The sequence below is a fragment of the Mucilaginibacter sp. genome, assembly GCF_041663085.1.
Taxonomy (GTDB): Bacteria; Bacteroidota; Bacteroidia; order Sphingobacteriales; family Sphingobacteriaceae; genus Mucilaginibacter.
Map to the genome: position 1 here is coordinate 115,343 of NZ_JBAZRC010000002.1, position 50,335 is coordinate 165,677.

The window sequence follows — 50,335 nt, forward strand, 5'->3', positions numbered from 1 at the left end:
GATGGACACCCTCATCCTGTAGGACTAAAAAAGCCGAATTCCTGGGGTCTATATGATATGCTCGGGAATATTAACGAGTATGTGCAGGACAAGTTTAGTGAAAACTACTATGCCAGGTCACCATCAGCCGACCCTACAGGGCCTGATTCCGGAAGCGTATTGAAACGTGGGGGGAGCTGGTTCGGCCCTTCCAAACATAACCGCTTAGCTTTTCGGGACGGGATAGGTCCGGCAAAAAGTGACAAACGGGGCTTCCGCTTAGTACTCATGATTAAACAATGAATTATCAATAAACAATAAGAATATCAAACTTCATGAAATACAGACCACTTGCCAATACCTGCGAAGAATTATCAGCCATAGGACTGGGATGCATGGGCATGTCAGACTTTTATAGCGGAAGGAACGACACCGATAGTGTTGCAACCTTACACCGTGCGCTGGATTTAGGTATCAATTTTTGGGATACTGCTGATTATTATGGACGGGGTGCTAATGAAGAACTGATAGCGAACGTATTAAAAGACAATCGGAGTAAAATTTTCCTGGCTACGAAATTTGCCGCCAGGGATAGTATTGCCGGTGATGTAACCTCACCACCGACCATGGATAATTCACCTGAATGGATAAAAAAAGCCATCGACCTGAGTTTACAACGATTGAAAACGGATCATATAGACCTGTATTATCTCCATGTTTATAACCCGCAATGGCCGATAGCGGAAACTATTGGTGTGATGTCCGAATTAGTTAAAGCGGGTAAAGTGAAATATTTAGGGGTTTCTAATCTTTCTGCGGAGGATCTGCGTATAGCCAATGGTGTTCACCCTATTGCCGCCATTCAAAATGAATATTCCTTGTTGTACAGGGACGATGAACAACTTGTTTTGCCCACGGCAAAAGAGCTCGGCATATCTTACGTGGCTTATTCTCCAATGTCACGGGGGATTTTATCTGAAAAGTTCGATATCCATACTACAGAAGAAAGTGACTGGAGAAGGTTTAATTCAAGATTTAAAGACGAGCATTACGAGAATAACCGTCAATTAGCAAAAGCCCTAAGCGAAATTGCAAAAGAAAAAAACATAACTGCAAGCCAGCTTTCATTGGCATGGCTGCTTAACAGGCATCAGGATATGATCCCGATTCCGGGGACGAAAAAGGTGAAATACCTGGAAGAGAATGCTATGGCTACAGACATCATTTTAAGCAGCGAGGAATTAATGGAAATTGAAGCGATAGTCGCAAAGTTTCCGAACGTTGGTTCAAAATTCTAAATTATCTCAGATCATCGGTATGACCTCGGCTCCAGACGGAGTCGAGGTCATACTAATTAAAAACTCTCTAAAAAGCTTCCAGTACGCTCGCATCACCCTGTGTGTTCACCACTGGGGCAGTATTAGTAATACCTGTAGCCGGATCGTAACTATAAATCCCTGATCCGGGGTCAAGGTCGCTGTGCTATTGATGATCCTGCCCTCAGGCATACTGTGAAGTAGCTCAGGGCATTGTTCTCGCCTGTAAAGCCATCTATATAATCGGTTGTTTTCACCAACGCGTTATTATCTTACTGTTGTTTCCTGATCGGTACGGCCGAGGCATCGTACGTATAATTGATGTACCTGCCGGTGCCCGTGGTGATGGTTATCTTGCTCACCCGGTTCAATACGTTGTAGGCGCTGTTGGTGCCTTTGTAAGCATCATTTAACAGGTTACCATTGGTATCGTAGGACTGCTTGCCAAAGCCACCGTATGGGCGGCATCAAACGAACAATGTGCCAATCATGCCTTCAATCCATGTAAAAATAGGTTCGATTTTAGTCCGACTCGGGCTGCCTCCTAGCCTGTAAGCAAATTATTGATACTATAAATTGGGCTGTAGACTAAATACTATCTTAAAATTATAATTTCTTTGACAAGCTTTGGCAATAGTTTTTCAACGCGCGCGGCTAATTGTAATATCTGATCTTTAAAGTCCATTGGATTTGCTAATAAGGCAGATCAAATTTAGGAGATATGAACTGGCATACTTTACAGTTTCCCGTAATCAAAGGGCGGGCAAGGACTGAAAATCCATTGGTCAAAGAAAAGAGTCGTTTGGTCAAAAAGTTTCCAATATTAAAGCCCTGTAAAGTTCCTTTACATCAAAAAGGACAAATGGAAACCACTACGCGACAAACCTACCTCGACTGGCTCAGGATACTATCCATCTTTGGTGTCTTACTCTTTCATTCGGGCATGCCCTATGCTTCGGAGATGGGTTGGCACATCAAAAATCACGAAACCAGCAACCTAATAATGGAATCGAACCTATTTATGCATCTTTTCCGAATGCCGCTACTTTTTTTTATATCGGGTACGGTAAGCTATTACATGATGCAACGACGCTCTACTTTTAGCTTCATCGGTTTGCGTTTCCGTCGTCTTTTTATACCCCTGTTGGTCGGTGTGTTCATCATTGTACCGCCTCAAATTTATATAGAACGTTTAACCACTGGTTTTAAAGGCAACTTTGGGGATTTTTACAAAACGGTATTCGATTTCATACCATATCCTAAAGGCAGCCTGGGCTGGAACCACCTATGGTTTATTGGATACCTGCTAATTTACGACCTGCTGTTTGCGCCGCTGTTCGCCTGGCTGATATCAACTAAAAGCAATAGATTTAAACAAAAACTCTCCTTACTGGCAAACGGTAAACGGGTCTACGTGATTATGCTGCCCGGCGTCTTGTGGTTTGGCCTGCTGGCTGCAAAAATGCCCGAGACCAATAATTTGGTAGATGATGGCTGTTATTTTGTGTACTGGTTACTGTTCCTGCTGGCGGGATTTATTTGCATCCTGCAACCCAAACTGATGGACAGTTTGGAACGTAACCGACATTTCGCGCTTACCATAGGCTTTCTTAGCCTGGTCGTGTGGGAATATATGCGCTGGAATAAGATCGAGCCCGAACATCCCGGTTGGCCTTTTAAAAACGAGGTTTTTATTTACCTGTTCATTTCTTTACAAGCCGTAATTGCCTGGGCATGGGTCCTGGCGCTAATAGGCTATGGTAAGCGTTATCTGGATCGTCCCCATCACTCGCTTAATTATTTAAACCAGGCTGTCTACCCGTTTTACATCTTGCATCAAACGCTTATTGTGATCATTTCGTTTTATATTGTTCAGGTATCTAACGAGAGCATTCTGTCCAAATATATTTATACGATTGGCATAACCTTTTTCATAACGGTGCTTACATATCACTTGCTTATCAAACCTTATGCACCTATGCGGTTTCTTTTCGGCATGAAACCGTTGGATAAGCCCAAAAAGGTTGAACCGCCGCAGGCAGAAATAAACCCGGCCATATCACTTTCTTTATTAGATTTGGAGCCTAAGAAATGAGGTTTTTCCAGAAGTATATTTTTCCTGCTTTATATGGGCTGCTGATTTATTTTACGATCAGGCTATTACATGATACGGAAGTTAACGAACGTTTTTGGGAAAGACGTTTATTTGTAAACGCTGTTGAAATTACCTGCTCGGTGATCATTGGTTACACACTGGTTTACCTTTTCGGTATACTTTTCAGGTATTTTGATAGAAGCCGACCGGTGCAGCTAAACTACCGTAATGTGGTGCGTGAGCTGGCGATGGTGATCGGCACCGACCTGGTACTGGTCAATGCGATATATGTTCCAATGGATATGGCTCTTCATTGGAACTGGATCTCATTGGTAGACATTATTGACATTAATCTGATACCTACCTTATATGCCGTCATTTATTACGGCATTGCCCGCAGCAGCATCTGGCTAAAAGCGTATGTGGACAATAAGATGCAATTGGAGAAAGTAACCAGCGACCACTTACGAACCGAGCTTAAATTTTTGAGGGCGCAGTACCACCCTCATTTCCTTTTCAATGCCCTCAATACCATTTATTTCCAGATCGATGATGACGCATCCGGCGCGAAAAAAAGCATTGAAAAGTTTTCAGAACTGCTGCGCTATCAGTTATATGACCAGCAGCATCAGGTTCCCGTTAGCCGGGAGATCGGATACCTGCAAAGTTTTATTGAACTGCAAAAGATCCGCAGCAGTGAACGGCTCAAGTTGCAAGCCTTTTTCGATCCGGAATTGAAGAAACAACTGATTTATCCGTTACTATTCCTGCCGTTTATCGAAAACGCGTTTAAGTTTGTTGGCGGTGACTATAGGTTATTCATCGAGGCCAGCCTGAACGAGGAATTTATCATCCTTAAAGTGGAGAACACGATATCCTTAACCAGAAAAAACACAAATAAAGCAAGTGGAATCGGTTTAGAAAATTTGAAACGGCGGCTGGATCTGCTGTATTTCGGCAGGTTTCAGTTAACCATAGAAGATAAAAGCCAGGTTTTCATGGCTGAGTTAAAAATCCCATATGACAAATAAGATCAGTTGTGTCATTACCGATGACGAGCCGCTGGCACGCAAAGGATTACGGGGTTACGTCGATAAAACAGATTTTCTGGAACTTCGGGGCGTTTTTGAAGACGCTTTCCAATTGAGTGAATTTATGAGGGCTAACCCGGTAGACCTGCTTTTCCTCGATATTGAAATGCCGGATTTCACGGGTATCGAATTCTTGAAAACGCTCAAAAATCCACCAAAAGTCATTTTCACAACGGCGTTTGAACAATATGCCATTGAAGGTTTTGAGCTGGAGATTATGGACTATTTATTGAAACCGATATCTTATGAGCGTTTTTTAAAAGCCACTTTGAAGGCCAAGGCCTACTTTACCTCTAAAAGTCAGGGAGATCCCGATTATCTTTTTGTCAAAGCAAATGGAAAACTGGAAAAAATAATCCTATCCGACGTGCTATTTATTGAGGCTATGGAAAATTATGTCGCAATCCATTTAATAGAAAACAAAATCATTACGCATACGACCATAAAATCTTTGCTGGAAAAATTACCCGCTCAAAAATTTGTGCAAACCCATCGCTCTTATATCGTTGCAATAGATAAAGTTCAGACCATTGATAATAATATCCTCTATATGAATAAACATCAAATACCTTTAAGCAAGCAATCACGCGAAAAAGTGATTGGAGTATGTAAGAAAAATAGAGGTTTGTAACCCAATTGAAACTTATGTTGATATCATTCATTTTCGACAACGCGTAATATTTGCCTCTTTGCTCCGTGAGTGACGCATGGTTCCCTACCTCTACGACCCGGCCTTTATTGAGCACAATGATTTGGTCGGCATTTTTTATGGTGCTGAGTCTGTGGGCGATTACGACGACGGTCTTTCCGATAAAGAATTCTGCAAGGTTGTTTATAATTGCTGTTTCATTGTTGGCATCAAGGCTACTGGTAGCTTCATCAAAAAATAAATAATCCGGATTTTTGTAAACCGATCGTGCGATTAGATCAGCGATGAATTCCGGGTTGACCTCGAATGCGTTAAATACATCAGAATCCAATACCTCGATGAACGGCATAATAAGCGCGTTCTTGGTGGCTTCTTCTGTTTTAAGCGTTAATTAATATCCGAAGTAGGATTTTCTTTTAATACTGGCCGTGACATCGTAAGATTTTATAGCAGCGTTTATTTCTGTACTCATTTCCGTTTTGCCGTGATAAACAAAACCGGAATATTTTCCATCTTCTCCTAACATACCGATGAGTTCACCGGTCGGTATTTGAGTGGAATGCATGATAAATCCATACTCATCAATAAATTCTATGGTCAATGTACCCGCGTTGTAACTATCCCGGAGGTCATTAATACCCGCTAACGTCAAAGTATAATAAAGATAATTCCCGCGGTATAAAGCTTTCAGAGAAGTACTGGCGCCGGATTTGACAAAGCTGAGGCTGCTGCTGCCAAGATCTTTTTGTTTAGGTTTAGACACCTCAAACCTTTTGATCTCTTTCGCCGAAAGGTCACCGATCTCTCTTAGCTCATTATCAATAATCTTATATATTTTATCTTTATGAACAAAGGTATTTTCACCTATCTGGATATCGCTTGTACAGGAGCCCAGCGCGAGCGCGATTGCCGCGAGGCAGGTTAATTTAATGGCAGACATAGTGATAAGGTTTAGGTTATAGGATAATATATGATGTGCTTTATTAATTGCAAGTGCAGGCCGACCGCTCTACGTATGTTTTATTACCGCCGGAAGTGAGATAGTAACAGCCGCCTTCGCTTCCTCTGTAAAGCTGCTGCCCGCTTTTATAAGTTCCGCACAAGGAACTGCCGGATGAGGGTTCTGGGCTTTCAGTTGATTTTGAGCAGTTGACATTTAAACAGGCAACAAAGAGCAGGCAAGTAATGATTTTTCTCATTTGGATTGGTATGGGATTTTTGATGATCAATAACGATCCAAAAGTACCACAGCGCAGGATGCCAATTTTACGGGAAACCGTAAAGCTTGCCTTTTTTATCCGAGAACGGTAATGCGGAAAAACCAAGGCCGGCGTACACGCCGGGTCTTGGTAAAGGATAGCGGTAAATTCTATTTATTGCACTGACGTAATTTCAATAGATTGTCTTTTTTTGTGTCATCAGGTTTTGTTTTGATAAACTTTTTATTATCTCGTTCATAAACGATCACGTATACCGTCTCGTTAGCAGCAGAAACATAGAATTCCTTTGAGTTTTTTTCGATTCTTTCGATTGCTGTCTTCACTGAAATAAGGTATACCAAACCATCTGTGCCCTTATAACCAATTTGAGTAATGTGTTCATGAGAGCTGTCAACATCCGGTTTTGTAATACATACAACTTGGTAACTTGCCATTTTCTTTATTTTATTTTAAGCTTGATTTATTCATGTGGGGTAAGACAAAACGCCTTCTTATCCGGTTATAAACGCTCCTACTATGAAAGCATTTCGGACCGCCCCTCGAAGACATTCTGTAATCGTTAGAGGCGGCATCTTGATCGAACACCATGCCGCCTTTTCACTTAACGTTTCTTTTCACCGGGTTTATGCACATGCGGTTTTAAGCCAGGGTGCTTTGGCGCGGTGGGTGGGTCTACCCGTTGTCTTCTGTCAGGTGTCCCGTCCTCATTGTCCCTTTTTGGTCCGGGCTTGATTACTTCAATCGTGTTCATCATCATGTTTAATTAAATTTTGATAAAGGAAAAAATAAAGAATGGCATGTTTTTACGGGAAACCGTAAAGCGCCTTGCTGAGCTGTTGATTATATTTGGCCATGCCTAAATCATTAATCTTTACACTGCTTACCATTTGTTTTTTCACGGGAAACATTTCGGCTCAAGAGATCAACGCCGCTTATGTAAAAGCGCTTTATGAAAAGTATCCGACCCAGAAATCCAACCTCTGTGCCGGATGTAAGCTATGGATCAACCCGTATTACAAGTCCATCGCGGATACTGCGGCGCACAGGCCGCTACTTACCTATTATGTTTATACCAAAGCACGCCGCCTGGAACAAGAAGCTTTAGATCTGCCACGTACGGGTATCTACGCGGCCTGGCATGCGGCCGACGGGCAGGTTAATGAAACGAAGCTTTACCAATACGCGAATAAGAACAGTACGGATATGATCGCCAAAGGCCATTGCCAGGCCTGGATCCTGATGGCCTGGTCGGCAGATGCGGCCATCCTTTCGGATACCTACACGTTCAATGCAGGCATGGAATACCAGGGACAGAACATTGGCACGGAACTGGCGACGGAGGAGTTATGCCGTAAATTAACAGGGTTTAGAGGGGCGGCATTAACGGATAGCGTGAAGATCTGGTGCGGTACTTTTGGTAGCAAACAAACCTATACCCTGGGTCAACTGACAGCAACGGTGCCCAGCCATTATTACAAGGTTATCCAATATAAAGATCATAACGCCGGAGGTGATATCGTACTTTGCTACTGGATGCCGAATGATCCCGGTGAGAAAAGAAATTTACTGGATCAGCGGATGATCAGCTACCGCGAACTGGTTACGAAACTTGGATTTGATCCGAAAGCGATATTTAATTAAGTCTGATATAGGGGGCCAGCCGGTTCGTATTGGTAAAACCTTCGTACCGGACGATCTCGTTTTTCAGCGGATCATAAAAGACCTCCACATAAAAATTGTCCAGGCGGTGCAGCTGCACAATGAACGTGCCTTCCCTCCTGTCACCCAGAAAATTGCCGGTGATGGCGATGTTTGCCTGCTCATCGATCGGTATCGCGTTAAAATCAAGTACGGTTAGCTCCTGTCCCATAGAAGTTGTAAAGATGGAAATACTTTTCTTGTAAATCATTAAATTTGATCAAACCTTATCCTGATGTACGCCATCCTCCCAAATCCCGCTTATAACCGTTTGAAGAAAAAAGTCCATTTGCTGCTCGACCCTGCAGATGGCGGCACCATCTGGGACCAGGTCATCAATAGTGTGATCGTCGGGTTGATCCTGTTAAACCTGGTGGCGGTTTGCCTGGAAACCGTGGAAAGTCTTTACCGGGAATACCGGTCCTGGTTCAGGAATTTCGAGCTATTTTCAATTGTCGTTTTTTCTGTTGAATATCTGTTGCGGCTTTGGTCCTGCACCAGTATCCGAAAATACCGGCATCCGCTAAAGGGGCGCTTGCGCTATATACTGTCGCCGGGTTCGCTGGTTGACCTGGCTGCGATCCTGCCGTTCTATCTACCGCTATCGGGGCTCGACCTCCGGTCCCTGCGTATTTTGAGGATGATCCGGTTCATGCGCTTTTTCAAACTTGGGCGTTTTCTCAATGCTTCCCGGGTGATCCGGCGGGTGTTCGAGTCGAAAAAGGAAGAGCTGCTCATTAGCGTATTGCTTGTTTTTACGCTTATCATCCTGGCGGCGAGCGCGATGTATTTTGTGGAGCATGATACACAGCCGGACAAATTCTCCAGTATCCCGGAAACCATGTGGTGGAGCGTCGCCACCCTGACTACTGTAGGCTACGGTGATGTCTACCCTATCACCGGTATTGGAAAAACGCTGACCGCATGTATCTCTATTCTGGGCATCGGTATGTTCGCCTTACCTGCGGGTATCTTAGCTTCCGGCTTTTCCGAGGAATTCAAACGAAAGGAAGCCAAAGCTGCCGCTTGTTGCCCGCATTGCGGCAAAGCAATGCAGGAGTAAAAACGCTTTACGGTTTCCCGTAAAAAAGATGCGGCAGGCATGGCTATTTTTATCACATGATAGATAAATTAATTAGCTTTACATTATTGCCAGTAAAAAGGCAAAACCTAAACCATGTCATTTAAAAATTACTGCAAAGTGTTTTTGCGCTGGCTTTGGCTGGCGGTCAGTTTCCAAAAGGTACATATCAGTGCGCTGGAGACTGATCAGGAACTTCTGTATGCAGGCGCCACCTGCCGCCTGCTTTGGGATATCCGGGGAGCCTGCATGGTCAAAGTTTACTGTAATAGTATTAGGATCGGCACATTCCTGTCTGCGGAATCACCCTTTATCCCCCTTATTCCAAACGAAATTATCGTCATTAAAGCGATTGGCGTATACCGTAACCGGATGGAAGAGCTCAGGCCTCATGTCGCTGCACTTCATTACCGTCACGCGCCGGGAGCAGCGCTGACCCGGCCAGTCGTCGGGCAGCCAGATTTGATCAAATCTTTGCGCCCCACGATCCGGAACGCTTATCCCGTTAGCCAACATCCGATGATCCGGCAACCGGCCATCGATATCGAAACAACCCGGATGCAGCAGTCCGAACAGGAACTTTTCACGCAACTGGATCAAGCACAAACCGAAACCGACAACCAAACCCTTATCACATATTATGGAAACATCGTTTTATAAAAACCCAAGGCCGAGCTGGCTGATGAGGCAATTCTGGAAGATCTCCGGCGGGGACCGCTATATCCTCGAACGCAGCACCTATTCGGACCAGGTGAAGTATACTTGTATGGGTGGGATCGTACTGGCGACGGGGGCTATGGCAGCGCTGGCCGGCGGCTATGCGTTTTACACCATCTTTGCGCCCAAGGGCGACGCTATTGATGACATTAAAACAATCGCCGCCTCCGGACACTACGACCCGACGGATATCCCTACGCTGGTACTGGCTACGATATTCGGCCTTTTCTGGGGGGCGATCATTTTTAATATCGACCGGTTTATCGTGACCAGCACCGGCAAGGGTGACGGAACGGAGGCGATCACGCGTCAGGAACTGAAAAGCGCATTGCCCCGGCTGATCATGGGCACGATCATCGCTTTCACCATTTCCAAACCCGTGGAGATTCGGATGTTCAAGAGTGAGATCGATGCGCAGCTTTACCAGACCCAGCTGGAGGCCCAGAAGCAATACGAGATCAAGACCCGGAAAAACTTCGAAGACCGGATCAAGGACCTGGATAAGGAAAACTCCGGGATCCAAAACAATATAGAGCATTATATGAAGGTGATCGCCGTAAAAGACTCGCTTTGGAACCTGGAAACCTCCAAAGGCCAGGGCGGACGAGGTGAAGGAGAAGGCCCTATGGCGCGCTCTTATAAAGCGGAAAGGGACCGGGTAGAAGGCGAAATGAACCGCTTTATCTCGCTGAATAAATCAAAGATCGATGATATCCAGAAAAGACGGACACAAATGAACGGCGAGCTGGAGGTTGCCCTCAAAAAGAATAAGACTGTGTCGGCCGGACTTGATGGGTTGTTGGAGCGGATCAAGATCTCTCATGAACTCGCGCCCGGCATTTCCCTCTTTATTACCCTGCTTTTTATGGCGATCGAGCTGACACCGATCTTTTTCAAGCTGATGCTGATCAAAGGCCCGTATGATTATATGGAGGAAAATATAAAAGACCTGGTCAAAGCACAAAACGGCATTGAGATCCAGCATGATTACTATAAGGATAAAGAAGGGCTGGAACGGGACCTGGTCATTCATCATGAAGTAAACCGGATGACCAGCATGAAAGTGCGGGTGGTACAGGCGCAAAAGGAATTGAATGAATACATCATTGATAGCTGGAAAGCCAAACAAAAAGAGGATATCGATAACAACCTGGAAGCTTATGTAACGACGCTCAAAGGGGAAACGGCCCCTGTCGTAGAAAACGATAGTGGGCAGGAAGAAGAGGCACAAAAAGATACCGGGTTTACCTTATCGTAACAGCCATGACCGAGCAATCCAATTATTTTTGGCGGTTTTCCGGTGAGGACATCGGGATTATCCGGATCTGTGCGCACCGGGGGATCAGGGACCGTTTTGCCCTGGTCGGCGCGATCACGCTGGTTGTTTTCATCATTAGCTTTTTTTCCTGCTGGTATACTTTCCAGATGTTATTTGATAGCCCCTGGCTGGCGGTACCTGTCGCCCTGTTCTTTGCCTGGATGATCAATAACATTTATTTACTGTTGCTGACAACACTGGCAAAGCCTGTCCTGCAGTTCAAAAATAAAGGGGTGATCAAACACCTGTCCTTAAGCCTCCGCGCGGGCTTTGTTATCCTGTTCGCCGTCTTTATTTCCAAACCGCTGGAAGCCTGGTTTTTTGAACCGCTGCTCTCTGAAAAGATCGAACTGATCAAACAGGAAAGTATCCGTAAAGCGGAGCAAAAGGTCGTAAAAGCCGCCTCGCGCGAGGAAAAGGCATTGTCAGCAAAGATCAGGAAAAAGGAAGCTCTGCATTATCCTGAAGCCGATATAGCGCCCCTCCGTGCCGAACTCGACGAATTAAGGGCTGAGCAGACAGAGGCCTTTGAACGGATCGAATTTGTCATTGGACGTGCCGACTATTTCGTACAGCGGCTGGAGCTCGTTACAGGTAACCGTTCTTTTATCGCAGCCTGGTTATTTACCTTGCTGATCATTTTTATTTTCCTGTTACCTATTTACCTGAAGAGGACCTTGAACCTGGCTAACCCTTATTTTAAACATAAAAGTGAGATTTATAATTCTATTGTGATTAATGCATACCGGGATTTTAAGCTGGATTTCGAGCGGATCTTTTTTGAGAAATATGGGATCCAAACCAAAGTACATGAAACCTATGCCGATGCGCCGTATAACACGAAAAAGATAGCAGATCGCCGGACTTTCAACGGGCAGGAGGATTTCTTAAAGTTATATCGATGAAAAGCTACTGGTCGGAGGAAAAAGTCATGGCGGCCCACAGGACGTACCTTAAAGGAACGTTCCGGGGGAAATACCACGCGCAACGAATAGATAAATTGAGCCGGGCAAAGACCGAGTTCTTCGACATGCATGTTTACGATGTTGAGGTTATACTAGAAAAGGTCAAGAACGATGCGGAGGGCGATTTTCCGGAGAACAAAAGCCTGGAAACTTTTAGCGGCACATTCGCTCAATCCGTCAATTGTTACGATCCCAAATCAGAATCATTTTTTAAACTCAACATTTCCGAACCAAAGATCGCCGATCCAAAAATATCACTGGTCACCAAAGAAGGGACGGAACAACTGGGCAGTATCTCCGGGACGCTTTACGGTTCTCTTTTGGAAATGAAAGAAACCATTGTCCGGAAAGAGCATTTTATCTCCGATCCGGTCGCCCCGTCCAGCGGTGCAATGCCGCTCAGCAATCACCCCGAATGGACCAGGACCGCGGGACATGAATTTTCTTACACCGGCGGTAACCGTTACCGTCGTGACCAGTACCGCTATCATACGGGTAGCCTGCACTGGGGGAGCTGGTATACCGTGCGAAACAACCGGGTCACTACAGCTTCCGCGTTCGGGCTCCTGGCGGGTATCCTGCTTTGCATTTTATTTTTATTCTTTTTGATCAGCTTATCCTGGCCCGGGATCATTTTTATCGGGATCATCTTATCGATATTATTGATTTCCCGATTGACCAACCGGCGTTTCTCAAGGGTATTCTCCGCTGTCATTTACCTGCTCTTTTTCCTTTTTTACTTCGGAGGGCTGGCGGTTTCCGTTTTTCGCGGTTCAAAAAGATCCCCGGTAAAAGCCCCGGTGCACCAACCGGATACACGGGATTATTCGCGCACGAAACCTGTTAAAAAGTCGCTTAAAGACACAAACAGGGATACAACAGGCGCTGACCAGTGGATCATTCATCACCGGGCCTGGGAAGACCTGAGCGGCAACCAATATGAGGGTGATGTCAGGGTATTGAAGTCCGCTTTCCGGGCAGCGGAGAACGAACACTTACGCATGAAAGGTGTCAGCGGCTTATCAGATGTCTATCGGAACATGAGTTTATCGGACGAAAACAGGATGCAGGGGATCTATCCCTTGTTTGACAGCCTCCGCAAAGCCAGGAACCTTGATGAGGCAAACTTCGCGGGCATGTTGGTGAGTTTCGTCCAGGATATTCCTTATAATACAATCACGGACGGCACCTGTTCGTCAGATAACACTGATTTGCTTTCGGCATCACCTGCCGGAAATATTGCTGGTTGCCTGGGCTATGTGCCCTACGGTGTGCAATCGCCGGTTGAGTTTATGGCCAACTTCCAGGGCGACTGTGACACCAGGACGCTGTTTTTATTTACGGTGCTAAACCATTACCATTATAAGGTCGCGATCGCGGGCAGTGATGCTTTCCGGCATTCTTTGCTGGGGATCGACCTGCCTTTGCCCGGATCGGCAAAAACAGCCGGACAAGACCGTTACGTACTTTGGGAGACCACTTCCAAAGGTTTTTCTCCCGGGCAACTTAGCCCGGAGATAGATCACATGGACTATTGGGAAATTTACCTTATCAACAAACCATCAATATGAAATCATCATTTTTAATCTCCGGGGGCGCAGCCTTTGGCATGAGCTTGATCCTCAGCTATTTACTGATAAGCCTGATCGCTTATTATTTCAGAAAAAAACATTATCCCAAAGCGTCCCCCAATCTTGCCCAATCCATTGTGCTCGCCGGCAGGCTACTCGCCTCCCTGATACTGATCACCGGCCTTTTCGCGCCGGTACGTGACTTTTTGCTGATCTCCGCCGGCAACGGCGGTTTAAATTCGGCAGCATGCTGGAGTTTTTTACTGATCTGCTGCTGTGGTCTGTTCTTTGCCTACTGCATTGCTGCCGGCCTGGAAGGCGTTTTATCGGGTCAGATATTTAAGGGACAATCCTTGTCTGTCGAATTAAGCGAGAACAATATCGGCCTGTCAGTGGTCAGAGCAGTCATGCTGACCGGGTTAGCCATCGTATTGCTGTTTTCTCTGGGGATATTCCTGCAAGCCTTTATCCCTACACCTGCTATACCAACCATCAGATAATACAATAATGAATAAAGAGCAATTATTACCCGAAGAGTCCGTACTCTCCTTTACAGAAAATGGAATGGTGACCCTGACTACCCATCGGGTCAGGTACAATAATAAGATTTGGGGCCAGTCCAATTTCATCTCGATCATGCTGGAAAAGATCAGCTCTGTACAAGTATTGTCTATTTCTTATCCTTTACTTTGGATACTTGGCGCCCTGACCGGTGCGGGAGGCTTGGCACTGGCAACAACACGCAACGGCGGTGCACCGGAGGTCGTTATATCCTTATTTATCGCATTTTTCCTGATCGTAGGTTATTTTATCTCACGCAGACAGGTCTGCACGATCACATCGGACGGTGGCGCCAAGATCATTTTCCGTACCGAAAATATGCCTACAGCAGCGCTGATCGATTTTGTGCATCAAATTGAAGCCGCCAAACACAAACGGACCGGTTAGCTAGTCCTCAAACTTGCAAAGTTCGAATTTTCTCTTTTTGGCTTCCTCCAGCGTGACTTCGATGATCCGGTGGGTACAGCGGCTGAGGCCGCGGCAATCGTTCCGGAGGTGGTATTTCTTGGCGGTGGGGCTGTCACAGATATACACACTGCCTTTGGGGATTGTTGGCAAATGTGCTGAAAGCGCGATCAGCAGGAAAAGGGTCTTCATGAGCGTTTAGGGTTAGGCTTCAATAGTTTAGTTGAATGTCGTCTTTATTTTTGATGATCCAAAAATAAAGTTCTGCCTGAACTTCGCTTTATGGTTTCCCGTAATGCTGATACAATTAGTACCCGTGTTGTTTCTGGCAAACATTGACCGCGTAGTAGGTCAATGGCGCGAGTTTCTTATCCGGATATAATGGATGTTTTCCATAGGCTGAATAGACTTCTATAATCCCCCCTACCCGTACGTACCAAAGCTTATCTACAGAATAATAGGTCAGGGTATCAACGTGGTGGAGCCGTCGGAATCCGCGTAATTTGGCAGGGTCCAGGCGGACCAGGGGCGTATCTGTCCTCGGTACGTTGCAGGAGGTCGCGATATAGTGATCGTTGTCCCAGTACATGCAGTTATGACTGGTTGGCAAAAATCGCCATATCAACACTCCCCCTATTAGCATCGCGGCAATTCCGATCAGCCATCGTTTATCTATCGTTTTATCTGACTTTTCGCCCTGACCGCCCGGCTTCTTTTTGCTATCGACCGAAGGCGCTATTAGCACGCCATTCTCCTCATCTTTTATTTCTGTGGATGTATTCATATCATGGCCAGGTAAGGGCGGTATATTATCTACAGAATCGTTTTCTTCATCATTTCCAGTCGGTATAGAAATGATTGGTTCAGGATCCGCTGCACCAGCTGCCGGAATGACAAGCGCGGGATGAAAGGGTCGTGGCTTAAAATCGATCAGCCAGGCCAGTAGCTGAATATTTCTAAAAGTAGTACCCCTTGTACGATCGTTTAAAAAAGTACTTAATGGTCTAAATAATTGGTAATCGCAATTTTGGATCGCACGAAGGTAAGATGCTGCCCCCGGTTCCGATTTAATAAAAGAGCCGAGGACTGTCTCATCATTTGGATCAAACCTTTTGCTGCAAACTTTGATGGCTTCGGCCTTTAAAGTTCCGGCTGTCGGTAGTACCAGTTCCTGCGATAAACGATTGGCTTTAAACGCGCGGTCGAACGCCGCCAGTACCAATTCCCGGTATTCATTTTCAGACATTTTAAAAAGATCAAGGCCTAAAGCTAATGGATTTTTTGTAAACCAAACAGGCATTTCAGGAATCAGGCAGGAATTGCGTAGGATTTATAGGAAATGCAGGAATCGACTGCAAATAAGTCTTTTAAGCGACTATACATTTGCTTCATAATCAAAACAAACCCCGGTCGGCCGGTCGGGGCAGTGCACGAAAAATGATTAAACAGCGCGACGAAAGCGGGGGCCGGTATCCGGCTTGGGAAGCAGATCAAAGCTCCCGTTTTCAAACGCTACTTCCCAAAAATTAATCTGCAGGATCCCCGGGATAGTCCCGGGGACAGGCAGCATCATTAACCATTAATTTTTAGTAAGATGTTCAACTTATTTTTCGCCATTTTCATGGCACTGTCATGCCCTGCGCATAACCATAACCACCATAATGACAACAGTGGACAGGTAACCACACTTGATACGGATGCCGGCGGCGACAAAGGTCAGTCTCCCCCGCCGCCTCCGCCGCCGCCTCATTGATCGGTCCTTCAGATAGCAGTAAGGCAAGCTCCGGCTTGCCTTACTTTTTTTCCGGCGTTTTTTCTTAACTTTAGTAAAAAGTTTTCTTGAAAAAGTTCCTGCTCTATTTAACCTTAGCCTTTCTGCTGGCGGGCTGCCAACAGTCGCCGCCTCAAAGATCCGGTCCCGACTGGTCTTTATACCGTAAAGCGTACAGCCTGCTACAGGTGAAACCGGATTCCGCCTTCTTTTATTTTAACCAGGTCGCCGTGCAGTCCCGTGACAGTTTACAGATCGCGATGGCTTACAGTGCCATGGGGCAGATCCAGTACCGGGCCGGGGATTATTACGGCTCTCAGGAAAGCCTTTTGAACTCGTTGAAATATCTTCGGGAAAGTAATCAAACACATCATGTTTATATAGCAGGCGACTACAATGACCTGGGCCTGGCGCGGTCGGAACTGAAAGACCGGGACGGCGCCCTGTCTTTTTATGGTCAGGCGCTGCGTTTTGACCCGGATTCCAATCTTTTGAACCAGGTATGGAACAACATGGCTTACGAATGGCAGCAAAAAGGGAAATACAAGGAGGCTGCCGCGCTGTACCGCCGGCTGCTTGAAAAGATCAAAACGAGGAACCCGGATTATGCGCGGGCACTGACGAACCTGGCCATCACGCGATGGCTGGCCGATCCGGGCTTCCATGCGGCTGCTCCTTTACGGGAAGCGCTTGCTATCCGGAAGCGCTCCGGGGACCTTTGGGGGCAGAATTCGAGTTACTCCCACCTGACGGATTATTATCGTCGCCCGAGGCCGGATTCCGCCTTGCTCTTCGCAAAGGCGATGTACACCGTCTCCCGGCAGATCCAAAGCCCGGATGAGCAGATCGAAGCTTTAAGCAGGCTGATCTATCTTAGCCCGGCAGTTGATGCCAAATCATATTTCAGTCGTTTCAGGCGTTTGAATGACAGCGTGCAAACAGCCAGGAATGCCGCTAAAAATCAATTTGCGTTGATCCGTTACAATGTTGATAAGGCAAAGGCGGAAAACCTCACCCTGCAAAAAGACAACGCCGACAAAAAATTGCAGCTGATCAAACAAAGTATTCGTTTTTACGGCGCCCTGGTGGTCTTTCTTCTGGCAGCTGGTTTTTCTGTTTTATGGTACAGGAAAAGAAAACGGCAGCAGGAGCTTGATAAACAAAATGCAGTCATCGAAACCAGGCAAAAGGACGCTAAAAAAGTCCATGATACCCTGGCGAACGACATTTACCGGATCATGAAAAGAGTTCAGCACGATCCGGCAGTGGATAAAGTCTGGCTGGAGGACAATATAGATGAGGTCTACCAGCTTGCCCGTGATCTTTCCTATGAGATCAACACGGATGCCGATGAGTATTTTACGGAGAAGATAGACGAACTTTTGACCGGGTTTGCCACGGACGCGACCGCGGTGGTTCTGGTGGGGAACGAAAAAGAATTCTGGCAGCAGCTGCCTGCTGCGTTCAAGCCGGAACTCAAATACGTTTTACAGGAGTTGATGGTAAATATGCAGAAACATAGTCTCGCGACTAACGTCCTGGTCAAATTCAGTCAACAGGAAGGTTGTTACATGATCACCTATTTTGATGACGGCGTTGGCTTTAAAGAGGGTCATGCACCGAATAACGGTTTGAAAAATACGGGAAACCGTATAAATGCTATTGGCGGTGAAATTAAATTTGTCAGCAGCGCTGGCAAGGGTTTGGAAATACAGATCACTTTCCGGCTGCTTAAATCCTAAATTATGTTCAATCAAGTACTGATAGCCGAAGACCAGCAAAGCACAAATTTCTGGGTGCAACAGACCTTAAAAGACATGGAGATCACGAATGTTAAATATGCTTATTACTGTGATGATGCCCTTTTAAGGTTGAAAAACGGCATGCGTGATGGCACGCCCTACGATCTGCTGATCACTGACCTGTCATTCGTTGACGACGGGCGGGAGCAAAAGCTCAGTGACGGCGCGGAACTGATCAGGGCTGCACGGGACCAGCAACCGGACCTGAAGGTCCTGGTGTTTTCCGCAGAGCCGAGTGCCGCCGTGGTCAACGGGCTTTTTCAGGAACTCGCAATTGATGGTTATGTGCATAAGGGCCGCACGGATACACTGGACCTGAAAACGGCCTTGGAAAGCATTCATAGGGGCAGGAAATATATCCCGGCCGCCTTTCTGCAGACCGTCAGGAATAAGAACGTTTTTAAGTTTAGTAATTACGATATAGCCATTATCGGACAACTGGCCCGGGGAACATTCCAGAAAAAGATCCCGGATTACCTGGAAGAAAAAGGGATGAAACCGACGAGTCTGAGTAGCATTGAAAAGCGGCTCAACCAGATCAAAGAATCACTGGGATTTACCAAGAATGAACAACTCATCGCCTACTGCAAAGACAGAAAGATCATTTAGTATCGAGGATTTTTTTTGAAGAACCCGGTTATTTAAGTTGAAACGCCTGGATGGCCTCCCGGTAAACCGAGGGTGGTTCAGGAACAAGGTCCGGGAGACCTGCCGGTTCCGAGATCATTTGGCCTGATTGCCCCGGGATCCCGGCACTCAAAGCGTTATTATTATTTTTTATTTTCAATTTTCGTTTAAACTTCATCGAGCACTTTTGGGTTTATAGCGAATAAGGTCAAATGCCTCTAAGATCGTGATTAATCAGCGAGATATTTAATTTCAAATATTCACCATTAATTAAGAATAATTTAACCTTGATCCTGAAATTGGAGGCCGGTACGGAAGCGGTGTGACCATTATTGGGCACCCAACTACACCACCTCCACCCTATTTCTTCCCACCATATGGCGGCGGCGGTAACGGATCAGGCAGCGGTGGTGGTACTGGTGGCTCATCATCATCCGGCGCACCAAGCGCCCCAGTCATAACACCACTTCACCCGGAAATGGTTAGCCACTTAATGAGCACATTTAAGTTTGACTCTAAATCAATTACTCCTGAAGAAAAAGCTAACTTTGAAAAAGTACTAAAAGCTTTGGATAGTTCCCAAGCAGGTGATAAAATGCTGATGGCCTTGGATAAATATTACATCGATCACCCGGCAGTGGTGCCACCAAGCATCACGCATAATCCCGCAGCCCAAGATACAGAAGCGACATTTAGCGCTCAAAAAAATGAATATGATTTTGGAACGTTATTGAATGACAATACTACTTTATTGTCATGGGATTTAAAAACCGTGGCACATGAAATGTATCATAATTTTCAATATACTATAGCACCAGACCAATACGCAAATAATGTCAATAGAGAAGCGGATGCTTTTTTATTTGAAGCCTTAGTGGAAAAACAAGCTAATGTTGACTTTAACGCATTAGATATGGCAAAACGCATTGAGGTTCAAAATCCCACTACCCAGGCACAGAAAAATTTTAACGCTGCATGGGAAAATTACGTCAATAATGGTGATACTTCTCAAAGTAATTACGATTTAATCATCAACAACTTTATTCTCGGTTCACAGGTAGGAAGCGGCTATAATTTTACTGCCCCTGCAACTACAACTACAAATGAACCCCAATTTTTAAAAGATTTGGGATTTCCGCCAGAAATGGGAGATGGCAATCCCCCTTCAAACCCAGACCCTTACCAACACTAAATTACCATGAAACAAATTTTATTAATTGCTTTTATATCTATATTGTCCCTACCCGTTTTTGCTCAAAATATTCCAACCATTAAAGCAAAAGATGCGGGTACTTACGTAGGGAAAATGGTTCATTTGAAGGATACCATACGATCAGGCATAATTGTAAGTGACTCTATTGCTGTTATAAAAGTGGGGGGAGTATTGGATAAAGATGCTTGTTCCGTAATTTATTTAAAAAAACGCCATACCGTTGATGGTCTTGATGAGCGATTTATAGGAACTATAAAACGCGCTGAAGCAAGTTTTATAGGGGTGGTAATACCTGCCGCATCTGGCTTTATCATAATAATAGATGGGGAAGATACAAAAGGGCATATTATATATACTAATAAGTACAGAAACTAAACATTTAAGATAAAAAAAGCTAGCTAACGTCGGATGAGGTTATACGTCCTTTACAAACGCTCCGAAATCAACGGATGAACCTCAATTTTAAAGGATTTGGTACAAGTTAATCACCCACCTAATTTAATAATGCTATGAGATTAATTTTCTTATTTTTCTTTTTGTTCTTATCAATAAAAGGATTCTCTCAAGTAACTATTAAATCAGAAGAGGCTAAAGATCACGTAGGTGAAATGGTATATCTTGATGACCATATTATCGCCGGTAAGGCATTTCAAGACTCTATTGCAGTTTTGGAGATAGGAAGCGATAAGGGGAAATCTATCGTTTCAGTTGTTGTCGCACTAAAGACACGTAATACTCCAACAGACATAAAAGTTATCAATACTTTTAAAGCGAGCAAAGCCTACTTTAGAGGTATTATTCTTCCAACGGCATCGGGATATACAATCATTGTAAATGACATGAAAAATATATTCTTCCGTAGTCCGAAATTATAATAACTATCTTCTGTTAACATCATAGGAAAGAAATAACTTTAAAATGCCCGCAAGAGGTTCGAGCAAAAACTCGAACCTCTTTATATTTCATAGCACTGTCGACTTAAACATATTCGGCTATGCGATCTCTTGGAGCGCCTTTAAAAACTTCACCTCTAATAGAACAGAATATTGTAATAAGCTATATGTTAATCAGCATCTTTAAATTTTCAAGAAATTGGTTAGAATTATGTCCAGTCTGGGGAATTAAAGTCAGATCATTATCTTTTGTTCACCGTTGCTTTTGTCGTACGACAATACCATTGTTGATAATTGCCTGTTGCAATTTGAAAAGCAGATTTGACAACTTTTGAAAGTTGTCAAATCTATTGCTAATTTAGGTTCAAAAAACAATGAACTCCTGAAAGCGATGTAATTTGCATTTATATACTAGTATAGTGGCCATTTTTCAAAATTTCAGGAACCCTGACTATTTAATATCGAATCTTCTGGCGATTTAATTGCTTAATCGCTTTTACAATTGCCGATCCCCAGACTGGGCTCGAACCATTTAGAAAACGCCAGCGATTTGCTTTAGTTCTTCAAGAAAATGGTTCGAAAAAAGTCCAATAGGGTTCACAAGAGAATAGAAAGCCTTCAAAGTCATTGATTTTGAGGGCTTTTTTGGTTCGATATCAATTCTTTATAAGGAGAAAAACCTTAACTTGCTATAATTCAATGATTATCGATTCGAATCCTTTCAAGTCGGCGGCTTAAGATTATATAAAATTAAGCATACGCTATGATGCTCCGATAGGATTCTCTAAAAAATACCGTGTAACCCAATATAAGGGCAATGCCTTGTTACGCGCCAATCAGGATCAGTAAAAGTTTGTAAATACTGATCTTTGCATTTTTAGGGATTTTGTCAGAAAATATTTTTTTTCGTAATACCTTGAGCGCGTTCGCGATGTGGTTTTCTACAGTACGTTCGCTTAAGTCCAGGATCTGCGCGATTTCTTTATACTTTAGCCCGTCAAACCGGCTTAGCTTGAATACTTGTTTACATTTATCGGGCAGCAGGTCTATTTCTTTATAGATAGCTACTTTGAGTTCCTGTTCGTAAAACTGCTGGTATACGTCCTGCTCTGTTAGTTCACTTAGGATCGTGTTGTGGTGCCGTTCCAGGTTTTTATTTCTTTTCAAATGATTGATAGCGCTGTTAATAACCATACGGCCCAGATAGGCCTTTAATGCTGATGCGTTTTCCAATATATCGGGGGTTTCCCAAAATTTTATGAATACGTTCTGTACGATGTCTTCGGCCACAAATATATCGTCGACATACTGCATCGCCAGCAGTGCGTACGTTTGAAAGTGGGTGCCTCATCACCATTTCACCATTGATATCCATACCTGGGCATTACAAAGATAAGGGACAACCGTAAGCATAATGGTGACACGATATTGTCAGTTTGCAGTGGGTTAGAATGACCGGAGAGCGCTTGAGGGCAAACTTGTAATTCACTGAGGTCTCTTCAGGAACAAATCCGGCATAGGTTTTTTGTGCTCTGTTTAATGCTTTATAATTTCGTTTAAAATTCAAATATCAGGCCGAGGGTGGGCTGTATATTCCCTCCTTTTTTTGCCAGAAATTTTGTTTGGATCCTGCTCGCATCGCCGGGCACATCCAACACATTGCCGGCCCCGTCCCTGACGGGCACAATGACAGGTTGTCTGTTGTAGGTATAACCGGTAACATTTTGCATATCGAAGTAAAAATTGAATGCATAATGCTTGAAATAGTATTTCTTGTCTATCCGTGCATCCAGTTGGTAAAACAAGCCAGGCACCTGCGTATTTAACAGGTTAAAAGCCGGTATGCCTTGCGGGTAAACATCAAAGTTTGCTTTAAGAGAGGATAAGGACTGATCATAAGGGGTGTACGGGCTGCCCCCGGTCAGCCTGAATTTGGCGCCAACTTCCCAATTCCTTTTCAGAAGCTTGCCACCGGTCAGGCTAAGGATGTACCGGTTGTTCCATGACGATTGTGTGTAAACCCCCTTCTTGTTCTGGAACTCACTTTTATAAAGTGTAAGTGCAAATATGCCGTAAAATCCATTGGTAAGTTTTTGCTGCGCGAAAAGCTCTATTCCATAACTGCGCCCATGGCTTTCGCCAACGACAGGATCATTACCCACTACGCCGAAATCGGCCCCGAGATTCGCTAATGGAATAGAATCATTAAGGGTTTTAATGATGGGATAATGCGAGTAATATTTATAAAATCCCTCAACGGTAAAACGTGTGTTCGGCAAATTATATTCGAACCCCAGTACAAGTTGCTTATTTTGGATATAGTTAACATTACGGTTAACCAGCGCATTTAAACTGTCGCGGTAGCCCAGCACGGTGTAGGCCGGTAACTGATAATAGATCCCGGTATTGAAATTGATGCTTAGCCGCTCACTGAGGTTTAGCGATGCCGAAAACCTGGGTGAAATCGTTTTTGACAGGTCGTTCATTCCCGATGAGAAGGTATTTGCATCGGACCTTAAACCAAATGACAAGGATAGCAGGTTGTTAAAAAACGGGCGGCTTACCTGCCCAAATAGGTTATATTTAAAAAAGTTAATGGCCGAATTGTACGCTTGGTTGCCATAGGGTAACACGTTAAATGTGTTTGTACTATAATGGGCTGCCTCCGCTCCTGTCCCGATATTGACCCTATAAAGGCCTTGCTGGCTGTTGCTTTCCAAACGCAACTTATTTTCAGCTTCTGCAGAAGTATAGTCGAGTATCCTGCCAAGGTTTTCCTGGTTGTCTCTATACTTTATCGCATTATTGTTTAAATAGCTCCTGCTGCCCACAACCAAAATATAACCTTTCGGCCTGAAGTGTTTATAAGTGGCGCCCACGGTATAATTATTTTGGGTGTTTACGGGGATAGTAGCCAGGGTATACTCGTTTTCTTCGGTGCTGTCTGCGGATAGATTAAGTTTAAATCTGTCTATCGCCCCCAGGCCAATAAAGGTCAGCTCATCCTTATTGCCGAGTTTAGTTTTTAACTTAACCTGAAAATCCTGGTACGAGGGCAAGAATGGCAGTTTTAGCAGTTTGAACAAGCCTTGCAGGTACGAGTACCTGTACGAAGCCAGGTAGGTAGTACGTTTTCCCAGGGGGCCTTCAATGGTTGCGCTCAGATCGCTTGATCCAACAGAAAGTGTAGCACCCAACCTGTCGGCACGGCCATCTTTTTGGTTGAACTCAAAAACCGAACTCAGGGTATTGCCACGGTTTGCCGGAAAAGCGCCCGAATAAAAATTCACTTCTTTGATAAAGTCGACATTGATAAGACCCACCGGCCCGCCTGAGGAACCCTGGGTGGCAAAATGATTGATATTAGGTATCTCAACCCCATCCAGGTAAAAGCGGTTCTCGTTAGGCGCGCCGCCCCTGATAATAATATCATTACGGAAACTAACCGGCGACGAAACGCCCGGAAGCGATTGTATCACCTTTGATATATCACGGTTGCCGCCGGGGTTTCGTTTGATCTCCGACACGCCAATACTCCTAAGCGATAGCGGGCTTTCCATTGTTTTGTTGAGGCGCCGGTTGCCCACGATCTTAACTTCATTTAAACTCGCTGTAATTTGCTCCATGGCCACATCCAGAATGGTAGGCTTAACCGTGCTTATTTGGATATCGGCAAGCAATATGGTTTTAAATCCCACCTTTGAAAACGTCAGGGTATAATTGCCCGGCCGTAATGTAAGGCTATAATTACCCAGCGAATCAGAAACGGCACCAGCATCCGTGCCCGAAACCCGGATACTGGTGCCGTTAACCGGCTGGTTAGTCAGGCCGTTGGAGACTGTTCCCCGGATAAGTGCTACCTGGCCAAAAGACAGCAAGGGCAAAAGTGTCATTATAAGATAAAAGGAGATTTTTTTCATAAGCATGGCATCGAAAAGCTGTTGCAGTATTCCCTATATGAAATGCTGTTTCCTATGGGGGAATAGCTGACTGCGCCAATTCTTGAAAATACAATTAAAACCCACCCAGTCATAAAAAAATTCAATTAAGCAAAAGTGCGCAAGAAGAATAACGCTGAACTTTACGGTATTTTGACGGGTCGAACTTCAGGGTACAGAGTATCACAAATTTCATCTCAATCCTGTTAGGGCTACCTCCGCCGCTATGTAAAAATTCCGGAACAAGCTTTTGGGCGACAAGGAACTGTCGCTCCCGGTTTCCCTGTTAGTTCCCGATGTCTTTCGACTGTCGTTGTATTTGTACCTCCGGTCTTTGGGGCTATTCTCAATCGACCAGAGTCATATTGACGCCGATTACTTTTGCAATTTTCTATTAACGGGTCAAATCACATCTTTGGGACAATGGCTACTTTATTTCGGTTTCCGCCTGCTAATATCGACCGTACCGATGCCACTTACTTAACTGGTAAGAGCGAAGCGTTTGCTAAACTTAAAATTGAATCTAAAGCTGGTAAACGAACTGTTTTCGGTTTAGACTTTGAAGCGCTTTTACTTTTTCTTCCGGGCAAATTACTACGTTCCCTTGCTGCCGAACAAGTCATGCCCAATACTGCTGACCATAGCCATTACACGGTTTTTAGGAATAACGAGTTAACGGCAGGTCTTAGTCTGGTAGCAACGTCATCGCGCTTGAATTGTTGTTCAAAACTTGGTGTTGATGGATATCGGTCAACGTGCTATTTTTACCGCATGTCAACCCGTTACGCAGCCCAATACCAAAACAGGACCTTATTACTTTTACGTTACCTTAACAGAGCCGCAGGAATTGCGTATCCTGATGTACAATACGCCGTACACGCTGATCCTGAAAAAAGACCAATGGGAGAATTCCCCGGGCAACCAGATGAGCATGACCCAGGGCCTTATCAATGCGGTTGCTGAGGCAGTCTTTTCCACGGAAATAGCAGAATAAATGTCCGGACAAAGCTAACACAACGTGTTAAACTTAATCATTACTGTAATGACCTGGACAAAACTTGACAATTTAAATTGATCAATCTGTCCTGCCCCCACATTTTACGTAATATTTCACAGTTGACGAACAAGATGTTATAGGAAGCTACGGCAAAAAGGTTGATAAGTTGTATATTGAACAATCTGGAACATTTACCGTTAATTTCTTATGGGTTATAAAATTTCCTTTTGTACAGTTTCGATGAACAGGCTTCACCATTTAAAGGAAACCTTTATCCGGAACATTGAAGACAATATGGATTATGACAATGTTGAGCACATTTTGCTGGATTACAATTCGGGTGACGGGATGGAAAAATGGGTCAGGGAGCATTGCACCGGTTATATTGAAGACAAAAAAGTGGTGTACTACAGAACGATCACCCCGCAAAGCTTTCATCGTTCCCATTCAAAAAACATGCTGATAAGGCTTGCCGGGGGGGACATCATCTGTTTTATTGATGCCGATAATTTTACAGGAAAAGGTTACGCGACGTATATGAACACTCTTCTGAGTAACAACCCGGATGCCTTTATAACCACTATCGGTAAGCGGGTTTCAAACAACCCAACAGATGTATTAGGACGAGTTTGCTGTAAAAAGTCAGACCTGTTAAAAGCAGAAGGATACGATGAATCGATGGCTGATTACGGTATGGAGGATGTCGATTTAGCGAATCGATTAGCGCTTTTAGGAAGAAGAAGGATCTTGCTTAAAGATCCGAAATACTTAAAAGCCATTAGTCATCCGAATGAGGAAAGAACTGTAAATCATATTAATAATGTACCGTTCAGCTTATATGTACACTATATTACCCCATCGGAAAGCGAATTGCTTTATCTGTTTGATAACCATACTTTTTCTATAGGGACAGTGACGGACAAGGCCACCCTTCATGCCGGCAAAAAGTTGAATATGTTAAAAAAACGCTCCTGTGAACTGAAAGATCGTACCTGGGTGAACGGGGATTGGCAATTATCCGGCAATATGATTGATTTTACCGATGAAGTATCTAAAAAATTTACGGGTAATGTAACTTATGAAAACTCAGATTTGAAAACTATCCGTGTTCATGATCAATGCTTTTACCTGGTCACGAATCCTCAAATCATCAGCTCAGTTCAACATTCCTACTCTATTTTAAGGAACCGGTACAAGGCCGGTCAAAACCAGTTGCAAAAAACAATTGCGGTCAATGAGGGGAACTTTGGTCAGGGAGAAGTTTTTAAAAATTTTGACTACACACATCCGGTGTTATTATAATGGCAGCTATCAATTACGTTAAACGGAACGATTTCCTCTATGTATCGCTATTTTATCCCAGGGATGGATGGCAAAAGCTGATAAAACGTGCGGTCATTCCTTTCCTGGATCTGTCTTCCGCACGATATGACATGTCTTATATCTGCCACTTCAGTACTTTCAGGGGTGATGCTATTCACTTCACCATCCTGGTTAAGGAGGATAAAAATGATTTTGTATTGTTTTTACACAACTACTTCCAAAAATACTTTAATGAACATCCGTCATCTTTTATCCGTGATCAGGAGGAATTTGATTCTGTTTTTATGGATTTCCCCCCCAATAGCTTACAATACGGTTTACATGATTTCCCTTTTAACGGTAGCAGCAGGTTTGACCTGAACATGCTGTTCGTTTTACAGGAAACATCAGCGATCTTTCTTGCCGCCTTAAGTAAAGCCGGCCCTGCTTCAGACATCATAACACTGGCACTTCATATATACAGCAGCATCAGTATATACCATCAAAAGTTCAGCGAAGAACATGTTCCGGAACCCAATGGACAGACGATAGATCCTCAATTACAACAATTGCTGGATATTCAATATGATGAAAATATAGAATTGATTAAGCAGGTGATGATGAACAACTACAATATTATTTATAAGAAAAAATTGCCGGGAAACCAGAGCTGGTTAAACCGGTGGTTGGCTTTAAATAAAAGGGTTGCAGAGAACAAACCGTCTTCATCATCGGATATTCTAAAGCCCTCCTATCCGGATTTTATAGCTTATTCCAAAAAACAATTGGGGCTAAATCAAGACGAGGAGGTATTGATCCGGTATTTTGTTAACAAAGCATTTAACCAATTCATATGAGTGAGCCGACGATCCCCCAAATAATTCATCAAACCTGGAAAAGCACCGATGTTCCGAAACATTTTGCCATGCTTGCGGAAACATGGCAGGAGCACCACCCGGAGTGGACGTATAAACTGTGGACGGATAAGGCAAACAGAGATTTCATAGGCGACTACTGGCCGGATTTTGTTACCCAATATGACAGTTACAGCACTGCTATTCAGCGCGTGGATGCAGTCCGGTATCTTACGCTGCTAAAATTTGGAGGGCTTTATGTGGATATAGATTTTGAATGTTTAAGGAGTGTTGAACCATTATTGCAGGGAAAGGAATGCGTGTTTGGCATTGAACCCAAAGAACACGCTCAACGCTTTTCTAAAGACCGGATCATATGCAACGCTTTTATGGCCGGCATTCCTGAACATGATTTCTTTACCAAAATCTACGAAAATTTAATAGATGTGAAGCTAAAAGATCACAACACAGTATTAGATGTTTTAGAATCAACAGGGCCTTTTTTACTGTCAAAAGCTTATGACGAATATCAGCAAAAGCAACGGATCACACTTCTTCCGGCTGAACTGATCTATCCGCTGACGCTCGAGGATGCCAGGATGGTAATGGCGGGTGACGTAAGTACAGCCATCGAAGAAAAAATAAGTGACAGTTATGCTGTGCATTATTTTTGGGGTAACTGGTGGGAATCTGTAGGTATAAAACAATGACCAAACTACTTATCACAGTTGGCGCCGGTCAGCCTATATCAAATATTTTAGATCCTCAACCTGATAACCGTACGGTAGCCTTCTCCCGTTTATAAATATGGTGGGCGTAGCGATAATATTCGTTCTGTCACACCAATTGCTTTGGTTGTCGAGCATTTCTTGTACTGAACTTAAATCTGCATCAGGAAAGGAACTTGTTAACGAGTTATACTTATCACCTTTCGTCTGGTACCAGTGATTGATAGGCAGCGCCATATTTTCTACAATATTTGATAACCCCAAAAAATACTTAACTGCTTTACGCTCCGGATCTGTTGTGATGTCCCCATCGCTAAATACCACTTGCAGCGTAACGTCATCTTTTACACGAATAAGTTCATTCAATGTTACATGGGCTTTTTTACAAGCTACACAATAAGGATTTGAAACCATTGTAATCACGGTCTCTAAACCGCTGTTACCAACAATTATCGAATTTTCACGGTCCAGGAGTTTATACTGAGCTTGATTACTAAGTTGATATTCAAAAAGATCTCTTTTGTATTTAAAATTAACCAACTCACCCTTGACCGACTCCAGCGCTTTCACCTTTAAGGCAAATGGTTTAATAAAAGCCCACAACAAAGAAGGTAAAAGAAAACAGATCATCAGCGTACTCACATCTGCTAAGGTTATCAGTTGCAGATGCGACAGCGATTTTGAAACCGGTAGCAGTGCAAAAAACTCGAGCCAAAATATGGCCTGAATACTCACGCAAAACGGGCACCAGGCTTTTGCAATTCGCCATTGATAAAAAATCGAAAAGAAAGTATAAGGGAGGCACAAAAGGTTAAAGAGGGCCAATATGCACATTATTGCAGGCGAAGTTGAGTTAAATATTAACAACAGAAAAGTGCCGGTAAAATAACAAAAGCCAACTTCAGACCAACTGATCCCTTTAATTAGATTGGAGGCAGGGGATGACAGAATGGAATTGCAATTAGATTTTTTGCCAATTCTACATAGCCGGGAAATAAGCGGGTCGTTCGAGTCGACGCTTTGGATGAGCAGCAGTATGGAAACCACGATCCCGGCAAATTTAAGTAGCGTAAGTATAGCGACCGAAACTGTAATATTTTTTAAATAGGATGGCTGTAAGTTGAGGGATAATAATAAAAGCAGTATAGACGCTACTATTAGGAAAGGAAATTTGTAATTATTGATCAATTCTTCCTTCCTTTTTTGCTTGTAATCCGGTAATCCGGCCCCTTCCGTGTTTTCGGCAATCAAAACAGTTGCGTTAAACAGAGACTCAAATACACCTCTCGGCATTTTGTGATTGTTCCACTTGTCATTACTTAACGAAACAAAATCCTTATCAACTTTATTTACTAATGCAAATTCCCCGTCATTTTGATCAAGAAAAACAATAAAAGGAACAGGGATATCATCTAACCCATCTTCATGAATTTTAAATGCTTCGTTTGCTACATCCCAATATTCTAAAACCTCACTTATGGCAAGTAAACTGTTACGATCCGGGTGCTTTTCGAGTTCGTCAGAGATTGAACTTTTGGTTATCGGAATTTTTAGGTGCTGTAAATATTTAAAAAGGGTAATCGTAATATTATCATTGATCATATCATTCACTAAAAATTCAATAATTACTTTGCGGAGCAACAACCATAAGTATGTTAGGTACCCGGGCGGCACCTAACATACTTTTACTAATGCTAAATGCAAACCCTGTAGGGATCGCCGCCTCCATACCGATGGCATGAACTCGGGGCACAAGTACCGCCACCCGAGCATGCCGTTCCATACGAGCTACATTGATCATAACAATCTGTCCCTGATCCACCCCTGATCTGCTTCATTTCGTTCTTTCCCAACGCTTCTTTAATTCCGGTTAATTTTAAACTCAGCTTTTTCATAAAATAGGTTAATATTGGGCCTCATTTATTCGGGTTAAGCTTTCCCTACCCTGTTTATCAAAGCCAGGGCACTTTATTGTTCGCGAAACAATGCTATATGCTCCAATACCTGTGAAATCGAACTTTTGGTTATCGGAATTTTAGGTACAATTACCTTGCAAAATAAACAACCATAAGGATGTTAGGTATCTGACCGATACCTAACATCCTTATTATTAAAGGCAAACCAAATAGGCGGGGCCTCCACTATGATAGCATGAGGAAGCGGGAACACAACTACCATGACCACAGCCTGTCGAAGCATTGCATTCATCATAACAATTTACCAATGAACCCCCGCCTCTGATCTGCTTCATTTCATCCTTTTTTAACACCTCTTTAATTCCGGTTAATTTTAAACTCAGTTTTTTCATAATTGGTTAATATTGGGCCTCATTTATTAGGGTTAAGCTTTCCCTACCCTGTTTATCAAAGTCAGGGCACTTTATTGTTTACGAAACAATGCTATATCTCCAATACATCAAACCCTTTTTAAGCAGTTACATATTGGCAGTAAATTTCTTTACAGGAAAGTCATAAGTATCCATTACGCCTACCTGTTAAACAAATAGGCAGTAAAGAATTTATTAACTATTAATGGCGTTTAGATTAATTATTGGTTTATTGAAGGTATGCAAAAAAAACTTAAAAGCAAAAATCAGAAATTTAATTTTAACGGTATTTCCAATAGCTTTTGCAATTTCAAGTCGTAGCGGGCTTAAATTGAATAAACCTTTCTTTTAACAGCGATCTTTACCAATCTTCGGTTGATGAAGGATCAAGCCTTGCGGTTTAACCACGTCTTGATATCATCGCGTTCCAATATAGCGGGCATACGGTCCTGCTTGGCCGCCAAAATAGTTGATGTAGCCGGAGCCATTTTGATATAATCCATAACCCATCATAATATCGCGTAACCCAATATAAGGGCAATGCCTGGTTACGCGCCCATCAGGATCAGTAAAAGTTTGTAATTACTGATATTTGAATTTTTAGGGATTTTGTCAGAAAATATTTTTTTTCGCAATACCTTGAGCGCGTTCGCGATATGGTTTTCTACGGTACGTTCGCTTAAGTCCAGGATCTGCGCGATTTCTTTATACTTTAGCCCGTCAAACCGGCTTAGCTTAAATACTTGTTTACATTTTTCGGGCAGCAGGTCTATTTCTTTATAGATGGCTACCTTAAGTTCCTGCTCATAAAACTGCTGGTATACGTCCTGCTCTTTTAGTTCACTTATGATCGTGTTGTGGTGCCGTTCCAGGTCTTTATTTCTTTTCAAATGATTGATAGCGCTGTTAATAACCATACGGCCCAGATAGGCCTTTAATGCTGATGCGTTTTCCAATACACCGGGGGTTTCCCAAAATTTGATGAATACGTTCTGTACGATGTCTTCGGCCACAAATATGTCGTCGACGTACTGCATCGCCAGCAGTGCGTACGTTTGAAAGTGGGTGCCGTAAAATTTTGTAAAAGTGTTTTGATCAGTTACAATATTCAAATCAGTACATTGTTAAAACATGAAACATCAGGAAAATATAAATTATTCAACTACAGATTATTGATAAACAACCTGTTAACTGTAACTGCCGGATACCATTTTCAGGACAGATGATATTTCAAGATACGAAACTATTCTGGAAAAACTTACCCTAAACAACATTTATACATGATTTGATTAAATCAGGGCCGGTTTTGGCCGGCCCTGATTACCTGTTGAGTTGCGTTTAATTTAGTGTGCCTGTGAAAGCGAAGTCGGGGTGTTCTACACTTTTGAACTGCCCCAGCGTTTGCCCGGTGCCTGCATCAAAAAAATAGTCTAAGGTAAAGTGGTCTGCCCCGATGCGCTGGGATGTTAGCGGCGCCATCTCGTTGACAATGAGCCCCGCATTACCTGTAGGCTGGTGCGCATTAAATTTATAAACACCATCGCCCGTTTTTGTGTAAGTGTAAGGAAAATCGGCCAGGAACTTATTGTTACCCTGGTAAATATCCACCGTGATGGTCAGGCTGTTCTCTAACACGTTGAATAAAAACTGCATCCTGTCCAATCTTAACCCGTATGGGCTGTTTTGTGTAGCCTGTGCTGCCGCGGCACGCCTGGCCACGAAATCCGGTGCCCAACCGGCAAAATTGGCAGCATTTGGTACAATGATGTTGTTATAGCTGACGCCGATCAGCAAATGCAGGGGCAGGATAGGCGTTGGTGAGGCTTGTACGACGACCTTCTCCCCGCCTACCGTGGCATACAGGTTTTTGGCGGCGGCATCCCAGGTCAGTTCGCTAAACTTCTTCCCCCCGTATACTACGGGCTGCTTTAACACGACCCCCGTAAGCGTAAATGCAAATGCCGATGTACTTTGCGATACCATATTATCCTTAACCCAGTTTAAGCTAAAAACCTTTGAGGTGATGTTAAGCGTGGTTTGGATCTTGGTATCATCGCCGAGTTGCAGGTAAAGGTTTTTGTTGGCAGCCGTGTAATCTACAATACTGTTCACCAAGGTATTTAACTGCTTGGCTTTGTAAGCAGCTGCTTCATCCGCTGTGGCTTTTATCAAGATTAACTGGCTTTTCAGCATGTTGCCGTGCAGTATGATGCTATCACCGGCGATCCTGTCGAAGGTAAACTCAAAATCTGAATACAGGCCCCAGCCTGCTGTACCGCCATTAACTTCGGGCGCGGGATCTGCCAGGATGTGCAGATAGTTATACGTATCAAACAACAGCGAGGGCGCAAGCACCGCCTTTAAACGATAGCTGCTCTCCGAACTGGTCTGCGTTGATGTGCTGTTGATATCGGCATACATGCTTACCCTGTTACTGGTATTAAAGGTCATGTAAAACGAAAACCCGCTCCCACCTGACGGGTATAAAAAAGCCTTCCAGCCATTTGGCGCGCCTGTTAAGGCATCGTCGTAGGTTTTCAGTGCCGTAGCGGTGCGCTCTTCGGGGCGCTCGCCTGCGGCAGGGTCAACGCCCTTTTTGCAGCTTGCAAATAGCGCTATGGTAATAAAACTATATATTAAATATTTTTTCATCTGTAAGTATGATTAAAGAGGTTAGTTTAACGCCCCGGTTAAATACGAACTTGGGTCACCCACTTTAAAGAATGCACCCCGTGCACCGGGTAAGCCCTTGGTACTGTTATCGATCCCCGGCGCCCAGTCTATCTGGAAAGTATTGCCTTGAATATAACTGTCAACAGCCGTCATATAGGGTTTTATGACGCCCATGTTACTGTAGGTAGTGCCGGCTGGCTGAGGATTAACCAGGGTAAATTTGGTAACTCCGGCCTCGTCTATCGTATACTTGTAATCGGCGTCACCAAAGTAGGTTGTGGTGCCTGCGCTATTGGTAAAAGTATAACGCAATGTGACCACGTTGCCGGCCAGGTAAGTGAAGCTGTATTGGGTTAACTTAAAGCCAACGGCATTCATGGCAGTTTTTGCCGTATTCCATTTTGCAAGGAAATCTGCTGATTGTGGTTCTTCCGATGGTTTGGCTGTAAAGGTGGAATAGAGGTTATCCGGACCGATTGAATTTTTAAGGACGATCGGCGCCAGCTGGTCAAATGCATCCTGCACCGTGCTTTGTAATTCATAAAAATCGATGTTCCAGGCGGTTTTAAAATATTCTACCACTAACTGTTCTTTTTTACGAAGTTTAGTGCGCGGGTCCTCTGGCAGGGCATCAACTGTCGCATCAAACAAAGGCTTGCCCATGACGATCATGTTACATACCATCTCGGCAAAATCCTCAATGGGGTTTGAGCGCGAGTACTGGGTAATAAAACCTAAAGACCGTGCTTCTTCCAAACTTGGAATGTTCCAGTTGGCGGTATAGTCTGCTTTGGTTACCAATGCAAACGCCGGCTGAAAAGCCAGTTTTTGGTTGAGGATGTGCGTAAACTCGTGGTACATCAGGTTAGCCATGCCCTTGATGCCGTTACGGTTGCTTTTGGAGAAGTTGTTGATCACATACAAAACTATTTTACGGCCGCCATCGGCAGTACCAAGGGTTATGGTACCGTCCCCGTTAAATTCCGGACTGCCTACCAGCACAAACTGCTTTGGCGAATTTATCTTCATAAAATCGGCGCCCCCTACTTTTTCGTAAGGTTTTATCCAGATGTCGCGTACAGTTTCCATAGCGGGAATGACCATTTCCTCTTTTGGCGGGGTTAGGTCTTTAGAAAGGTTTAGCTCAAAGGCATCCCAACGGTATTTAACCTCAATGTTGTAAGGCACAACATAATGATCATTCAGCCAGGTATCAACGGCTGTATTGGCCGGGTTGTTACGGTCTATAGCATCAAGATTTGCATTTAGCGTGCCCTCCTTTTTACATGATGCCATCGCGATGCTCGCGAACACTAAAACATATCTGTAAAATATCTTTTTCATTTTCTGGTATTAAGAGTGATTATCTTGGATTTAACGGGATGCCTGAAAGTGCCACCTCTGATGGCAGCTGGAATAAACGCCTCGGGTCTTCAGGCCCTAAAGTGATAAAGGTATTAGTGCCGTTAACCGCCTTGATGTTGTGCGTTACGGGCAGCTTAAGCCTCACGATATCCAGCCAGCGTAACCCCTCTTGTATAAACTCCGTCTTTTTAAAATCGAGCACAGTGTTCAGCAATCCTTGTTTTGTATCGGTAGTGTTATAAAACAGCGCAACTTTATCCAGCGTCACGGCATCAGCAGCAGGGTCGTAATTCCTTATCCTGACACTTGCAAAGGTGTTCAGGTCAGCAATAGCTTTGGTGAAATCGCCTGTGTTGATATAAGCCGCTGCCCTGTTCATCAGCATTTCATCAGCTGTAAACTGCGGCAAAATGGTAAACGCCAGGCCGATGTTTGCATTAGGGCTCGAGCGGATGAACAGCTCCTTGTATTTAAGCACCTTGTAGTTTGGCACTCCTACTGAATAAACCTTTATACCGCTCCAGTTGCTGCCGGTTACATTTGGCTGCTGTAAAGCAACGTTCAAAGTAAGGCCCATACCGTATCTGAAACCTGCGTAGCTGCGTGCCCATGAGGAGGGCGCTTCGGTTAATAACAGGTTCGGGTTCTCTGATGCCTGTGTGAACATGATCTCCTGCTCGCCGGCCGATGCCTCATAGTATTTAGTGTTCCACGGGCGGATATTGCTCGCATAGCTGTCACCCGGGAAAGCCTGGGTTGCGTACCGGATCACTTTATCGTACTCGCGCTTAAACAGGTAAAAACGTGCGGCGAATGCGTATGCTGCAGTTTGGTTAAAGTGATATTTAACAACCCGGTAAGCGCTGTTCTTAATAAGCGGGAGGCCTGCCAGCAGGTCCTTTTCTATAGCCGCATAGGTTGATGCAACGGTACCCCGGTCGTATTTCTGGAAAACTACTTTCTCAGGTTTGGTTACATACGGTATCCCCGGTGAATCATTAGCCGTCGTTGGATCGTACACTTTGGAATACAGCGTTACCAGCATAAAATGCGCGTAGGCCCGGGCAATTAAAGCTTCGCCTTTGTAAGGCAGGTAATCTGTTTGGTCGGGCGCTTTGTCTATAGCGTCGAGGGCAGCGTTTGCGGCAGCGATAGCGGCATAACTGGCATTCCAGAAGAATGTTGGCGTGCCGGTGTCCCTGCTTTCTACATCTTTCCATAAGTAAGGGTCCTGGTTGGCGGGGTTCAGCTCGCCTACGTTAACGCCTTTATCCTCGGCATTGTCTGATGCTGCTTCGGTAAAGGTGGCAAAATCTGCCTGGGTATAGGCGGTAGCCAGGATCTCGCTGACCTTTTCAACCGTGTTTAACTTAGTGCGCTGGTCGGGCGCCTGTTCCAAATATTTTTTACAGGATGTGGCTGATACAGCTGCAAGTATTAGTATAGTAATGATATATTTCTTTGTCATGATATGATGCTAATTAAAATCCAACCTTTAATGATAAAGTGAACTGGCGTGGTATGGGCAGAGCAACCCCGCCCGAGCCAAAAAATTCAGGATCTTGTCCATTCAGTGCTTTATCGCTGTAAAGCAATAACACATTATTGGCAACTATAGTTAACGAGGCGTTGCTGAAGCCATACCTTTTAATCAGTTGCGTGGGGATGAAATAACCCATTGATACTTGTTTAAGCCTTACAAAGCCACCATCCGCGACGCGTGCCGATGAGAAATTGTAGTTATTGTAAGGATAGCCATCCAGCTGGCCCACCTCGCGCGGACTTAAAATCGACGGTACGTTGGTACGCGCTTCGTCGCCCGGCATCACCCAACGGTTCAGGAACACCGATGACATGGCGTCCAGATCGCTGTAGCTGGTCTTAAACTGCGGCGACAGCCTGACTTTGTTACCCGCGCTAAAGGTTACCAATGCGGAGAAAGTGAAATTTTTATACTTGAACGCGTTGTAGAAACCGCCATTTAAAGTCGGGTCGACGGGCCCTTCGTATTTTAAGTATTTGGTAACATCGCTTTGCATGTATACGTTCGTACCCAAAGTTCCGTTCTCGTTAATAAACAATGGTTTGCCCGTATCATGGTCCAAACCCTGGAAATCGATGGAGAATAAACCACGCTGCGGGTAGCCCTGTTGCGCGCCGCCATCGGCATTAACAAGATTGAATATCAGGGGCTGATTTTTCAGGTTGGTGATCTTGTTGGTATTGTGCGCAAAGTTTAATTGGGTGTTCCAGGTAAAATCTTTTTGTTTAATGATCGAAGCTCCAATGGTTGCTTCGATACCACTCGATCTTAGATCTGCATAGTTGGCCACTTTGGTTTCCTCGCCACCGATGCCCGAGGTACGGATCAAACCGATCAGGTCAAACCCTCTCCTTTTATACCAGTCGACGGTCAGCGTCAGGCGATCTTGAAAGAAGCCAAGGTCCATACCGATATTCAGCTCTTTTTGCTTCTCAAACGTGAGTTCTGAGTTTTCTAAACCTGCAATGTACAAGGCCGTTTCTTTTTCTGACGCATAAGGACGGTTGGTATTCCGCGCCAGCAGGTAGAGGCTGGAGTTTGTAGCCGGTCCCATGCTTGCCGTTAAACCATATGTTGCGCGTAAGGTCGCGCGGTTAATGATCTTGCGGATGCTCTCTTTCGCCATGAAATCTTCGGTATCCATGTTCCAGGCACCAGAAACGTTCCAGGTTGGTAGCCAGCGGGCAGTACGCGATTCGCCAAGCAGATTGGATCCGTCGTAACGGCCGGTCGCGTTGATGCTGTATTTGCCTTTGTATGAATATGCCGTGCGAAGCTGGTAGTTTAAGTACCGCTCATAGTTATAATTCATGCTGTAATAGTTGAAATTCGATTCAACATTTTGCTTCACGATGTTTGGATCGATGAACGGCACACCACCCTGGTCATACTGGTAACCGTAGCCGTCAAATGTTTTGTGCTGGCGGTTGATGTAACGCAATTCCTGCGCGCCGTATATATTCACCAAATGCACATTATTGAACGTTTTATTGTACTCCAGCGCGTTCCTGAAATAATAGTTGGTGATGTTATCATCTACAGTGTTATAAAAACCACCGTAAGGCAACACCGTTACCGGCAGATCGTTCGGAAAATCGGGGTTGCGGTACAGGAAGCGGTTGCCACCCATGATGGTAGCGTTTTGCTCGGCAACACCCGCGCGGTAAGCTTGTGCCTGATTAGAGTTTTCGGTAACTTTATGTTCCTGGCTGGTTTTGACAAAGCGATATGCGCCGTCAAAGCTCGCCAAACTAAGGTGATTTTACTCCAAAAACAGTCAACAACTTTTGATTAAAGACTAATTGCGGATCTTACATATAGAGATAAACAAATGGCGAATAAAAAAAGCGGTCAGACCGCTTTCTTTATTTTGGGGGATGTTATTTACATGCGTAGGTTAAGCAGCCCTTCAGTTAAAACACTTAATAAACTTTCTGTTGCCACCCTGATATTCCTTCCGAAAAGTTCATTCGCTGCAATCTGAGCAATTTTGTTAAAAGCGCCTTTTGTAGCAGCATATACACGCTGATTAAGGTTTGCTGCGGTTGCCGAGGCGGATGATCCGTCAGCGAAGTAAGGAAGTTGCTTCTGCAATGTAAAATAATGAGTTTACCAAACAAATGTTCCTACAGCGCCGCCGTCCAGCGAGCATATGGCCGCTGCTTTTTGGTAACGGATATTGAACGACGCTTTGGTTTTACCGTTATTGATGACGATCAATACCTTTTTGCCTTTTGGGGTGAGGAAGGCCACATTGGCAAATTCGCCATTGATATTTGAAGCGATACGTACGGAACCGGCCGGCACAAATTTAGAGGCATGGCCAATAATATAATAGGCAACGTTACGAATTATCGCATCCTCAACCGTTATGGCACCAAGGCATTCGGTGCAGCCGCCGGGCGTATGCGGCAGGTTATTTTCATCAGCAGCCAAATTCCATTCCAGCACGTTACGGGCCCAATTACGTGTAGCGCCAATAATAAGGGTGTTTACATGCCAGTTTAAGTTTTCGGCAAAGTTGCCGGGTGCACCAACCCATTGCTCCGTAAAATAGAGGTTCTTATCAGGAAACGCGTTATGTACTTCGGTAAGGGCCTCGATTTTGCCGCCATACATATGAAAAGCCGAGCCATCTACATACTTGCGGGCTTCGGGGTCTTTTAATATAGCAATGGGGTAATCGGGCCTGTCGGCATTATGGTCATAAGTAATGATCTTGGTTTTTAAGCCGGCCGCGTGAAAAGCAGGCCCGAGGCTGCTTTTAATAAACTCCGCCTGCTCTGCCGCTTCCATGACCATGCTGGGGTTATTCTTGGGGTTTAGCGGCTCGTTTTGCGGGGTAATAGCGTCTATGATGATACCATGCGCTTTCATCGCCTGTATATATTTGGTTAAATATTGGCCGTACACTTGATAACAATCGGGCTTTAACTTACCTCCTTTCGATGAACCATTGGTTTTCATCCACGAGGGGGCTGTCCAGGGGCTACCCAGGATTTTGATGCGCGGGTTGATCGCTAAAATTTCTTTGAGCAGGGAGATGACGCCGGCATCTTTAGCTAAGCTAAAATGGGTCAATTTCGGATCTGTTTCCCCTGCGGACAGGTCATCATAAGTGAATACTTCGGCATTCAGGTCTGAGGCGCCTATACTGATACGCAAGTAGCTTACGCCGATACCCTTACCTTTTGTAGAGAATAGTTCGTTCAGCAACTTTTTTTTCTCGGTAGCCTTAAGCTTATTGATCAGTGTTGCGCTTCCTCCTGTTAAGGTAAAACCGAAACCATCAATCTGCTGGTATTTTTCATGATCGTTAACCGTTATCGTTGGGTATGCATCATTAACCTTGCCAAATACAGGCGTGGTGGTTTGTTTCTGCAACAGCGCCGACCTATCCGGGTGCGTAACCCAGGATGCCACCTTACTTACCGGTACATTTTGGGCATGGGTATAAATGATGCCGGTTACAGCACTTAGCAAAGCGGATAATATTATTTTTTTTAACATGATGGTTTGATTGGTAAATAAATGTAACATAAAAATGGCGGGATGTTATCCCGCCGTTTTTATTAATAGCCCGGGTTTTGTGTTAAGGCCGGGTTACGGTTACGTTCTGTTTGTGGTATGGGCAGTAACTCTTTTTCTTTGGTCATGTTATAATTAACTTTCTGACCGGTTACCAAATTTATTTCATTCAGCGCATTCATGACTGTTTCTGCCCTGCCGAAGCGTACCAGGTCATCCCAGCGCTGGCCTTCCTGGGCAAATTCCAGGCGGCGCTCTTTTTCAATGGCAAGGGCCATATCTGTTTGCGTAGTGGCAGTTGGTTGACCAAGGCCCGCACGTTTACGGATCATGTATAACGCGTCGCCCGCATCACTTGTACGGCCAAGGGCGTTAAGCGCTTCTGCTTTTAATAAAATAACATCAGCCAAACGCAGCATATACTGCCTGCTGGTGCTGTTACCGTTGGTCAAATTACGTTGTTTGTATGGGAAAGGCACGTTGCCGTTCACAGTTGCCGACCAATATTCATCTACCCATGGCGCACTTTCAAACAACATGGTTTGATTTTTCCGCACCACATCACCGGCGTCATCAAACGCTTTTGCAAGGTCTTTTGAGGGGGTAATGAATTTACGCCAGGTTGTATTGGTAATAGATGGTGGCAACAACAATGATGGCGACCAGTTGGCAATGGTTGTACCGTTAAATTGCGCCTCAAGTATGGATTCGGAATTATTGAAATGGTTACCATCAAACAAATCGCTGTAAGGCACTAAAGCATAACCCGCCGGGCTGTTGATAACGGCATCGGCATAAGTGAGCACCTTGCTGTAATCGCGGTCGGGTTTTTGGGCAAACACCTTAGCTAATAAAGCATTGGCTGCGCCTTTGGTAGCACGGGCCTTATTCACGCTGGCATCACCACCGTAGGTATCAGGCAAAGCCGCTGCAGCATCTGTCAGGTCGGTTACGATCTGGTTATAAACATCCGCAACAGATGCACGTGGCGTATTGATCTCAGTAGGCTCGGTCGTGGTGACCGGCACAGTGACCAGTGGTACGCCCCCCCAGTTTTTGACTAACTGGAAGTAATGATAAGCACGCAAAAATTTGGCCTCGCCAATGATCTGTGCTTTTCTTTCGGCACTTAGCGACGGATCGGTAATTAACGGGATACGCTGTATAACCGTATTTGCTTTTAAAATACCATTGTACAGGTTGCTCCAGTCGCCGTAAACTTTGCTGTTGGTAGCCGTTATATTCAGGTTATCATACTGATAAAAATCCGGGTTATCACCTCCTGCGTAGTGGTTATCTGACCGTACATCGCTGGTATAAATATTATCCCATATGTAATAATCGGACGATGTAAATGTATTGTATGCGCCTGCAAGTGCAGCTTCTGCCTGTGTTGCGGTGTTGTAAGAGTTATTTACAGTAGCATCAGATATGGGCTGCAAATCGAGCGATTTTTTGCAGGATACCGCACTAACAGCCAGCAAGGCGATCAATGCATATCTTAATATATATTTTGTAGTCATTTTTTTACTGTTTTTAGAATGATGCATTTAAACCAAAAATAAAGTTGCGGGTTTGCGGATATGTACCATAGTCTATACCGAAACCACCATTGGTATTGGCAAAGTTGCCTGAGGTGAACGCGTTAACTTCCGGATCGTAACCTGAGTATTTGGTAAAGGTGAACAGGTTTTCGCCTGTTGCGTATACCCTGATGTTACCCAGTCTTAACTTGCTTGCAATTGCTTTAGGGAAGGTATAGCCAAGTGTAACTGTTTTAACCCTCAGGTATGATCCGTTTTCAACAAACCGGGTAGAGATACGTGAATTATCAGTATTGTTAACTGAAGCTTTAGGGATATCGGTTACCTGGCCGGGGGTTGTCCAACGGTTTAATACTGCTGTAGATTGATTTTGCGGGCCTGTCATGCCTTCTGTTTCAACCCGTGTAGCATTAAATATATCGTTGCCTTGTGAACCTTGCAGGAAAACATTTAAGCTGATGTTTTTATAGCTAAAGGTGTTGGTTAAGCCATAGATAAAATCGGGGTTAGGGTTACCGATCACCCGGCGGTCATCTGCAGTAGGGCTGCTTGTTTTTTCGCCCTTATTATTCAGATATAAAGCATTACCATTTTGCGGGTCTACCCCTTCATAAACATAACCGTAAAACACACCAAGTGGCTTACCTTCTGTTACAAGCGATACTTCGCTGCGGCCCGCAATGGTATTCAGGAAGTATTGCTGACCATATAAAGCTGTAACATTGTTACGGTTAAACGATATATTGAAATCGGTATTCCAGCTAAAATCCTCATGCTCGATATTCTTAGCGCTTACCATAAACTCCAAACCTTTGTTGCGTAACGTACCTATATTTTTCAGGGCGTAATCAAACCCTGTAGATCTTGGCACCGGGTAACTTTGCAGCAGGTCTTTGGTATCTTTTATATAAGCATCCGCAGAAAACGTTAAACGGTTGTTTAGAATGGTCAGATCGATACCGATGTTGGTTTGCCTGGTTTGCTCCCATTTTAAGTTACGGTTCTCTATAGATAAAGGATACGTGCCCGGTTGTACGTTACCCCCTATGATATAATTTGCACCGCTGCTGACACCGCCTAAATAAGAATAATAGTTGCTGTTGCTGATCTGGTCGTTACCAACTATGCCATAACCCGCCCTTAATTTAAGGTCGTTAATGACAGTCACATCCTTCAGGAAACTCTCCTCAGATAATCTCCAGCCTGCAGAAAATGACGGGAAATACCCCCATCTTTTATTAGGGCCGAAAACCGATGAAGCATCCGCGCGGAAATTAGCCGTAAAAAGATATTTACCAGCGTAATCATAGTTAACGCGGCCTATTGCCGATGTGTTGAATTTTTCTGACTTGTTATTGTAAGCCGCCCCTATTACAGAACCCGCATTTGTTGTTGGAATCGTGTTGCCGGAAAAACCTGTTGTTTGGATATAGGTGTTCTCATAACGATACTTTTGGGCAACAAAACCGCCCAATACAGTAAAGTTATGTTTGCCAATACTTTTGGTATAGGTTAAAGTATTATCTGAGATCCAATAGTTGGTTAAGTTGGTTTCGTTACGTGCGATACCATTGTTTTGGCGGCCATACGATGTCAGGTACGGATCAAGGAAATAATCAGCTACGGCATTTGTATAATCAATACCTAAACTGCTTCTGAACTTCAAATCGGGCGTAAACTTGATCTCGCCATAAGCATTACCCAATAAACGCTGGTTGGTGTAAGGCCTGGTAGAACCGTAAAGACTTGCCAGCGGGTTTTCCCACTGCTGGAAAGGGTTGCTTGTATACTGGCCGTTTGCATTAAGTATACCAATGTTTGGCGGCGTAGTTAATGCACCTAACAAAACACCACCTCCATTTACGTTGGTGTTATCCGTAATGCTTACATCATTGTAACGGGTATAAGCAATGTTTGTACCCAATGTAAGCCAGTTGTTTACCTTTTGATCTAAGTTTACCTTAAAGTTGGCGCGTTGCATTAAAGAGCTTTCAATAACACCTTTTTGCTGTGTCCAGCCGCCTGACAGGTAATAGGTTGTACCTTGATTTTTGCCCGATACGGCAAGCTGATAATTCTGAGAGGCACCGGTTCTGAAAATTTCGTCCTGCCAGTCGGTATTGGCCGTGTACTGTGTCCAATCGGTCGTATAGCCCAGTTCTGTGGCTAACTGTCGGTATTGGTCCGCATTAAGCACATCCAGCTTTTTGCGTACGGCAGATACGCCCGCATAGGCAGAAAAATCAACCTTTGGCTTAGCAGTTGTACCACGTTTTGTGGTGATCAATACCACACCGTTTGAACCCTGTGCACCATAAATAGCTGCAGAAGATGCATCTTTCAGAACAGAAATGCTTTCAATATCTGCCGGGTTTAAGGAACGTGTATCCTGCGTAGGCACGCCATCTATTACATATAACGGGTTACTGCCCGCGTTGATAGAATTTGTACCCCGCACTTTAATGCTTAAAGTTGCAGATGGGCTGCCCGATGGAGAAACAACCTGTACCCCTGCTGTTTTACCTTCAATAAGGTTACCAATCTGGGTGTTAGGGCGTTGGTCCAGGTCTTTTTTCCCGATCACGGAAACAGCACCTGTAATATCGCCTTTACGTTGTGTGCCGTAGCCAACAACAATAACTTCGCTCAATTGCTTGTTATTTTCAGCAAGTACAACATTGATCTCCGTTCTGCCGGCTACTGCCTGCTCCTGCGTGGCAAAACCAATAAATGAAAATGTTAATGTACTGGCGGCCGTGGCGTTGATGGTGAAAGCGCCGTTTACATCTGTTGCTACGCCTGTATTGGTATCTTTCACCAACACACTTACGCCAGGAAGGGTTTCTCCCTTAGCGTCTTTTACTGTACCTTTTATGGTTAGGGTTTGGCCATATGCCAAAACACTCGCCAATAGCAATGCACAGAATAAAGTAATTCGTTTTTGCATAATTTAAAAATTGTGGTTAATTAACTGGTTGCGTTAACTGTTGGATCTAGCTAACGAGCAAACAAAATTGGTGGCATTACATGTTATTTGCAAATGTAAAACACATATAAATAACTGATATTTAGTTTGTTACAAATAAAACGATACGCTTTAATACCACTGCTATATACTAAACAGAACTATTGATAATCAGCAGGTAATCTACTGTGCACCCCAAAAACCATCATGTAGTTTGATACATAAAAGCGCCGTTATCTTTCAATAGATTTGTTACATTGAGATGGCAAAAAGTATCCAAAAATCAATCAAGTACGAGCTTGCTCCAGCCCCCTTCAGACTTTTTAAGTTCCTTTTTTCTGTCGTCCATCAGCTTTTTGATCTTGTTGCTGTACGACCAGCAGGTGCCCTGCCTGATGGCTAATATTTCGGAGAGTTTGTGAGAGGATATTTTCCCTTTGCTGGCATACATCAGGAAAAGCAGGTAGAATGCTTTAGTAATAGGGATCCGGGAATTTTGAAATACGGTGTAGGCTATTACCGATTCTTCATAATCACATTTTGAGCAACGGCGGCTGTGCGGTGTATGGCCTGCAAAACTATGATCGCCGCCGCATTTTCTGCAATGGTAGCCCAATGCCCATTTGAGCTGGGCCAGGTAGGCGAAACAGCTTTCGCCATCCGGGTAAATTTTACTAAACTCATCAAAATCAACATCCTCAGACATGATACGTGACCGGGCGAGCTGTTCAACGCTGGTATGCAGTTCTTCATTATCTTTTTCCAGGAGTACGTTCATCCTGGATATTTCTTCTGCCTGCTTTTGCAAAAGCGTGTTTTTTTCTGCTAAAGCGATGTTTTGTGCCGCCACTAAAGTGGTTTGTTCTGAAAGGGCTTTTGTACGTACCCCCACCAACTGCTCAAGTTCTTTATTCAGCTTTTGCTCCAGGTCGCGGCTTTTTTTCATTTCCGCGATCATCTGTTTTTGCACTTTATCCCGGGTGCGTTTAAATTCACTTACCTGTGCGGCAATAGCGATGGATAAAAAGATCATCTCGGCAATAAAACTGATCGTTAGGCTATAATAGGTTACCGCGCCTATGTTTAACCAATCCAAATGCAGCATGATCAGGATTTTATAGGTAAAGCCAAAGCAAATGCAACCATAGCCTATAACAAAATAAAGGGCCGGCCGGTACCCTTTACGATACACTGCTACCCCGGTACTAAAGGCAAGTATCAAAGGGATAAATTCAATGAACTTATAATTGAACAGATCGCGGTTAAATGCAAAGCTGTAGGCAAAAAACACCACACGGGAAATAAGGACGCCGATGATCACCTTATCCAGCATTGGCGCTTTTTCGCGCGTGTGTAGCAGCGACCGTGTAAACAACAAACAAAAAATGCTGATGAGGCATAAGGCAATGGCAAACGCATATTGATTGAATGCAGGCGCGGACGGCCACAAATATTGGAAAGCTAACCCATCTGTAGACATTTCATACAATCCAACGCTGAACAGATAGAGCGTATAATAAAGATACTGCCTGGACCTAACCGCCACAAACATCAACAGGTTATAGAAACCAAAGATCAGGATCATGCCGTAAAAGATGCCGAAAGTAAAATATTCGCTATTGGCATACTGGATGAACCAGTTGACAGAGCGCAATACAATAATGATATCTGCAGGTTGATGCGATTTGATCTTGAAATAGTATACCGCAGTTCCCCCGGTTGGTTGTAACGGCACCTCAAAGTTTTTATGACTGACCTCGCGGGCTTTGAATGCGAATGCATCGCCCAGTTGGTTTTGATGGTATCCGCCTTTGCCATCAGGCACATATGCCGTTATGTGATCGATAGTTTGATCAAAAAACTCTAAAAGCCATTGCTTATTGGTGGGGGCATCCAACTTTACGGCTATGCGGTACCAGTAAACCCCGTTAAGTACCGTGTTTTGCGGCGTACTGCTTTTGCTCGCTAAAAACGGCTTATCTTTTACCTCATTAAAAGATAAGCTTCCTGCAGGGTCATAAAAACTTTCAATCTCTTTAAAAGAAAAAATATGCTGGGGCGTTTCATCATCAACAACAACCGGATGCTGTGCCTTTACCAGTACCGGTGTTAAAAACCCTAAAAAAAACAGCAGCAAAAAACGGCGACTCACAACATCCATCAACACAGGCGATATAATAGTATTAAACCTGCAAATATCAGCTTTATTATACTTTAATAACAACAAGTTTATTTTTTATAATGAGTATGAAACCAGCCTATAGGGGAAAAGCAGTTGAAGGTTTTGAACGATTTAAGGGCCGGTAAATGGGGTCCGATCCCCATATGGGCTAAACAGTATGTTGAGCTAAAAAACTGAAATTACTCAATATTAGCCCCTTAGCCGCAACTCACATAACTTCTTTTGCAAAGAAGGAAGTCGTATGCACGTGACAGGAAAAAACTTAGGGACGGACAACTTTCCTTCCCTAAGGCATAAGATAATTTATACAATCTATTTATAAGTGGTAAAATCAAATTCCGGTTCCATCCGTGTGATAGGTGACTGTTGGATTGCGGCAGTAGTTTTTCTACGCACGCGGCAAGTTGTACTATCTGATCTTTAAAATCCATTTGATTGCTGATAAAGGCAGGTCAAATTAGTTGTTGGGCATGTGCGGATTTTACGGTTTCCCGTAAGCTATAGAATGGATCGCGGACTGAAATCCTTGTGCCCGGCCCCTAATGGTTTTTCGGCAGTTGTCAAACTGGAATTTAGCAACGGATTTCCGCAAAAGCCTGACTGGACAAAATTCGAACCAATTTCTTGAAAATTTAAAGGTGCTGATTAACATATAGCTTATTACAAATATTCTGTTCTATTAGTGAAAATTTTTTAAAGGCGATCCAGGAGATCGCATAGCCGAATATGTTTTTAAGTCGACAGTGCTATAAAATATAGAGGTTCGAGTTTTTGCTCGAACCCCTTGTGGACATTTTAAGCTATTTCTTTACTAAGTAATAACAGAAGATACTGATTATAAATTAGGACTACGGAAGTAAATATTTTTTACATCATCTATAATCATTGTATATCCCGATGCAGTTGGAAGAATAATACCCCTAAAGTAGGCCTTGCTCGCTTTAAAAGTATTTATAACTTTTATGTCAGTTGGGGTAGTATTATGTTTCTTTAGTGCGACAACAACTGTAACAATGGATTTCCCCTCGTTACCCCCTATTGCCATTACTGCAATAGAGTCTTTAAATGTTTTACCAGAGATAAAATGATCATCAAGATATACCACTTCACCTACGTGATCTTTAGCCTCGTTTGATTTAATCGTGGCTTGAGAAAATCCTTTTATTGATAAGCATAAAAAGAAAGATAAAACAGCTATTTTCATACCATTATCAACAACCTTCAGATAATTTTTTGCGTCCAAATTGGATTTTACCTGAGCTGACGCCAAAATACTGCCAATTAATTATTGCTATTCAAAATTATAAAATTTTTTATTTCTGATAATATCTTCGCAAAACAAGCTGAAGATTTAGAAATTTTAATCGCACAAGGAAGGGAAAGTCTGAAGCAGTACCAGCGCAGGCCGGGTGTTTTTCAAATCATAATACTTAGGTTTAAAGTCCCCGGCAGCAGAGTGTTGGGGGATATTATTATCAGGGAACCAGTTGCCTCTCGATCTCTGCTTTGTCGATCACTGACCAAACCTCTGCGATCTTTCCATTCCTGTACCTGTAGAAAACGTTCTCATGAAATTCTATCCTTTGTCCATTGATCTGAAGGCCCCTGAATTCCGCACTGGGTTTGCAGTTGAAATATAACCGGCTCGCGATGGCTGAGGTGTCTGCTACTAAAAGTTCGACCACAAACCGGAGATCGGGTATGTCATGATAATTGCCCGCAAGCATATCGCGATAACCGTCTATTCCAATTGAACGACCATTATAAACTACGTCCCCGCTGACGAACTCGTCAAGACGGTTCAGTTCCCTGGCATTAATGCAGGCAATGTAATTGCGATAGTTTTCCGACAGATCCATATTTTTCTTTTAAATATCGTTTTTGCCCAGCCATTCATAAACCTTCAGCACCGCTCCGGCAAATGCATTTGGTGCTTCCTGTGGCAGGTTATGCCCCGAGGCTACCGTCAGGTGTTCATGCCTGCCTGTGAACAAGGCAGCGTGTGCCTTCGTACCACCCGGTTTGAGCGGATCAGCATTGCCGTCAAGTGTTACCGATGGTATGGTGATCTTCGGCTTTTGAGCCAGGATATCCTCAAAATGCTGTAAAGCGCGATCTCCTGCTTCATTTCCAAGCATGTGGCGATAATTATGTATGACCACCGCTACAAAGTCAGGATTTTCGAAAGCCGCAGCGGACCGTTCATAGGTGGCCTCATCGAATTGCCAGTCCGGCGACCATTCTTTCCACAGTATCCGGCATAACTCCCGGCGATTTTGGGTCAGGCACTCGTATCCACGGGTACTTTGAAAAAGGTGCTGATACCAGCAGATACGTTCAAGTGAAGGCGCAAATGCATGTGTCTGTTCTGGTATATCTATGATATCATAACTGGCGTAAGATACCAGACCACCGATCTGTTCCGGCCACAATGCTGCCGCTACGCAGGAGGCATTTCCTCCCCAATCGAAACCACCGATTATCGGACGGTTTAGCTGCAAAGCATTTATTAACTGGAGAATATCCAGGCCACGCGCCGCCTGCTGCCCGACACGCATTATCTTGTCTGAAGCAAAGCGTGTCGGACCAAATCCACGCGTATATGGAGTGATGACTCTTGCTCCTGACCGGACAAGGATAGCGGCAACCCCGTCGAACGCATGGATGTCGTAAGGAAACCCGTGTGATAATAAAACCGGCCATCCATCCGTAGGACCATTTTCGGTGTAGGCGATCCGAAGCATATCGGTATTAATAAACTTAACCTGGTGTTGAACCTGAAAATCGTGATCTGTTGTTGTCATAATAAAAAACTTAATAGTATAACGCACCTGCATTTTTTTGGTTTTGTTATTATCGGCATGATGAGTTTGACCGTGAGTGTTTTAGTATCAAGGCCGGCAGATGGCGAAGATTTTATTTCCTGAATTCCTGCCAAGCAGTAATTTTGCCAAGCATATGAAAGACAATTTTGAGCAGATCAAAGCGGAAGTGAAGCGCATCTATACCCAGGGTGTGTGCAGCAGGCATGATTGCCGGGATCGTTCTGGAAAAACATTTGGAGCAGGTTAGCGAACGCCGGCAATTGAAGATCACCCGGAAAACCATCGCTGACATGAATGAATTACTCAAAAAGAATAACATCACTGACTTTCCGGATTACCGGCACATCGGCTTATTAGCAGGGCTTTATCAGCTTTGCGTTCAGAATAAAAAACGGGAGCCGGAACCGTCGGAAGTTGCCGACCTGATCAACGGCACAGACAAAGTGATCAAGACTATATTTTGATGCACCGATTACGGGCTGCAGGTGCATCACAAAAGTGAATCCCATGCAGCCAATTTGGTCAGCGCCCAGATCACATAACAACCGGTTCCCAGACAGACCTTGTGGCCGGATCTTCCATCAGTGCACCCC

46 protein-coding genes (1 of these 46 only partly in view) are annotated in these 50,335 nt (G+C 44.1%); 24 read left to right on the forward strand and 22 right to left on the reverse strand.

Annotated elements, in window-relative coordinates; translation table 11 throughout:
- The 6 genes from WC615_RS01585 to WC615_RS01610 form a co-directional block, all read left to right on the forward strand.
- Positions 1–282 carry the 3' end of a formylglycine-generating enzyme family protein gene (locus WC615_RS01585; RefSeq protein ID WP_372976395.1) on the forward strand. It extends 504 nt beyond the left edge of the window, so 282 of the gene's 786 nt are visible here — the last part of the coding sequence; its start codon lies beyond the left edge, outside the window; it ends in the stop codon at positions 280–282.
- Positions 283–314: 32 nt separating this feature from the next.
- Positions 315–1,277: an aldo/keto reductase gene (locus tag WC615_RS01590; protein WP_372976396.1), complete on the forward strand. Its 963-nt coding sequence runs from the start codon at positions 315–317 to the stop codon at positions 1,275–1,277.
- 880 nt (positions 1,278–2,157) lie between these two features.
- A complete protein-coding gene (locus WC615_RS01595) occupies positions 2,158–3,390 on the forward strand; it encodes an acyltransferase family protein (protein WP_372976397.1) in 1,233 nt (410 codons plus the stop codon).
- Positions 3,387–4,421 carry a sensor histidine kinase gene (locus WC615_RS01600; RefSeq protein ID WP_372976398.1) on the forward strand — a complete coding sequence of 345 codons (1,035 nt, stop codon included), beginning with the start codon at positions 3,387–3,389 and terminating at the stop codon, positions 4,419–4,421. Before WC615_RS01595 ends, WC615_RS01600 begins: the two co-directional genes overlap by 4 nt.
- Positions 4,411–5,112 (forward strand): LytR/AlgR family response regulator transcription factor, encoded by a 702-nt coding sequence (locus tag WC615_RS01605; protein ID WP_372976399.1) that lies wholly within the window; start codon positions 4,411–4,413, stop codon positions 5,110–5,112. Before WC615_RS01600 ends, WC615_RS01605 begins: the two co-directional genes overlap by 11 nt.
- Before the next feature lie 76 nt (positions 5,113–5,188).
- Positions 5,189–5,371, forward strand: a complete 183-nt coding sequence (locus tag WC615_RS01610; protein WP_372976400.1) for a hypothetical protein — start codon at positions 5,189–5,191, stop codon at positions 5,369–5,371.
- Between the two features lie 150 nt (positions 5,372–5,521).
- On the opposite strand, the gene WC615_RS01615 is transcribed toward WC615_RS01610, so the two are convergent.
- Complete coding sequence (locus tag WC615_RS01615) at positions 5,522–6,070, reverse strand: hypothetical protein (RefSeq protein ID WP_372976401.1); 549 nt, start codon at positions 6,068–6,070, stop codon at positions 5,522–5,524.
- Between the two features lie 429 nt (positions 6,071–6,499).
- On the reverse strand, positions 6,500–6,784 hold the full coding sequence (locus WC615_RS01620; protein ID WP_372976402.1) for a DUF3892 domain-containing protein: 285 nt from the start codon (positions 6,782–6,784) through the stop codon (positions 6,500–6,502).
- Positions 6,785–7,202: 418 nt separating this feature from the next.
- On the opposite strand from WC615_RS01620, the gene WC615_RS01625 reads away from it, so the two are divergent.
- A complete protein-coding gene (locus tag WC615_RS01625; protein ID WP_372976403.1) occupies positions 7,203–7,991 on the forward strand; it encodes a DNA/RNA non-specific endonuclease in 789 nt (262 codons plus the stop codon).
- On the opposite strand, the gene WC615_RS01630 is transcribed toward WC615_RS01625, so the two are convergent.
- A complete protein-coding gene (locus WC615_RS01630) occupies positions 7,984–8,220 on the reverse strand; it encodes a hypothetical protein (RefSeq protein WP_372976404.1) in 237 nt (78 codons plus the stop codon). The two genes, WC615_RS01625 and WC615_RS01630, sit on opposite strands and share 8 nt — an antisense overlap.
- A gap of 63 nt (positions 8,221–8,283) precedes the next feature.
- Between WC615_RS01630 and WC615_RS01635 the strand changes: the two genes are divergently transcribed.
- The 7 genes from WC615_RS01635 to WC615_RS01665 all read left to right on the forward strand — a co-directional run bounded on the left by WC615_RS01635 (position 8,284) and on the right by WC615_RS01665 (position 14,648).
- Complete coding sequence (locus WC615_RS01635) at positions 8,284–9,111, forward strand: ion transporter (protein ID WP_372976405.1); 828 nt, start codon at positions 8,284–8,286, stop codon at positions 9,109–9,111.
- Between the two features lie 114 nt (positions 9,112–9,225).
- Complete coding sequence (locus WC615_RS01640) at positions 9,226–9,789, forward strand: hypothetical protein (RefSeq protein ID WP_372976406.1); 564 nt, start codon at positions 9,226–9,228, stop codon at positions 9,787–9,789.
- Entirely contained in the window at positions 9,770–11,104 is a 1,335-nt protein-coding gene (locus tag WC615_RS01645; protein WP_372976407.1) for a DUF4407 domain-containing protein, read from the forward strand. The genes WC615_RS01640 and WC615_RS01645 overlap by 20 nt, the downstream gene beginning before the upstream one ends.
- Positions 11,105–11,109: 5 nt before the next feature.
- Positions 11,110–12,069: a DUF4407 domain-containing protein gene (locus tag WC615_RS01650; RefSeq protein WP_372976408.1), complete on the forward strand. Its 960-nt coding sequence runs from the start codon at positions 11,110–11,112 to the stop codon at positions 12,067–12,069.
- A complete protein-coding gene (locus tag WC615_RS01655; protein ID WP_372976409.1) occupies positions 12,066–13,700 on the forward strand; it encodes a hypothetical protein in 1,635 nt (544 codons plus the stop codon). Before WC615_RS01650 ends, WC615_RS01655 begins: the two co-directional genes overlap by 4 nt.
- A complete protein-coding gene (locus WC615_RS01660) occupies positions 13,697–14,200 on the forward strand; it encodes a hypothetical protein (RefSeq protein WP_372976410.1) in 504 nt (167 codons plus the stop codon). The genes WC615_RS01655 and WC615_RS01660 overlap by 4 nt, the downstream gene beginning before the upstream one ends.
- Before the next feature lie 7 nt (positions 14,201–14,207).
- Complete coding sequence (locus WC615_RS01665) at positions 14,208–14,648, forward strand: hypothetical protein (protein ID WP_372976411.1); 441 nt, start codon at positions 14,208–14,210, stop codon at positions 14,646–14,648.
- Here the strand turns inward: WC615_RS01665 and WC615_RS01670 are convergent, their stop codons facing one another.
- Complete coding sequence (locus WC615_RS01670) at positions 14,649–14,858, reverse strand: hypothetical protein (RefSeq protein ID WP_372976412.1); 210 nt, start codon at positions 14,856–14,858, stop codon at positions 14,649–14,651.
- A 115-nt stretch (positions 14,859–14,973) separates the two neighbouring features.
- Positions 14,974–15,966, reverse strand: a complete 993-nt coding sequence (locus WC615_RS01675; RefSeq protein ID WP_372976413.1) for a hypothetical protein — start codon at positions 15,964–15,966, stop codon at positions 14,974–14,976.
- A 539-nt stretch (positions 15,967–16,505) separates the two neighbouring features.
- Between WC615_RS01675 and WC615_RS01680 the strand changes: the two genes are divergently transcribed.
- From WC615_RS01680 to WC615_RS01700, 5 genes are all read left to right on the forward strand, one after another.
- The gene (locus tag WC615_RS01680; RefSeq protein ID WP_372976414.1) at positions 16,506–18,179 is read left to right on the forward strand and encodes a lipoprotein; all 1,674 of its coding nucleotides are present in this window, start codon (positions 16,506–16,508) and stop codon (positions 18,177–18,179) included.
- 3 nt (positions 18,180–18,182) lie between these two features.
- Positions 18,183–18,848 (forward strand): response regulator, encoded by a 666-nt coding sequence (locus tag WC615_RS01685; protein WP_372976415.1) that lies wholly within the window; start codon positions 18,183–18,185, stop codon positions 18,846–18,848.
- Between the two features lie 340 nt (positions 18,849–19,188).
- Positions 19,189–20,058 carry a hypothetical protein gene (locus WC615_RS01690; RefSeq protein WP_372976416.1) on the forward strand — a complete coding sequence of 290 codons (870 nt, stop codon included), beginning with the start codon at positions 19,189–19,191 and terminating at the stop codon, positions 20,056–20,058.
- Between the two features lie 6 nt (positions 20,059–20,064).
- Positions 20,065–20,454 carry a hypothetical protein gene (locus WC615_RS01695; protein ID WP_372976417.1) on the forward strand — a complete coding sequence of 130 codons (390 nt, stop codon included), beginning with the start codon at positions 20,065–20,067 and terminating at the stop codon, positions 20,452–20,454.
- 134 nt (positions 20,455–20,588) lie between these two features.
- Positions 20,589–20,954: a hypothetical protein gene (locus WC615_RS01700; RefSeq protein WP_372976418.1), complete on the forward strand. Its 366-nt coding sequence runs from the start codon at positions 20,589–20,591 to the stop codon at positions 20,952–20,954.
- A gap of 843 nt (positions 20,955–21,797) precedes the next feature.
- Here WC615_RS01700 and WC615_RS01705 read toward each other — a convergent pair.
- Both WC615_RS01705 and WC615_RS01710 read right to left on the reverse strand, forming a co-directional pair.
- Entirely contained in the window at positions 21,798–22,295 is a 498-nt protein-coding gene (locus WC615_RS01705) for an RNA polymerase sigma-70 factor (RefSeq protein ID WP_372976440.1), read from the reverse strand.
- Positions 22,296–22,528: 233 nt separating this feature from the next.
- Positions 22,529–24,892, reverse strand: coding sequence for a carboxypeptidase regulatory-like domain-containing protein (locus WC615_RS01710; RefSeq protein WP_372976419.1), 2,364 nt, complete (start codon positions 24,890–24,892; stop codon positions 22,529–22,531).
- Between the two features lie 441 nt (positions 24,893–25,333).
- Between WC615_RS01710 and WC615_RS01715 the strand changes: the two genes are divergently transcribed.
- The 4 genes from WC615_RS01715 (at position 25,334) to WC615_RS01730 (ending at position 28,773) form a co-directional block, all read left to right on the forward strand.
- The gene (locus WC615_RS01715) at positions 25,334–25,873 is read left to right on the forward strand and encodes a hypothetical protein (protein WP_372976420.1); all 540 of its coding nucleotides are present in this window, start codon (positions 25,334–25,336) and stop codon (positions 25,871–25,873) included.
- Positions 25,874–26,114: 241 nt separating this feature from the next.
- On the forward strand, positions 26,115–27,209 hold the full coding sequence (locus tag WC615_RS01720) for a glycosyltransferase family 2 protein (protein WP_372976421.1): 1,095 nt from the start codon (positions 26,115–26,117) through the stop codon (positions 27,207–27,209).
- Entirely contained in the window at positions 27,209–28,066 is an 858-nt protein-coding gene (locus WC615_RS01725) for a hypothetical protein (protein WP_372976422.1), read from the forward strand. Before WC615_RS01720 ends, WC615_RS01725 begins: the two co-directional genes overlap by 1 nt.
- The gene (locus WC615_RS01730) at positions 28,063–28,773 is read left to right on the forward strand and encodes a glycosyltransferase family 32 protein (RefSeq protein WP_372976423.1); all 711 of its coding nucleotides are present in this window, start codon (positions 28,063–28,065) and stop codon (positions 28,771–28,773) included. Before WC615_RS01725 ends, WC615_RS01730 begins: the two co-directional genes overlap by 4 nt.
- Positions 28,774–28,806: 33 nt before the next feature.
- On the opposite strand, the gene WC615_RS01735 is transcribed toward WC615_RS01730, so the two are convergent.
- The 15 genes from WC615_RS01735 to WC615_RS01805 form a co-directional block, all read right to left on the reverse strand.
- A complete protein-coding gene (locus WC615_RS01735) occupies positions 28,807–30,393 on the reverse strand; it encodes a vitamin K epoxide reductase family protein (protein ID WP_372976424.1) in 1,587 nt (528 codons plus the stop codon).
- Positions 30,394–30,485: 92 nt separating this feature from the next.
- Positions 30,486–30,686, reverse strand: coding sequence for a TIGR04149 family rSAM-modified RiPP (locus tag WC615_RS01740; RefSeq protein WP_372976425.1), 201 nt, complete (start codon positions 30,684–30,686; stop codon positions 30,486–30,488).
- Positions 30,687–31,665: 979 nt separating this feature from the next.
- On the reverse strand, positions 31,666–32,229 hold the full coding sequence (locus tag WC615_RS01745; protein WP_372976426.1) for an RNA polymerase sigma-70 factor: 564 nt from the start codon (positions 32,227–32,229) through the stop codon (positions 31,666–31,668).
- Between the two features lie 226 nt (positions 32,230–32,455).
- Entirely contained in the window at positions 32,456–33,769 is a 1,314-nt protein-coding gene (locus tag WC615_RS01750) for a DUF4302 domain-containing protein (RefSeq protein ID WP_372976427.1), read from the reverse strand.
- Between the two features lie 21 nt (positions 33,770–33,790).
- Positions 33,791–35,134 carry a putative zinc-binding metallopeptidase gene (locus WC615_RS01755; RefSeq protein WP_372976428.1) on the reverse strand — a complete coding sequence of 448 codons (1,344 nt, stop codon included), beginning with the start codon at positions 35,132–35,134 and terminating at the stop codon, positions 33,791–33,793.
- 19 nt (positions 35,135–35,153) lie between these two features.
- Positions 35,154–36,623, reverse strand: a complete 1,470-nt coding sequence (locus WC615_RS01760; protein WP_372976429.1) for a RagB/SusD family nutrient uptake outer membrane protein — start codon at positions 36,621–36,623, stop codon at positions 35,154–35,156.
- Between the two features lie 13 nt (positions 36,624–36,636).
- On the reverse strand, positions 36,637–38,448 hold the full coding sequence (locus WC615_RS01765; protein WP_372976430.1) for a hypothetical protein: 1,812 nt from the start codon (positions 38,446–38,448) through the stop codon (positions 36,637–36,639).
- Positions 38,449–38,582: 134 nt separating this feature from the next.
- A complete protein-coding gene (locus WC615_RS01770) occupies positions 38,583–38,792 on the reverse strand; it encodes a hypothetical protein (protein WP_372976431.1) in 210 nt (69 codons plus the stop codon).
- A gap of 15 nt (positions 38,793–38,807) precedes the next feature.
- Positions 38,808–40,208, reverse strand: a complete 1,401-nt coding sequence (locus WC615_RS01775; RefSeq protein ID WP_372976432.1) for a glycoside hydrolase family 30 beta sandwich domain-containing protein — start codon at positions 40,206–40,208, stop codon at positions 38,808–38,810.
- A gap of 62 nt (positions 40,209–40,270) precedes the next feature.
- The gene (locus WC615_RS01780) at positions 40,271–41,749 is read right to left on the reverse strand and encodes a RagB/SusD family nutrient uptake outer membrane protein (protein WP_372976433.1); all 1,479 of its coding nucleotides are present in this window, start codon (positions 41,747–41,749) and stop codon (positions 40,271–40,273) included.
- Between the two features lie 13 nt (positions 41,750–41,762).
- Complete coding sequence (locus tag WC615_RS01785; RefSeq protein WP_372976434.1) at positions 41,763–44,717, reverse strand: SusC/RagA family TonB-linked outer membrane protein; 2,955 nt, start codon at positions 44,715–44,717, stop codon at positions 41,763–41,765.
- Positions 44,718–45,018: 301 nt separating this feature from the next.
- Positions 45,019–46,959, reverse strand: coding sequence for a 7TM diverse intracellular signaling domain-containing protein (locus WC615_RS01790; RefSeq protein WP_372976435.1), 1,941 nt, complete (start codon positions 46,957–46,959; stop codon positions 45,019–45,021).
- 793 nt (positions 46,960–47,752) lie between these two features.
- Positions 47,753–48,121 carry a hypothetical protein gene (locus WC615_RS01795; RefSeq protein WP_372976436.1) on the reverse strand — a complete coding sequence of 123 codons (369 nt, stop codon included), beginning with the start codon at positions 48,119–48,121 and terminating at the stop codon, positions 47,753–47,755.
- A 271-nt stretch (positions 48,122–48,392) separates the two neighbouring features.
- On the reverse strand, positions 48,393–48,776 hold the full coding sequence (locus tag WC615_RS01800) for an ester cyclase (protein ID WP_372976437.1): 384 nt from the start codon (positions 48,774–48,776) through the stop codon (positions 48,393–48,395).
- A 9-nt stretch (positions 48,777–48,785) separates the two neighbouring features.
- Positions 48,786–49,754 (reverse strand): alpha/beta fold hydrolase, encoded by a 969-nt coding sequence (locus WC615_RS01805; RefSeq protein ID WP_372976438.1) that lies wholly within the window; start codon positions 49,752–49,754, stop codon positions 48,786–48,788.
- 191 nt (positions 49,755–49,945) lie between these two features.
- Between WC615_RS01805 and WC615_RS01810 the strand changes: the two genes are divergently transcribed.
- On the forward strand, positions 49,946–50,206 hold the full coding sequence (locus WC615_RS01810) for a hypothetical protein (protein ID WP_372976439.1): 261 nt from the start codon (positions 49,946–49,948) through the stop codon (positions 50,204–50,206).
- Positions 50,207–50,335 lie beyond the last annotated feature (129 nt).

Coding starts and splice junctions, on each gene's coding strand:
- WC615_RS01590 (WP_372976396.1), top strand. CDS start 315: ATGAAATACAGACCACTTGCCAATACCTGCGAAGAATTATCAGCCATA.
- WC615_RS01595 (WP_372976397.1), top strand. CDS start 2,158: ATGGAAACCACTACGCGACAAACCTACCTCGACTGGCTCAGGATACTA.
- WC615_RS01600 (WP_372976398.1), top strand. CDS start 3,387: ATGAGGTTTTTCCAGAAGTATATTTTTCCTGCTTTATATGGGCTGCTG.
- WC615_RS01605 (WP_372976399.1), top strand. CDS start 4,411: ATGACAAATAAGATCAGTTGTGTCATTACCGATGACGAGCCGCTGGCA.
- WC615_RS01610 (WP_372976400.1), top strand. CDS start 5,189: ATGGTTCCCTACCTCTACGACCCGGCCTTTATTGAGCACAATGATTTG.
- WC615_RS01615 (WP_372976401.1), bottom strand. CDS start 6,070: ATGTCTGCCATTAAATTAACCTGCCTCGCGGCAATCGCGCTCGCGCTG.
- WC615_RS01620 (WP_372976402.1), bottom strand. CDS start 6,784: ATGGCAAGTTACCAAGTTGTATGTATTACAAAACCGGATGTTGACAGC.
- WC615_RS01625 (WP_372976403.1), top strand. CDS start 7,203: ATGCCTAAATCATTAATCTTTACACTGCTTACCATTTGTTTTTTCACG.
- WC615_RS01630 (WP_372976404.1), bottom strand. CDS start 8,220: ATGGGACAGGAGCTAACCGTACTTGATTTTAACGCGATACCGATCGAT.
- WC615_RS01635 (WP_372976405.1), top strand. CDS start 8,284: ATGTACGCCATCCTCCCAAATCCCGCTTATAACCGTTTGAAGAAAAAA.
- WC615_RS01640 (WP_372976406.1), top strand. CDS start 9,226: ATGTCATTTAAAAATTACTGCAAAGTGTTTTTGCGCTGGCTTTGGCTG.
- WC615_RS01645 (WP_372976407.1), top strand. CDS start 9,770: ATGGAAACATCGTTTTATAAAAACCCAAGGCCGAGCTGGCTGATGAGG.
- WC615_RS01650 (WP_372976408.1), top strand. CDS start 11,110: ATGACCGAGCAATCCAATTATTTTTGGCGGTTTTCCGGTGAGGACATC.
- WC615_RS01655 (WP_372976409.1), top strand. CDS start 12,066: ATGAAAAGCTACTGGTCGGAGGAAAAAGTCATGGCGGCCCACAGGACG.
- WC615_RS01660 (WP_372976410.1), top strand. CDS start 13,697: ATGAAATCATCATTTTTAATCTCCGGGGGCGCAGCCTTTGGCATGAGC.
- WC615_RS01665 (WP_372976411.1), top strand. CDS start 14,208: ATGAATAAAGAGCAATTATTACCCGAAGAGTCCGTACTCTCCTTTACA.
- WC615_RS01670 (WP_372976412.1), bottom strand. CDS start 14,858: ATGAAGACCCTTTTCCTGCTGATCGCGCTTTCAGCACATTTGCCAACA.
- WC615_RS01675 (WP_372976413.1), bottom strand. CDS start 15,966: ATGCCTGTTTGGTTTACAAAAAATCCATTAGCTTTAGGCCTTGATCTT.
- WC615_RS01685 (WP_372976415.1), top strand. CDS start 18,183: ATGTTCAATCAAGTACTGATAGCCGAAGACCAGCAAAGCACAAATTTC.
- WC615_RS01695 (WP_372976417.1), top strand. CDS start 20,065: ATGAAACAAATTTTATTAATTGCTTTTATATCTATATTGTCCCTACCC.
- WC615_RS01700 (WP_372976418.1), top strand. CDS start 20,589: ATGAGATTAATTTTCTTATTTTTCTTTTTGTTCTTATCAATAAAAGGA.
- WC615_RS01710 (WP_372976419.1), bottom strand. CDS start 24,892: ATGAAAAAAATCTCCTTTTATCTTATAATGACACTTTTGCCCTTGCTG.
- WC615_RS01715 (WP_372976420.1), top strand. CDS start 25,334: ATGGCTACTTTATTTCGGTTTCCGCCTGCTAATATCGACCGTACCGAT.
- WC615_RS01720 (WP_372976421.1), top strand. CDS start 26,115: ATGGGTTATAAAATTTCCTTTTGTACAGTTTCGATGAACAGGCTTCAC.
- WC615_RS01725 (WP_372976422.1), top strand. CDS start 27,209: ATGGCAGCTATCAATTACGTTAAACGGAACGATTTCCTCTATGTATCG.
- WC615_RS01730 (WP_372976423.1), top strand. CDS start 28,063: ATGAGTGAGCCGACGATCCCCCAAATAATTCATCAAACCTGGAAAAGC.
- WC615_RS01735 (WP_372976424.1), bottom strand. CDS start 30,393: ATGATCAATGATAATATTACGATTACCCTTTTTAAATATTTACAGCAC.
- WC615_RS01740 (WP_372976425.1), bottom strand. CDS start 30,686: ATGAAAAAGCTGAGTTTAAAATTAACCGGAATTAAAGAAGCGTTGGGA.
- WC615_RS01750 (WP_372976427.1), bottom strand. CDS start 33,769: ATGAAAAAATATTTAATATATAGTTTTATTACCATAGCGCTATTTGCA.
- WC615_RS01755 (WP_372976428.1), bottom strand. CDS start 35,134: ATGAAAAAGATATTTTACAGATATGTTTTAGTGTTCGCGAGCATCGCG.
- WC615_RS01760 (WP_372976429.1), bottom strand. CDS start 36,623: ATGACAAAGAAATATATCATTACTATACTAATACTTGCAGCTGTATCA.
- WC615_RS01775 (WP_372976432.1), bottom strand. CDS start 40,208: ATGTTAAAAAAAATAATATTATCCGCTTTGCTAAGTGCTGTAACCGGC.
- WC615_RS01780 (WP_372976433.1), bottom strand. CDS start 41,749: ATGACTACAAAATATATATTAAGATATGCATTGATCGCCTTGCTGGCT.
- WC615_RS01785 (WP_372976434.1), bottom strand. CDS start 44,717: ATGCAAAAACGAATTACTTTATTCTGTGCATTGCTATTGGCGAGTGTT.
- WC615_RS01795 (WP_372976436.1), bottom strand. CDS start 48,121: ATGAAAATAGCTGTTTTATCTTTCTTTTTATGCTTATCAATAAAAGGA.
- WC615_RS01800 (WP_372976437.1), bottom strand. CDS start 48,776: ATGGATCTGTCGGAAAACTATCGCAATTACATTGCCTGCATTAATGCC.
- WC615_RS01805 (WP_372976438.1), bottom strand. CDS start 49,754: ATGCAGGTGCGTTATACTATTAAGTTTTTTATTATGACAACAACAGAT.
- WC615_RS01810 (WP_372976439.1), top strand. CDS start 49,946: ATGATTGCCGGGATCGTTCTGGAAAAACATTTGGAGCAGGTTAGCGAA.